The following is a 57,671-nucleotide window of genomic DNA, read 5'->3' on the forward strand; positions in this document are numbered from 1 at the left end:
GTGGGTCGGCACACGCTGAGCTACCGTGCGACCGACAAGGCGGGCAATACCTCGCCGGTCAAATCGGTCGAGTTCACCGTGGTGGCGCCCGAGCCGCCGAAGGACACCACGCCACCCGACACGTCGGCGACGGTGTCGGGGACGAAGGACTCCGCCGGGAACTATGTGTCGAGTGCGACCGTCACAGTGACCGCTTCGGATGCGGAGTCCGGTGTGGCCGGGATCGAGTATTCCCTCGATGGCGCGTCATACGGTAACTACGCGGCGCCGGTTGCGGTGAACAGTGTGGGTCGGCACACGCTGAGCTACCGTGCGACCGACAAGGCGGGCAATACCTCGCCGGTCAAATCGGTCGAGTTCACCGTGGTGGCGCCCGAGCCGCCGAAGGACACCACGCCGCCGCAGGTGTCGGCCTCCGTCTCCGGCACGAAGAACGACTCCGGTGACTACGTCGGCAGTGCGACGGTGACGGTGACGGCTTCGGACACGGGGTCGGGTGTGGCCGGGATCGAGTACTCCCTCGACGGCGGCCCCTACCTGCAGTACTCCGCACCGGTGGTGATCGACAGAGCCGGGAGCCACACCTTGCTCTACCGGGCCACCGACAAGGCCGGCAACACGGCCACGCCGCAGTCGCTGTCCCTCACCATCGTCGACAGCAAGCCGCCGACCAACTGTCCTGAAAGGGACGACCGCTCCACCGTGTTCCTCGGCTCGATCAACACCGGTGTCCCGAACCGCGTCACGACCAACGGCTGCACGGTCAACGAGCTGATCGAGGATCACCGGACCTGGAACAACCATGGCGCGTTCGTCTCACACGTCGGGGAGATCGTCGCGACGCTGCGGAAGGAAGGGGTCCTCGACCAGCGGGAGGCCGCCCTGATCAAGAAGGCGGCCGGCCAGTCCGACGTCGGCATGCCGAACCACGGTCGCACCGGTCGCTGAGTCAAGGCCGGGCGGTGACGCCGCCTGAGCCGTGTGCCTCGGCCGGCTGCGGCAGCGTCCCGCCGAGCGAACCGGACAGCGCACCAAAACCGATGGGGTGGAGAGCTGGACGGCTCCACCCCATCGGGCCTGGCCGCCTCTGCAAGAGCCTGGGCGGCAACGAGACTGCGCTGCTTCGAACCGGCTTTGTCCATCTGCTGATGAAAGTCCTGTAACGGCGCACAAGTTTCTTTTGCCGCCGACGGCACGGTGCTACGGTCCGGTGGAAGTCGCACCCCCAAGCACCGGGCATGCGAACAGCTCTGACCACGACGGGGGCGGCGTGAGGAGTACGACCGTTCGACCGGCCAATATGCATCAGGCCCGGCTGCTCCGCCTCCTGCGCGACCTCGGCCCGCAGTCCCGGGTTGCCCTGGGGGACCTGGTCGAGCTGTCGCGCTCCAAGCTCGCGTTCGAGATTGACCGGCTGCTGGAAACCGGTCTGGTCGTCCCGGACGGCCTCGCCGCCTCCCGCGGCGGCCGCCGCTCGCACAACGTCCGGGTCGCCCCGACGCTGCGGTTCCTCGGCGTGGACATCGGCGCCACCTCCGTGGATGTCGCGGTCACCAATGCCGAGTTGGAGGTCCTCGGCCACGTGGCCGAGCCGCTGGACGTGCGCGACGGCCCGGTCGGGGTCTTCGAGCGGGTGCTGGCGCTGGTCCGCACGCTGCGCGAGGCGACGTCGGCGGAACACTTCGACGGTGCCGGGATCGGCGTGCCGGGGCCTGTCCGGTTCCCGGAGGGTATCCCCGTCGCGCCGCCGATCATGCCCGGGTGGAACGGCTTCCCCGTCCGCGAGGCGATGAGCCAGGAGCTCGGTTGCCCTGTCCTCGTCGACAACGACGTGAACCTGATGGCCCTGGGTGAGCAGCAGGCCGGCGTCGCCCGGTCCGTACGTGACTTCTTGTGCGTGAAGCTCGGGACCGGCATCGGCTGCGGCATCGTCGTCGGCGGCGAGGTCCACCGCGGTATCACCGGCAGTGCCGGCGACATCGGCCACATCCAGGTGGACCCGGACGGGCCGCGGTGCGCCTGCGGCAACAACGGTTGCCTGGAGGCCTACTTCGGCGGGAACGCCCTCGTACGCGACGCGACCGTGCTCGCCCAGTCCGGCCGCTCGACGGAACTGGCCGGACGGCTCGCATCGGCCGGGAGGCTGACCCCCGAGGACGTGTCGGCCGCCGCGGGCGCCGGGGACGCCGCGGCCCTGGATCTGATCCGCTGGGGAGGCAACCGTACCGGTCAGGTCATCGCCGGCCTGGTCAGCTTCTTCAACCCCGGCCTGGTGGTCATCGGAGGAGGGCTCACCGGACTGGGCCACAACCTCCTGGCGAGCATCCGCACCCAGGTCTACCGTCAGTCGCTGCCGTTGGCGACCGGCAACCTGCCGATCGTGCTCGGCGAACTCGGCCAGGTCGCCGGCGTCGTCGGCGCCGCCCGGCTGATCAGCAACCACATCTTCTCACCGGCCTGACGCGTCGATACGCGGCCGGAACCCGTGGTGAGACGGGCCCCAACCTGTGGGTGGGCGGGGCCCTGCTCGCCACCGCCTTCCTGCCGGTGTTCCTGTCCCCGGTCCGGAACCGGCGAACCTTCCCGGAGGAGGCCGCCCGGCCGAAGGAGGTTCCCGAGGCCTGCAGACCTGTACGCCCCGCGCGCTGACCCCACCGCCCTCGCCGCGGCCCCGTCGACAGGGCCACCGCGGATCCGATCACCGAGGCAGCGACGACGGCCGAGAAGGAGCCGCGCACCCGAGCCCCGCCGCCGACCGGAGCCCCGCCGTGATCAAGCCGGGGAGATTTCGGTCACATCTCCCCGACACCGACCCACGCCGACAGCGCAGGCGTATCGTCCCGCCCGTGACCGGATCCCGCACACAGGTGACGAGAAAGATCATCCTGATGATGTCGGTGTCCCTCGACGGATTCATCGAGGGACCCGACCGCGACATCGGCTGGCACCTCGTCGACGAAGAACTGCACCATCACTTCAACGAACAGCTCAGCACCATGGGCGGCTTCCTCACCGGACGCGTCACCCACGAACTCATGGCGAACTTCTGGCCCACCGCCGACGCCGACCCCGCCAACGCCGGACCCGTCGCGGACTACGCCCGAATCTGGCGGGACATGCCCAAAACCGTGTTCTCCCGGACCCTGGAAACCGCCGACTGGAACACCACCGTCCTCCACGAAGTCGACCCCGAACAGATCAGGGCACTCACCGCACAGCCCGGCGGCGACCTCGCCCTCGGCGGCGCCGATCTCGCAGCGGCCTTCCGACAGCACGACCTGATCGACGAATACCGGATCTACATCCACCCCGTACTCATCGGACGCGGCAAACCCCTGTTCCAGGCATCCGACACCAGAACCGGCCTCCACCTCGCCGGAACCCACACCTTCGGCAACGGAGTCGTCCTCCTCCACCACCGGCGCGCCGACCCCACCCCACCGGAAACCACCCCAGGACACTGACCCCACGAACCCGCCTCGTGGAACCGCCCCACGACCCCGCGCCGCCGACCCCGCCCCGCGCACGCACCCCGCGCACACGCACCATCTCAGCCCTGCGAGAACCCACCTGTGCACCCCCCGCCCCATGCGGCAGAGTGGATCCATGTCCGTACTGACGCGCGATGAAGCGCAGACCCGAGCCCAGTTCCTCGACGTGGACAAGTACACGATCGACCTCGACCTGACCACGGGAGAAGACACCTTCGACTCCCGCACCGTCATCCAATTCACCGCACTCGCGGCCGGAGACACCTTCGTCGAGCTCAAGCCCGCCACCCTGCGCTCCATCACCCTCGACGGACAGCCCCTCGACCCCGCCGACCTCACCGAGAACCGGTTCCCCCTCACCGCACTCACCCCCGGCGCACACGAACTCCGCATCGACGCCGCCATGCGCTACTCCCGCACCGGCGAAGGCATGCACCGCTTCACCGACCCCACCGACGGCGAAACCTACCTCTACACCCAGCTCTTCATGGAAGACGTCCAACGCGTCTTCGCCGCATTCGACCAGCCCGACCTCAAGTCCGTCTTCGCCCTCACCGTCACCGCCCCCGAAAACTGCACCGTCCTCGGCAACGGCATCGCCGAACACACCGGCAACGGCCGGTGGACCATCGCCCCCACCCCATTGATCTCCACCTACCTCGTCGCCGTCGCCGCCGGCCCCTGGCACAGCATCACCACCCAGCACGCCGGACTGCCCTTCGGCGTCCACTGCCGCCGCTCCCTCGCCCCCCACCTCGACGCAGACGCCGACGAAATCCTCGACATCACCCGCGCCTGCTTCGACCGCTTCCACGAAAAATTCGACGAGCCCTACCCCTTCGACTCCTACGACCAGGCATTCGTCCCCGAATTCAACGCCGGCGCCATGGAGAACCCCGGACTCGTCACCTTCCGCGACGAATTCATCTACCGCTCCGCCGTCACCGACACCGAACGCCAAGTCCGCGGCATGGTCATCGCCCACGAAATGGCCCACATGTGGTTCGGTGACCTCGTCACCCTCGCCTGGTGGGACGACATCTGGCTCAACGAGTCATTCGCCGAATACATGGGCTACCAGACCCTCGCCGAAGCCACCCGCTTCACCGACACCTGGGTCGACTTCGGCGTCGCCCGCAAGGGCTGGGGATACGACGCCGACCAGCGTCCCACCACCCACCCCGTCGCCCCCGACCCCGCCGCCGTCCCCGACACCGCATCCGCGATGCTCAACTTCGACGGCATCTCCTACGCCAAGGGCGCATCCGCCCTCCGCCAGCTCGTCACCTGGCTCGGCGAAAAAGACTTCCTCGCCGGCATCAACACCCACTTCGCCCGCCACAAATTCGGCAACGCCACCCTCGCCGACTTCATCGACAACCTCGCCTCCGCCACCGACCGCGACGTCCACGCCTGGGCCGACCAATGGCTCCGCACCACCGGCGTCGACACCCTCACCCCCCACGTCGAAGAAACCGACACCACCTGGTCCCTCACCGTCGACCACCACGGCACCCGCCCCCACCGCATCGCCGTCGGCGCCTACGACCACACCCTCGACACCCAGCCGGGCCCCGACCAACTCGTCCTCCGCGAACGCTTCGAACTCGACATCCCCCAGGACGGCACCCCCACCACCCACCCCGGCCACCGCCCCGCCCTCCTCGTCCTCAACGACGGCGACCTCACCTACGCCAAGATCCGCCCCGACACAACCTCCTGGAACACCGTCGTACGCAGCCTCTCCGGCATCCCCGACCCCCTCACCCGAGCCGTCATCTGGAACAGCGCCCGCGACATGGTCCGCGACGGCGAACTCGACCCCACCACCTACCTCGAAACCGCCCGCACCCACCTCCCGTACGAAACCGACCTCGCCCTCCTCCAAGGCGTCCTGACCTTCGCCGGCACCCAGATCGCCGCACGCTACGTCACCCCCGAAAACCGCCCCGCAGCGCTCGCCACCCTCACCGCCCTCTGCCGCGACCTCATCCGCCGCACAGAAGACGGCACCAACCCCGGCCTCCGCCTCACCGCCGTACGCCACCTCATCGACGCCGCCACCCAACCCGACACCATCCAGACCTGGCTCACCGACGGCACCGTCCACGGCGGACCCGAACTCGACCCCGAACTCCGCTGGCGCATCCTCACCCGCCTCGCCACCCTCGGCGCCACCGACGAAACCACCATCGCCACCGAACTCGAGAACGACCCCAGCGCCACCGGACAGGAAGGCGCCGCCCGCTGCCGCGCCGCCCTCCCCACCCCCGAAGCCAAAGCCGCCGCCTGGGACACCCTGTTCAACGACGACACCCTCTCCAACTACCTCTTCATCGCCACCGCACAAGGCTTCTGGCAAGCCGAACAAACCGACCTCACCAGCGACTACGTCCCCCGCTACTACCCCGACGCCACCCGACTCGCCACCCGTCGAGGCCCCGCCATCGCCGAAGCCGCCGGCCGTCACGCCTTCCCCGTCTACGCCATCACCGCCGACAACCTCCACCTCGGCGAACAAGCACTGAACGGCAACACCCTCACCCCCGCCCTGCGCCGCAAGCTCGCCGACCAGATCGACGACCTCCGCCGCGCCCTCGCCGTACGCAACGCCCACTGACCCCACAACCCCGCACCACCCCCACAACCACACACCGCACCACCCGTGCCCGGCCCACCCTCACCGAGGGGAAGCCGGGCACACCCATACCACCACCGCCCCCCACCACCACCCCCACAGCCACCACGCGTCCCCCTTTCGAGTTCAGATCACCGAGCTCACCGCCCACGCCACCAGAAACCCGGACAAGCTGACACGTCCACCCACGCGCACCCGGAGGAACCCACCACCATGCCCACCCCACCCCTCGCCGGAGGCACCACCGGCCCCACCGCCCTACGCCCCCTCCTCGACACCGTCCTCACCGCACTCCACGACGGAGCCCAACAACGCCACGGCCCCCTTCCCGCCGGCGGACCCCAAACCGTCACCGACCACATACACCAAGCCACCCACCCCCTCATCCCCGACCACGGCACCGGCCCCCACCACGCCCTCCGCACCCTCATCACCGCACTCACCCAAGGCGCCGCAGACCCCGCACACCCCCACTGCACCGCCCACCTCCACACCCCACCCCTCGCCCTCGCCGCAGCCGCCGACCTCGCCGCCTCCGCCCTCAACCCCTCCATGGACTCCTGGGACCAAGCACCCGCAGCCTCAACCCTCGAAACCGACACCACCACCGCACTCGCCGCCGAGATCTACCCCCACCAACCCCACCCCGACGCGCTCATCACCACCGGCGGCACCGAAGCCAACCAACTCGCCCTCCTCCTCGCCCGCGAACGCCACGGCCCCGTACAGACCCTCACCGGCGCCAACGCCCACCACAGCATCACCCGCGCCGCCTGGCTCCTCGGCCTCCCCGAACCCCACACCATCCCCGCCCCCACCGGCGTCATGGACCTCACCGCACTCGAAGAAGCCCTCACCCGGCTCCACAGCCCCCACCGTGCCCTCTTCGTAACCGCCACCGCAGGCACCACCGACACCGGCCAGATCGACCCCCTCGACGACATCGCCGACCTCTGCACCACCCACGGCGCCGAACTCCACATCGACGCCGCCTACGGCGGACCACTCCTCTTCAGCCCCACCCACCGCACCAAAATCCACGGCCTCGACCGCGCCCACAGCGTCACCCTCGACCTCCACAAACTCGGCTGGCAACCCGCATCAGCCGGCATCCTCGCCGTCCCCGACCACCACCACCTCCACCCCCTCCACCACCACGCCCCCTACCTCAACGCCCACGACGACACCCAAGCCGGCCTTCCCGACCTCCTCGGCCGCTCACTGCGCACCACCCGCCGACCCGACGCACTCAAAATCGCCGTCACCCTCCAAGCCCTCGGCCGCACCGGACTCGCCGACCTCATAGACCACACCATCAACACCGCCCACCAACTCGCCGACCTCATCACCCACAACCCCACCCTCGACCTCTACCAACCACCCACCATCACCACCGTCCTCTTCCGCCCCACCAACGCCACCGACCACACCGTCGCCACCATCCGCCGCACCCTCCTCACCACCGGCCAAGCCGTCCTCGGCCGCGCCCACGCCGACAACCACCTCTGGCTCAAAGCCACCCTCCTCAACCCCCACACCACCCGCCACGACCTCCAAACCCTCCTCGACCTCATCACCCACCTCACCCACACACTCCAGAAAGGCAACCCACCCCGATGACCGACCGACCCACCCCCGACCCCGGCCAGCCACACGACCTCGTCGGCATCGGCATCGGCCCCTTCAACCTCTCCCTCGCCGCCCTCGCCCACGGCATCCACCCCCTCGCCGCGACCTTCTACGAACAACGCCCCGCCTTCCACTGGCACCCCGGACTCCTCATCGACGGCTCCAGCCTCCAAGTCCCCTTCCTCGCCGACCTCGTCACCCTCGCCGACCCCACAAACCCCTGGACCTTCCTCAACTACCTACGCAGCCGCGACCGCCTCTTCCCCTTCTACTTCGCCGAGCGCTTCCACATCCAACGCGCCGAATACGACGCCTACTGCCGCTGGGTCACCGACCAACTCCCCGGACTCCACTTCAGCCACCAAGTCGACGTCATCCGCTGGAACCCCAAACGCACCCTCTACGAAGTCGACTTCACCCAACTCGACACCCACGGCGAAGTCGAAGCCCTCGGCCGCGCCTACACCCGCCACATCGCCCTCGGCATCGGCACCGAACCCTTCATCCCCGACCCCCTCAAACCCCTCGCCCAAGCCGAATCCGTCCCCGTCATCCACTCTGCCGACTACCTCCACCACCGCGAAGAACTCCTCCAGGCCGAACACATCACCGTCATCGGCTCCGGCCAATCAGGCGCCGAAATCTTCCTCGACCTCCTCCGCGCCCGCCCCGCCGGACACGAAAAACTCCACTGGCTCGCCCGCACCGGCGCTTTCGCCCCCATGGAGTACTCAAAACTCGGCCTCGAACACTTCACCCCCGACTACAGCCGCTACTTCCACGCACTCCCCGAATCCGTACGCGACGAACTCATCCCCCACCAATGGCAACTCCACAAAGGCATCGACGCCGACACCATCGCCGCCATCCACGACGAGCTCTACCGACGCACCCTCCACGGCGGCTGGCCCGACACCACCCTCACCCCCGGCGTCCACGTACGCACCGCAGGCCGCCTCGCCAACACCCGCGTCGAACTCCACCTCGAACACACCCAACAGAACACCCGCACCCGCCTCACCACCGACGCCGTCATCCTCGCCACCGGCTACCGCGAACGCCCCCTCGACCGCCTCCTCACCGGCCTCACCCCCCACATCCGCCGCGACGCCGCCGGACGACCCCGCATCGACAACCAGTTCCGCCTCGAACTCGACCCCACCGTCACCGGCAACATCTACGTACAGAACGCCGAACGCCACACCCACGGCGTCGGCGCCCCCGACCTCGGACTCGCCGCCTGGCGCAGCGCCACCATCCTCAACAACCTCACCGGGACCAACGCCTACCACCTCCCACAACGCACCGCCTTCACCACCTTCGGCCTCACCCCCCAGAACACCCCCCACATCCCCCACCAGCACCCCGCCCTCATCCCCCTCGCCCAAGGCAACTGACTCCCACGCCCACAACAAAAGGCGGCCGCCCCCTCAAAGAGGAGACGGCCGCCACACCCACCCGGCTGCTCATGCCGGGAGGGGCACTAGAACACCGGTACACCATCCCGCGTCAGCCGCCAGTCCACCGAAGCGAACCGCGCAACATCCACCGAACCCTTCGCCTGCACCCAGCCAATGATCGTGTTCCGGATCTCCTCCGAATTCGCCCACAGCTGCTTCGCACCCGGCACATGCGGGAAGTTACCCCCACCGCTCGCCCGATAATTGTTCACCGCCAGCACGAACTCCGCCGCCGGATCGATCGCCTTGCCCTCGAACGACAGATTCACAATCCGCGAACCATTCGGCTTCGCAATATCGATCTCATACGTCAGACCCGACACCGCGTCATAGTTGTAGTCCGGCGTATTGCCCGCATTCGTCAACTTCGCCGTATCCACCGGAGCACCCGCGGCCGTCTGCACGTAATACCGCGCCGAGAACTCCAGGTAATCCTTGATCTGCGCACCCGTCAGCAACCGTGCCTCAAGCGTGTTCTCGAACGGATACAGCCCCGCAGCATCCTTGATCGTCACATTCCCCGCCGGTATCTGCGCCGTACGGGAGAAACACGACGCCTGCGACAGCACAGGCAGCGACGCAAACGCGCCACCCGCCAGAGCCGCCTTCACCGTCTCCGCCTGAACCACATTGATCAGATCAATGATCGGCTCGTCCTTCCAAGCCGCCTCCGCCGTCGTCATCGCCGCCGTCGACGTACCGATCACCTGATTGACGTACGCCACAACCTTCTTGTGCTCATCCGCCAACAACCCCGTGATCTTCGGGTCCTCAGCCACCGTGTTCGAGTTCAACACCCGCGAACCCGCACGCTCCACCACCCAGCGACCCTTCTCCCACACCAGATCGAAGTCGAACAGCGTCAACCGCTGCCCCCACTTCAACGGCTCGGAGAGCACCACCTTCTTGCCCGTCTCCTTGTTCTCCACGAAGTACTCGGGGATCTCCAGGTGAGCATGACCGACCAGAATCGCATCGATACCCGGCACCTGCTCCGCCACCAGAGCCGCCGCGTTCTCCACGTACGGAACCTGATCACCGTACGACGACGTCCCACTGGTCCCCGAGTGCGCCGACACGATCACGACATCCGCCCCCATGGACCGAAGCCGCGGCACGAACTTCGCCGCCTGCTCCTCCAACCCCGGGAACACCATCCTGCCGCTGACATTCGCCTTGTCCCAGATCGCGATCCCCGGGTTCGTCAGACCCAGAATCGCCACCTTCACATCCGGACCGTGCGGCGTACGCATCCGCTTGATCACATACGGAGCGAACGCCGGCGTCAACGTCTTCGCATCCAGCGCGTTCGCACCCAGCAGCGGAAAATCACACTGCTCCTCGAACTTCCGCAGCACCGGAATGCCGTAGTTGAACTCATGGTTGCCCAGCGCCGCCGCGTCATACCCGATCGCGTTCATCGCCTGCGCCATCGGATGCACCGGACCACGCTTCGCCGTGATCGGATCGACCTTCGCGTAGTAGTACGACAGCTGTGTGCCCTGGATCGTGTCACCCGCATCGATCATCAGGGTGTTGTGACGGCCCTTCTCCGCACGGACCTGCTCCACCAGCGTCGAGATCTTCGCCAGACCCACATCGTTGTGCGCCTTGTCGTCGAACTCCTTGTCCGTGAAGTAGTCCCAGTTGAAGACATTCCCATGCAGATCGGTCGTTCCCATCACCGTGAACGCATACCGCTTCGGCGGACGCCCGGGACCAAGACCCTGAGCCTCGGCAGGCACAGCCACACCCCCAGCCAGCGCCACACCGGCCCCGGCCGCGGCCGATGTGCCCAGGAATGTCCTACGGTTCAGCGGCATTTCGTCTCCCACAGATCAGATCTCGCAGTACACAACGCGCGTAGATAATGACCCACCGGCCGCGCCACGCAACACCCCTTGCAGGTTTCTATCTGATGACCACACGGGTCGCACCCCCGATGCGACAGCGAACCCGTGACCAACACACCGGCCCCCTACGGCACCCCCGACCACCCCCGCGTCGCCGTCCGCGGCGAAGCCCGCCTCGAAGTCGACCCCGAAACCTCCCACATCGCCATCACCGTCACAACCCTGGGCAAAGACCGCCGAACAGCCCTCGAAGACCTCACCCGGCGGAGCAGAACCCGAAACACCCCCCGCCCTCGACCTCGAACCCCAACGGCAGACCGTCTACGCCCAGGTGAACGCCCGCTTCACCATGGCACCCCCAAAACTCTGAAAACAATGCTCATCAGAGCGCCCCGCTGCACAATTCAACACTTGTCAATAACCCTTCACCCAAAGGTTGTTGAGACGACACGCAGACCCAAATCGCTACCCGCAGGTAAGGTCTAGGGTCAAACCATGCGCCGAGCAAAAATCGTCTGCACCCTGGGCCCAGCCACCGACACATACGAGCAGATCAAGGCACTCGTCGAAGCCGGAATGGACGTCGCCCGCTTCAACCTCAGCCACGGCTCCTACGTCGAACACGAACAGCGCTATCGCCACGTACGCAAAGCCTCCGACGAAACCGGACGCAGCGTCGGCATCCTCGCCGACCTTCAAGGCCCGAAGATCCGCCTCGGCCGCTTCCGCGAAGGCCCCGTACTCCTTGAACGCGGCGACACCTTCACCATCACCGTCGAACCCATCGAAGGCGACCGCGACACCTGCGGCACCACCTACGAAGGCCTCCACACCGACGTCACGACCGGCGAACGCATCCTCGTCGACGACGGCCGCGTCACCCTCGAAGTCACCGACGTCGACGGCCCCCGCGTCCACACCACCGTCATCGAAGGAGGCATGGTCTCCGACAACAAAGGCCTCAACCTCCCCGGCGTCGCCGTCTCCGTTCCCGCACTCTCCGACAAAGACATCGAAGACCTCCGCTGGGCCCTGCGCACCGGCGCCGACGTCATCGCCCTCTCCTTCGTACGCAGCGGACGCGACATCGACGACGTCCACCGCATCATGGACGAAGAAGGCCGCCGCCTCCCCGTCATCGCCAAAGTCGAAAAACCCCAGGCCGTCGAGAACATCGACGACATCGTCGCCGCATTCGACGGCATCATGGTCGCCCGCGGCGACCTCGGCGTCGAAATGCCCCTCGAACACGTCCCCATCGTCCAGAAGCGCGCCATCAAGCTCGCCAAGCGCAACGCCAAACCGGTCATCGTCGCCACCCAAATGCTCGACTCGATGATCGACAACTCCCGGCCCACCCGAGCCGAAGCGTCCGACGTCGCCAACGCCGTCATCGACGGCACCGACGCCGTGATGCTCTCCGGCGAGACCAGCGTCGGCAAATACCCCATCGAAACGGTCCGCACGATGTCCCGCATCGTCGAAGCAGCCGAGGAAGACATCCTCGCCAAGGGCCTGCCCCCGCTCACCGACCGCAACAAGCCCCGCACCCAGGGCGGCGCGGTCGCCCGGGCGGCCGCCGAGATGGGCGACTTCCTCGGCGCGAAGTTCCTCGTCGCCTTCACCCAGAGCGGCGACACGGTCAAGCGCCTCTCCCGCTACCGCTCACCCATCCCACTCCTGGCCTTCACCCCGGACCCGGCCACCCGCTCCCAGCTGACCCTCACATGGGGCGTCGAGACCTTCCTCGGCCCGCACGTCGACTCCACGGACGCGATGGTCGCCCAGGTCGACGAGGAACTCCTGCGGATCGGCCGCTGCGAGAAGGGCGACATCGTGGTCATCACGGCCGGCTCCCCGCCGGGCGTCCCGGGATCGACGAACCTGGTGCGCGTGCACCACATCGGCGAGGACGACAGCCCCAAGTAAATCGGTCGTCAGTGCTTCGGCCCGACGTGAGCGTCCATGAGGGCGACGGACGCCCGTCGGGCGACGGAGATGTTGTACGCCTTGCCTGCTCGGGTGCAGTGCGTCCATGTGACCCCGAGCTTGTCGAGTGTGTCCGTGTAGAGCTGCCTGATGTCGTCCGAGACATTGGTGAACATGTAGCGCGGGTACTCGTAGCGCTTGCGGACTCCGCCGACCATGCGGATCGTCCAGTTCGTGTTCCGGCAACCATCGGAGTGGATCAGCCCCCGGACGAAGTCCCAGGGGTACGCGTCGACGATCTCTTGCTGCCAAGGTTCGAGGGCGATGAGCCGTTCGTGCTTCTTGCCGGGGCCGTGCTGCGGGAAGGCGCATGTCCAGTGTTTCGTATAGGACTTGACCTCGACGCAGCCGTTTCGTTGTCGTTGCCCGGTCCGAGGCGCGGGCATCACCCGGCGCATCGCCGATTCCGCTTCGATGATCAGGCCCGGCCAGGCATCACCGCAAAAGATCGACAGGTGATGCTGCTTGGGCTTCGAGGTGATGTGCCCATCGCCGAGATAGAGCCCGAGTAGATACGCGTAGGCCGCCTGGTCGAGGTCGCGGCCGGTGCATATCGGGCAATCCGTCGGCTGCTCGTACTTCACTCCGCGCCGCTTGCGGTCCTCGTGCAGCCACCAGCCGATGGTTCCGCGGGGCACGTTGAGGCGTTCTGCAACCGCTCGATTGGTTGCGCCCAGCCTCAGGAGGGTGAGCGCTTCGTCGCGTATCGAAGGATTGTGCTGTGCCATGACACGGATCTTTGCCTGAGCTTCGCGTGTACGCGCCCACATCGAAGATGCGTTCACCGGCAAGAATGAAGATCGCCAACCGGCTGATCTACCTTGGAATCGAAGGAGAAGTGCCCCGAGTCGGATTCGAACCGACGCTGGATGGGTTTTGAATCCATGGCCTCTACCGCTGGGCTACCGGGGCCCCTTCGAAACGAAGGGTCCCGAAGACCCTCCGTGCCTCAAACATACCGTAACTAGGTAGGCTCTTGGCAGCAGTACCCCTGTCTTGAACGAGGAGCCCCGTGACCACGCCCGAGTCGCCCCAGCCCGTCGCCGACGACGACAAGTCGCACGTCCCGCCGCTGACGACCCGCGTCGTCATCGCCGAGGACGAGGCTCTCATCCGCCTCGACCTCAAAGAGATGCTCGAGGAAGAGGGCTACTCAGTCGTCGGCGAGGCCGGTGACGGCGAGAAGGCGGTCGAGCTCGCCCGTGAGCACAGGCCCGACCTCGTCATCCTCGATGTGAAGATGCCGATCCTCGACGGCATCTCCGCCGCCGAGCGCATCTCCGAGGAGTCCATCGCGCCCGTCCTGATGCTCACCGCGTTCTCGCAGCGCGACCTGGTCGAGCGGGCCCGGGACGCCGGGGCGATGGCGTACCTCGTGAAGCCGTTCAGCAAGAGCGACGTGGTGCCGGCCATCGAGATGGCCGTGTCGCGGTTCGCGGAGCTGAAGGCGCTGGAGTCCGAGGTCGCGGACCTCGCGCAGCGGCTGGAGACGCGGAAGCTGGTGGACCGGGCGAAGAGCATTCTGCAGACGGATTACGGGCTGTCGGAGCCGGCGGCGTTCCGGTGGATTCAGAAGACGTCGATGGATCGTCGGCTGTCGATGCAGCAGCTTGCCGAGGCGTTGATCGAGGATGCCGAGGAGAAGAAGCGGGCGGCGAAGGACGGCGAGTAGTCGCGTAGGCACGTACGGATGAGGCCCGCACCCCGGATCGATCGGGGTGCGGGCCTCATCCGTATGGGGCGGTGTCGGTCAGTCCTCGCCGAGGTACGCCTTGCGGACGGATTCGTCGTGGAGGAGGTCGGCTCCGGTGCCGGAGAGGACGATCTTGCCGACCTCCATGACGTGGCCCTGGTCGGCGAGTGAGAGTGCGGCCTGGGCGTTCTGCTCGACGAGCAGGATGGTGGTGCCCTGGGCCTTCAGCTCGACGATGGTCTGCATGATCTTCTGCATCATGATCGGGGAGAGGCCCATGGAGGGTTCGTCGAGCATGAGCAGTTTGGGCTGGGACATGAGGGCGCGGCCCATGGCGAGCATTTGCTGCTCGCCGCCCGAGAGGGTTCCGGCGGCCTGCTTCCTTCGTTCTCCGAGGATGGGGAAGAGGTCGTAGGCGCGCTGGATGTCCTTCTCGATGCCTGCTTTGTCGTTGCGGAGGTAGGCGCCGAGCTGGAGGTTCTCGGTGATCGTCAGCCGGGGGAAGATGTGGCGTCCCTCGGGGGAGTGGGCGAGGCCCAGGGAGACGATCTTGTGGGCGGGGATGTTGGTGAGTGGTTTGCCGTCGAAGAGGATGCTGCCGCCGACGGGCTTGAGGAGCCCGGAGAGGGTGCGCAGGGTGGTGGTTTTGCCTGCGCCGTTGGTGCCGATGAGGGTGACGACCTGGCCGGCTTCGACGGTGAAGGAGATGCCTTTGACGGCTTCGATCTTGCCGTAGGCGACGCGGAGGTCTTCGACCTGGAGCAGTGCGGTCATGGGGTGTCCTCCTCTTCGGTGCGGGTGGTGCTGGTGGTGCTGGTGGTGCTGGTGTCGTCGCCGGTGGCGGCTTCGGCGTGTGCTTCGGCTTCCGCTGCTTCGACTTCGGCGACTTCTTCGGCGCCGGGGGCGCCTTCGAAGGGGGTGCCGAGGTAGGCGGCGACGACGCGTTCGTCGCTCTGGACGACGTCGGAGGTGCCTTCGACGAGCTTTTCGCCTTGTACGAGGACGGCGACGCGGTCGCAGAGGTTGAAGATGAACCGCATGTCGTGCTCGATGACGAGGACGGCGATGCCCTGGTCGCGGATGGCGAAGATGAGTTCTTCGGTGACGCGGGTTTCCTGCGGGTTCATGCCGGCGGTGGGCTCGTCGAGGAGGAGGAGTCCGGGGTCGCTGGCGAGGGCGCGGGCGATTTCCAGCTTGCGCTGGTCTCCGTAGGGGAGGTTGCGCGCGAGGTGGTCGGCCTTGTCCTGGAGGCCGATGAATTCCAGTAGTTCCATGGCGCGTTCGCGGCTGGCGTTTTCGGCCTTGGTGAAGCCGGGGAGCCGCAGGAGGGCGGACCAGAGGCCTTCTTTGGTCCTGGTGTGGCGTCCGACGAGGACGTTTTCCAGGACGGTCATGTTGGCGAAGAGCCGGATGTTCTGGAAGGTGCGGGCGATGCCTGCCTGGGTGACGAGGTGGGGCTTGGGCGGCAGGACGGTGCCCTTGTAGCTGACCTTGCCCTCGGTGGGGACGTACAGACCGGTGAGGCAGTTGAAGAAGGTGGTCTTGCCGGCGCCGTTGGGGCCGATGAGGCCGACGATCTCGCCCGCGTTGACGGTGAGGTCGACGTTGCGTACGGCGGTGAGGCCGCCGAAGCGCATGGTGACGCCGCTCGCGTCGAGGACGGTCGTGGCGGTTTTCGTGGTGGTGGTCATGGTGGTCACGCCCCCGCCTTGGCGATGCCGACGCCGGTCTCTTCGGGCTGCCGTGGTTCCGGTACGTCGATCGGGTCGTTCTCGTGGAATTCGAGCTGCTTCCTGCGGTCGGCGACGAGGCCTTCGGGGCGCAGGCGCATCAGGAGGATGAGTGCGACGCCGAAGAGGAAGAGCTGGTAGTCCTGCATGAACTGCAGCTTGGCCGGGATGAGGTAGAGCAGTGCGGCGCCGACGAGAGGTCCGCTGAGGGTTCCCATGCCGCCGAGGATGACGGCGGCGAGGAGGAAGGCGGAGTTGGGCGGTACGGAGCCGGCGAACTGGTACTGCTCGGGTGTCACGGTGTAGTTGACGTGTGCCTGGACGGTGCCGGCGAGGCCGGCGAGGGTGGCGCCGAGGGCGAAGGCGATCAGCTTGAGCCGGAAGGCGTTGATGCCCATGGCGGTGGCTGCGGTCTCGTCCTCGCGGATGGCGACCCAGGCGCGGCCGATGCGGGATTCTCCGGAGCGGCGGAAGACGAGGACGACGACGGCGGTGAAGACGAGCATCAGCAGGTAGTAGTTGGCGGACCTGCCGAGGGTGAAGCCGAGGATGTCGTGCTTGAGTCCGAAGTCGAATCCGAAGAATTTGAGGTCGGGGATGCTGGGGATGCCCTGGGAGCCGTTGGTGAGGTCGGGTCCGCTGTTGCCGTTGAGGTTGTTCACGGTCAGGCGGAAGATCTCACCGAAGCCGAGGGTGACGATGGCGAGGTAGTCGCCGCGCAGTCGCAGGGTGGGGGCGCCGATGAGGACGCCGAAGACGAGCGAGGCTGCGGCGCCGGTGAGGACGGCGGCCCAGAAGGGGAATTGGACGCCGATGGCCGACATGGTGGAGCCGGAGACCAGGGCGGCGGCGTAGGCGCCGACGCCGAGGAAGGCGACGTATCCGAGGTCGAGGAGGCCGGCGAGGCCGACGACGACGTTGAGGCCGAGTGCCACGGTGGCGAAGATGAGGATGTTGGCGCCGATGAGCGCGTATTCCTCCTTCTGCTGGGTGAACGGGAAGCAGACGGCTGCGACGAGGGCGGCGGTGAGGGTGATGTTGCGGTGCTTCGTGGTCAGCGCGGTGAGGCGGGAGACGAGTCCGGCCCGGTGGAGTGCGGTGAACGCGAAGCCGACGGTGATGAGGAAGCCGATGAAGAGTTCGGTGTAGTCGGTGTCGATGCCGTAGGCGAAGACGTAGAGGCCGATGCCGAACGACGCGACGATGATGAGGATTTCGGCCCAGTCGGGGAGGGCTTTGGCCCGGGGGGCCGACGGTGCGCGGAGGCTGTCGCGGAAGCGTTCCCAGGCGCCGGCTGCGGTGGCGTTGGAGGTGGGCTGGTCGCCGGGGAGTCCGAGTGAGGCGACAGCGGCGATGAGTGCGCCGATGCCGCTGACCCAGGCGCCGGGTTCCAGGTTGACGACTCCGCCGAGGTCGTAGGCGATGGCGCCGATGGTGTAGCCGGTGGTGCCGAGGGTGCCGAGTGTCAGGAGGCGGACAGGGCTGTTGGTGCCGCCGGGGGTGAGCCAGCGGAGGCCTCGGATGCCGTATCCGGACAAGGCGAGGAGCAGCGTGAGTGCCGCGCTGATGAGGGTGAGGACCTGGAGGCCGCCGGGGTAGCCGGTGACGGTGAGGTCGCCGGGGAATTCGCTGGTCCAGGTCCAGGCGAGGAAGGTGCCGACGAGTGCGACTGCGGCGCCTGCGAGGGTGCCGATGCGGGCCGCGGCTGCGGGGATCGCGAGGAAGGGGGCGGCCCCGGGTGTGGTGGTGTCGTTGGTGGTCATCCGTATCACGCCCGATCCGCGACGCGTTCGCCGAGCAGGCCCTGGGGGCGGAGCAGCAGGACGATGATGAGGAGGACGAAGGCCCATACGTCCTTCCAGGCGCCGCCGCCGAAGAGTTCCATGCCGGGGACGTTGCTCATGTAGCCGGTGGCGAGGGATTCGGCGATGCCGAGTACGACGCCGCCGAGCATGGCGCCGTAGATGTTGCCGATGCCGCCGAGTACGGCTGCGGTGAAGGCTTTGAGGCCCATGATGAAGCCCATTCTGAAGCCGATCTGGCCGTTCTTGAGCCCGTAGGCGACGGCGGCGACGGCGGCGAACGCGGCACCGATGGCGAAGGCCATGACGATGATGCGGTCGGTGTTGATGCCCATGAGCTTTGCGGTGTCGGGGTCCTGGCTGGTGGCTTGCATGCCGCGGCCGGAGCGGGTCTTGGAGACGAAGAGCCCGAGGGCGAGCATGCAGATGGGTGCCGTGATGAGGACGAAGAGGTCACCGCGTTGGATGTGGGCGCCGAAGATGTCGATCGCTTCGCCCTTGAATTGGGGGAAGGAGCGGTCCTTCTTGGCGTCGGGGTACCACTTCCAGATGGCCTGCTGGAGTGCGAGGGAGAGTCCGATGGCGGTGATCAGCGGGGCCAGTCGGGGGGCGCCCCGCAGGGGCCGGTAGGCGAAGCGTTCCGCTGCTGCGCTGATGGCGACGGAGCATATGACGCCGCCGATGATCATGAGTGGGATGATTGCGAGGAGGGAGACGCCGGCCGGCATCCAGAGGTACACGGTGAGAGCTCCGAAGCCTCCGATCATGAAGATCTCGCCGTGGGCGAAGTTGATGAGCTGGATGATTCCGTAGACCATCGTGTAGCCGATCGCGATGAGACCGTACATCGCGCCGAGGATGAGTCCATTGGCCAGCTGTTGCGGCAGTTCGTTCACCGCAGGGCCTCCGTGGAGTGGTTCGGATATGGCACCGCGCGGGAGCACTGTTAGCGCCCCCGCGCGGTCTGGTGTCGGTTCAGTGCGCGCCCGGGAGGGCGGGCCGGGTCAGGGCTTGTAGACCTCGCTGAGCTTGGACGCCCACTTGCCGCCGTCGACCTGGTAGGCGGTCATCATGGTGTTGGTGGTGTCGCCGAACTCGTCGAAGGAGACGGGACCGGTGACGCCGTCGAACTTGACCTTGCTCATGGCGTCGAGGACCTTGGCGCGGGCGTTGTCGGGGAGCTTGCCGTTGTTCTCGGAGACGGCGAGCTTGACGGCCTCGATGATGGCCCAGGTGGCGTCGTAGGTGCCGCCGCCGTACGCCTCGTAGGCGTCCTTGTATCCGGCCGTCTTGTAGTCCGCGATGAACTTCTTGGCGGAGTCGAGTTCCTCGACGGGCTTGCCGACGGAGGTGGCGATGTCGCCCTGGGCCTTCTTGTTGAGCTTGATGAAGTCGGCGCTGTACATGCCGTCGCCGCCCATGAGGGGGATCTGGACGCTGTCCTTGAGCTGCTGGCTCAGGGGCGCGCCGGCGGGGTACTCACCGCCGTAGTAGACGGCCTTGGCGCCGGACTTCTTGACCTTGGTGACGACGGCGTTGAAGTCGCGGTCGTCGGGGTTGACGTGGTCGGTGCCGACGATCTTGCCGCCGAGGGTGGTGAAGGTCGCCTTGAAGGAGGCGGCGAGACCGGCGCCGTAGGGCTTCTGGTCGTCGATGAGGTAGACCTGCTTGATCTTCGCGTTGTTGAAGAGGTACTTCGCTGCGAAGGCGCCCTGGACCTGGTCCGTGGTGGCGGTGCGGAAGTAGGTCTTGTAGGGGCGCTTCTTGTCGCCGGTCTTCCAGTTCTCGCCCTGGGTGAGCTCGGTGCCGGTGTTGGCGGGGGAGACCTGGGTGAGGCTGGCGTCGTTGAGCGGCTTCTGCATCGACTGGGAGACGCCGGAGTTCAGCGGGCCGACGACACCGAGGACGGTGTCGTCGTCGATGAACTTCTGGGCGTTCTGCTGGCCGACGGAGGGCTGTGCCTGGTCGTCGAGCGGCTTGACCTCGAACTTGATGCCGGGGACGGTCTTTTCCTTGTTCGCCGTCTTGACGGCGAGTTCGGCGGAGTTCTTGATGCCGAGGCCGAGGGCGGACAGGTCGCCCGTGATGGGCGCGTCGACGCCGATGACGACGGTCTGGGTGTCGCCGCCGCTGCTCTTCTTGCTGTCGTCGCGCGACCCGCAGGCGGTGAGTGTCAGGGCTCCGGTGGTGAGCACTGTGGTGAGGATGAGCAAAGAACGGTGTCGCACGAAAGGTCCTTTCCCTGGCGCGGCCTCCTCTGCTTGAGGTGCCGTGTCGTTCGCCGGGCCGTACTGGGTTGGTACAGGGCCGTGCTGCAGACGCGCCCGGCGGCGCGGTGACTGGCCGTGACTCTAGGCGCAGGTGGCGGAGTCGGGGATGGGTCGGCGGAGGATGTGACTGTCTTGTTATGCCGTTGAGGAAGGCTTGAGGTGGCTGTGGGGACATGTACGGCTTTTTACTGGACGGCAAAGTGACCGCATTCTGAGAACGCGCAGCTCTGCTAAGGGGCTTGAGGCGATCTTGGTGCTGTCGCGTGATCGGGGGCGTGAGGGCGCGACGGGGTGCCCGGTGTCTGCGGCGCCGGGTTCTTTGTGCTGCCCGGCGGCGCTCCGGCATGGGGCGCTTGTTACGCAGTGTTACGCCTGACGGGTATGCGGTCCACGCCCTGTGGTGGCGGTGGGCCGTGTGTGGCTGCCGAGTGGGTCACGCAATGAGTTGTGGGGTCAAGGGTGTTGGGTGTGGAGGTTGTTCAACGGTCTTGTGTGGACGGCTTGTTGTGGCTGGATATGGCTCTGCCCGGCCGGATTTTCCATCCGGCCGGGCAGAGGTGTGTTTTGGTGTCGGCGGGTCAGGCGGCGTCAGCCTTGGGGGCGTCGCGGAGCAGGCAGGTGAGGCGGGCGGTGCAGACCCTCTTGTCCTGTTCGTCGGTGATGACGATCTCGTAGGTGGCGGTGGAGCGGCCGCGGTGGACGGGGGTGGCGGTGCCGGTGACGAGTCCGCTCCGTACCCCTCGGTGATGGGTGCAGTTCAGGTCGACACCGACGGCGATCTTCTTGGAGCCGCCGTGGAGCATGGAGCCGACGGAGCCGAGGGTCTCGGCGAGTACGGCGGAGGCGCCGCCGTGCAGGAGTCCGTAGGGCTGGGTGTTGCCTTCGACGGGCATGGTGCCGACGACGCGCTCGGCGGAGGCCTCGAGGATCTGCAGGCCCATACGGGTGCCGAGGTGGCCCGCGGAGAACAGTGCGGGAAGGTCCACGCCGAGGGCGGCGTACTCGTCGATGACCTCTTGCGGGAACTTCACGGTGTTCTGCTCGCCCATGGGGCCCGGCTCCGATCGTGTCAGGTCGTTCAGTGCTGTGCGCACCGTCTTACCAGGTGCCTGAGCAAACGCTTAGAGCGGGGCCCCTCATTCCTGGGTCAGCAGTGCGGGGCGTTCTTGTTGCTCAGGTAGTACTCGGAGATCCAGCCGTTGGTGTAGTAGACGGGGTCGCCGACGTAGTCGCGCGTGGCCACGTGCGACTTGTCCCAGTAGGGGTTGCCGAAGATGCTGGTGCCGACCATGTAGCAGTCGCTCGTCACGACCGAGCGGGTGTAGCAGTAGCCGTTGATCGCGGCCGAGGTGCTGTACGAGCTGCGGACGGCGACGCTGGTGGTGCAGTGGTTGCTGATGGACTCCGTGGCGGCCTCGGCGGTGCCCGTCGTCGTCAGCGCGGTGGCGGCGGTGACGGCGGCGAGAGCGGCTATTTGAGCGATCTTGCGCATGACACTCCAGTGTGTGGTGATGGGTGTGGTGCGGAAGTGCTGTGACCGTGGAACATCGTACTGATAAGCGACGAGGCTGTCCCGTATATCGGTGAGGTCCGGCCGCGGGTGAAGTGCTAGCAGTCGCCGCCCATTTCGCCTCTTGTCGCGACCCAGTCGCGGCCCCGCAGGGTGAAGGTGATGACGGCGAGCTGGCTCGGTTTGTCGCGCAGCTGCTGTGTCTCCTTGCCCGTACGGGCGTCGTAGAGCAGCCAGTTGTCGAGATCGGTGCAGTCGACGACCGCCTGGCCGCCGTTCCTGGGGACGCTTCCGCGTACCTCGTGACCCACGGTCCCCTTCTGCACGGTGCCGGTGGCCCGGGCCCGGGCGAGGCTGTCGCGGAGCAGCGCGAGAAGGTCACCGCCGGCCGCCCGCCGGAGGCGGGCGTTGTCCGGGTCGGAGGTGGCGTTCGCCTCGGTCCAGGCGGCCCAGTAGGCGTCGTAGGCGCTGCGCAGCCCGGGTGGCAGAGGCCTCAGCTCCTTCTGCAGCTCCGCGGGGTCGGCTATGACCCCCGGGGCTGCCTGCTGTGTGCTGTTGTCCTTGTTCTCCTGTCTGTCCGGGCTGTCGGAGGCGGGGCCGCCGGCGCAGCCGGCGGTGAGGGCCGTCAGGAGGGCTGCTGCCGTACAGAGCCGTCGCGATCTGCCGTGCATGGTGGAAGTGGTGTCCTCAGCTGTCCGGGTGTTCGAACCGTACGATCACGGACTTGCTCGTCGGAGTGTTGCTGGTGTCCGCGGTGGAGTCCAGCGGCACCAGCACATTGGTCTCCGGGTAGTAGGCGGCCGCGCAGCCGCGGGCGGTGGGGTAGTGCACCACGCGGAAGCCGGGGGCGCGCCGCTGCACTCCGTCGTTCCACTCGCTGACCAGGTCGGTGTACGAGCCGTCGGCGAAGCCCAGTTCTGCCGCGTCCTCGGGGTGGATCATGACGACCCGGCGGCCGCCCTTGATGCCCCGGTAGCGGTCGTCGAGGCCGTAGACGGTGGTGTTGTACTGGTCGTGGGAGCGCAGGGTCTGCAGCAGCAGCCGGCCCTGGGGGACGTGGGGGTATTCGACGGGGGCGGCGGTGAAGTTGGCCTTGCCGGTGGTGGTGGGGAAGCGCCGTTCGTCGCGCGGGGCGTGGGGGAGGGTGAAGCCGCCGGGGCGGGCGACGCGTGCGTTGAAGTCCTCGAAGCCGGGGACCACGCGGGCGATCCGGTCGCGGATGGAGGCGTAGTCCTTCTCGAACTCCTCCCAGGGGGTGGTGGAGTCCTTGCCGAGGGCGGCGCGTGCCATGCGGGCGACGATGGCGGGCTCGGACAGCAGGTGGGGGCTCGCGGGGGTGAGGTTGCCCCGGGAGGCGTGCACCATGCCCATGGAGTCCTCGACGGTGACGAACTGCCTGCCGCTTGCCTGGACGTCCTTGTCGGTGCGGCCGAGGGTGGGCAGGATCAGTGCGCGGCGGCCGGTGACGGCGTGCGAGCGGTTGAGCTTGGTCGAGACGTGCACGGTGAGGGAGGCGCGGCGCATTGCGGCCTCGGTGACGTCGGTGTCGGGGGTGGCTCCGACGAAGTTGCCGCCCATGGCGAAGAAGACCTTGGCGTCGCCGTCGCGCAGTGCCTGGATGGACCGTACGACGTCGTAGCCGTGGTGACGGGGCGGTGCGAAGCCGAACTCCTTCTCCAGGGCGTCGAGGAAGGCCGGGGCGGGGCGTTCGAAGATTCCCATGGTGCGGTCGCCCTGGACGTTGGAGTGGCCGCGGACGGGGCAGACTCCGGCGCCGGGCCGTCCGATGTTGCCGCGGAGCAGGAGGAAGTTGACGACTTCGCGGATGGTGGGGACGGAGTGTTTGTGCTGGGTGAGGCCCATGGCCCAGCAGACGATGGTGCGCTTCGAGGCGAGGATCATGGTGAGGGCCTGCTCGATGGTGGCGCGGTCGAGTCCGGTGGCGGTGAGGGTCTCGTCCCAGTCGGCGGCGCGGGCGGCGGCGGCGAATTCCTCGTACCCGTGGGTGTGTTCGCGTACGAAGGTGGTGTCGACGGCGTCTTCGGTCTCCAGGATCATCTTGTTGAGGAGCCGGAAGAGTGCCTGGTCGCCGCCGATGCGGATCTGCAGGAAGAGGTCGTTGAGGGCGGTGCCCTTGATCATGCCCTGGGGTGTCTGCGGGTTCTTGAACCGTTCCAGGCCGGCTTCGGGCAGTGGGTTCACCGAGATGATCCTGGCGCCTGCGGATTTGGCCTTCTCCAGGGCGGAGAGCATCCGGGGGTGGTTGGTGCCGGGGTTCTGCCCGGCGACGATGATCAGGTCGGCCTGGTGGAGGTCCTCGAGGGAGACGCTGCCCTTGCCGATGCCGATGGTCTCCGTGAGGGCGGAGCCGGAGGACTCGTGGCACATGTTGGAGCAGTCCGGCAGGTTGTTGGTGCCGAATTCGCGGGCGAACAGCTGGAGCAGGAACGCGGCCTCGTTGCTGGTGCGGCCGGAGGTGTAGAAGAGCGCTTCGTCGGGGGAGGCGAGGGCGCGCAGTTCCCCGGCGATGATCTCGAAGGCGTGTTCCCAGGTCACTGCCTCGTACCGGTCGGCGCCTTCGGGCAGGTACATCGGCTGGGTGATGCGGCCCTGCTGGCCGAGCCAGTAGCCGCTGCGGGTGGCCAGGTCGGCCACGGGGTGGGCGGCGAAGAAGTCGGGGGTGACGCGGCGCAGGGTGGCTTCTTCGGCGACGGCCTTGGCGCCGTTCTCGCAGAATTCGGCGGTGTGCCGTTTGTCGCCCTCGGGCCAGGCGCAGCCGGGGCAGTCGAAGCCGTCCTTCTGGTTGACCTTGAGGAGGGTCCGGGCGGTGCGGCGGATGCCCATCTGCTGTTGGGCGATGCGCAGGCTGTGGGCGACGGCGGGCAGTCCGGCGGCGGCGTGCTGGGCCGGTTCGACGTGTGGTGCGTCCTGGACCGGGTCACCGGTGGGCGGCTTGGTGGCCATGTCTGCTCCCCTTTGAGCCAGCTGCGAACCTGCGCGGTGTCGCTTGGTGTGTTTCCGTGGTCTTCTGTCTCCGGCGATCGTGCCACGCGGGGCGGGGCGGGTGCCGGGCGAGTGGTGTGCGGTCCGGATTGTCGGTGGTCCGTGGCAGGATCGGGGGCGTGGCTGAGACGGCATCGAAGAAGACGGCAGACAACCGACCGCGCCTGCTCCTGATGGACGGGCACTCCCTGGCGTACCGGGCGTTCTTTGCGCTGCCTGCGGAGAATTTCACGACAGGGGCGGGGCAGCCGACGAACGCGGTGTATGGCTTCGCGTCGATGCTGGCGAACACGCTGCGTGACGAGGCGCCCACGCATTTCGCGGTGGCTTTCGATGTCTCGCGCAAGACGTGGCGGTCGCAGGAGTTCCCGGAGTACAAGGCGACCCGTTCGAAGACGCCGGACGAGTTCAGGGGGCAGGTCGAGCTGATCGGCGAGCTGCTGGACGCGATGCATGCCGATCGTTTCGCGGTCGACGGTTTCGAGGCTGACGATGTGATCGCCACGTTGGCGACGCAGGCGGAGGCGGCCGGGTTCGAGGTGCTGATCGTCACCGGTGACCGGGATTCGTTCCAGCTGATCACGGACAACGTCACGGTGCTGTACCCGACGAAGGGCGTGTCGGAGCTGACGCGGTTCACCCCGGCGAAGGTCGAGGAGAAGTACGGGCTGTCGCCGCAGCAGTACCCGGACTTCGCGGCGCTGCGCGGGGACCCGTCGGACAATCTGCCGGGTATCCCGGGGGTCGGTGAGAAGACAGCCGCGAAGTGGATCAATCAGTTCGGTTCGTTCGACGAGCTGGTCGCGCGCGCCGACGAGGTCAAGGGGAAGGCCGGGCAGAATTTCCGGGACCATCTGGAGTCCGTGAAGCTGAACCGGCGGCTGACCGAGATGGTCCGGGATGTGGAGTTGTCGAAGGCTCCGCAGGATCTGGAGCGTGCGCCGTACGACCGCTCGGCCGTCACGGGTGTGCTGGATGTGCTGGAGATCCGTAACCCGAGCCTGCGGGAGCGGCTGCTGGCCGTGGACCCTGGGGCGGCCGAGGACGAGTCCCCGGCGCCTGCCGCGGGCGTCGAGCTGGACGGTGCGGTGCTGGGTGCCGGTGAGCTCGCGCCGTGGCTGGCCGAGCACGGCGGGCAGCCGCTGGGTGTCGCCTCGGTGGACACGTGGGCGCTGGGCACCGGCAGTGTCACGGAGATCGCGCTGGCCGCGGGGGACGGGGCGGCGGCGTGGTTCGACCCGGCGCGGCTCGACGAGGCGGACGAGCGGGCGTTCGCCGCCTGGATCGCGGATGCCGGGCAGCCGAAGGTCATGCACAACGCGAAGAGTGCGATGCGGGTCTTCCCGGAGCACGGCTGGCAGGTCGACGGCGTCGCGATGGACACGGCGCTGGCCGCGTATCTGGTCAAGCCCGGCCGGCGGTCCTTCGCGCTGGACGCCTTGTCGGTGGAGTATCTGGGCCGGGAGCTGGCCCCCGCGGCGGCGTCCGACGGGCAGCTGGCGTTCGGTGCGGACGACCAGGCGGAGGCCGAGGCGCTGATGGCGCAGGCCCGTGCGGTCCTGGATCTGGGCGAGGCGTTCACCGTGCGGCTGCAGGAGGTCGGCGCCGCCGAGCTGCTGCACGACATGGAGCTGCCGACGTCCGCGCTGCTGGCCCGCCTGGAGCGGCACGGCATCGCAGCGGACCGCGAGCATCTGGAAGGCATGGAGCAGCAGTTCGCCGGCGCGGTGCAGCAGGCGGTGAAGGAGGCGCACGCCGCGGTGGGCCGTGAGTTCAACCTCGGGTCGCCCAAGCAGCTTCAGGAGGTTCTCTTCGGTGAGCTGGGGCTGCCGAAGACGAAGAAGACGAAGACGGGTTACACGACGGACGCGGATGCGCTGGCGTGGCTGGCGGTGCAGACGGAGCACGAGCTGCCGATCATCATGCTGCGCCATCGCGAGCAGGCGAAGCTGCGGGTGACGGTCGAGGGCCTGGTCAAGACGATCGCGGCGGACGGCCGCATCCACACGACGTTCAACCAGACGGTCGCGGCGACCGGCCGGCTCTCGTCGACCGACCCCAATCTGCAGAACATTCCGGTCCGCACGGACGAGGGCCGGGCGATCCGGCGCGGTTTCGTCGTCGGTGACGGGTTCGAGACGCTGATGACGGCGGACTACAGCCAGATCGAACTGCGTGTGATGGCCCACCTGTCGGAGGACGCGGGCCTGATCGAGGCGTTCACGTCCGGTGAGGACCTGCACACCACGGTGGCCTCGCAGGTCTTCGGTGTCGACAAGTCCGCTGTCGACGCGGAGATGCGCCGCAAGATCAAGGCGATGAGTTACGGGCTCGCGTACGGGCTCTCCGCGTTCGGTCTGTCGCAGCAGCTGAACATCGAGGCGGGCGAGGCGCGCGGTCTGATGGACACGTACTTCGAGCGGTTCGGCGGGGTCCGTGACTATCTGCACCGGGTGGTGGAGGAGGCCCGGGCCACCGGCTACACGGAGACGGTCTTCGGCCGCCGCCGCTACCTCCCGGACCTGAACAGCGACAACCGGCAGCGCCGCGAGACGGCTGAGCGGATGGCACTGAACGCACCGATCCAGGGGACGGCGGCGGACATCGTCAAGGTCGCCATGCTCCAGGTCGACCGGGCGCTCACCGAGGCGCAGTTGAAGTCCCGGATGCTGCTCCAGGTCCACGACGAAATCGTGCTCGAGATCGCCAAGGGCGAGCGGAAGCAGGTGGAGGAGATCCTGCGCCACGAGATGTCGACGGCGGTGCAGCTGCGTGCCCCGCTGGATGTGTCGGTCGGTGTGGGTGCGGACTGGGAGTCCGCCGCGCACTGACGTGAGCGGGGCGGTCCCGGCGGTCGTACGGTGCTCAGAGCCTGTCGGGTGACCTCTGATCGGGGGGACGTCACCCGACAGGCTCTCAGTCGCCGGGCGGGCTCGATACGAGGTCCGTCCGGCGGCCGGGATCCGCGGCCCCGGTGGGCGGCCGGTTCCGTCTCCGTTCGCGGAGGCGGAACCACACCCCGTACAGCACCAGTCCGGCGGCGAGGCCGGCTCCGGCGCCGAAGCAGGCGGTGGGGATGATGTCCAGTGGTGTGTCGATGTGCCCGAAGTACGCGTACCAGCGGGCGCACCGGTGGAGGATGCCGAGCAGCACGCAGAGGCTCAGCAGGGCGCCCGCGTACCACCGGTCCCGGTGGTCGAGGGCGGGTACGGACGGCGGGGCGGAGCGGGCCCCGGTCCGCCGCAGCCCCGACACGGTGAACCAGGTGAGGACGGTCAGCGCCACGGCCGAACTGCCGTACTGCACGTACTGGAACACCGGAAAGCCGCCGATGCTCTCGCCCAGCACCGGCACCAGCCGGGTGCCCCACCGGTCGTGATGGGTGAACGCGTCCCACACCACATGGCTGCCCGCCCCGAGGACCGCCGACAGCACGAACCACGCACCGTCGCGCACCCCCCACGGGCCGCGCCGCTCTCCCCGTACGAAGGTGTACACGCGCCCCTGCCGGCGTTGCGGGAGCAGTGCCACCAGTGGTTCGCGCAGCAGCAGCCACAGGGCCGTCACGGCCGCGGTGATCAGGACATCCACCGTGAACACGCCCCCTACCGCGTGGGTGACCGCTCCGAACTCCATCGCGCCCGGGATCGCCGTGTCCGCGTAGTACGTCATGTCGGGGGCGAACGAACCGGCGACGAGCGCCGAGGCGACGAGCGGTCCGCGCGCGGTGCCGTTCCGGCGGATCACCGGGAGGACGGCAGCGGCATGGCTCAGGGTGAACGGCATGGCGGCAAGTATGCGTGAGCGCGCCGGTGCTGATCCGGGTGTTCTTGCGATGCACAGGCGACGCCCGTCGTACAACTTGCGGTCCACAACATGAAATACCGGTAAGAAGCGGTCAGGTCACTGTGTTCGAGCGGCACAAGTTGTCGTAGGGTCGCCTGAGTCCTTGCGCTGGGGAGCGCGGGCAGCCGTCGACGGGGAGGGATCAGACGTATGGCAGCGCAATTCGGCCGCCGACTGCGCCGAGGGGCGACCACCACTGCGGTGGCCGCAGTTGCTGTGGCGGCGCTCGCCGCCTCGCAAGGCCCCGGTGCGGTATTCGCATCGGCGGGCGGCGACACCGGTGGTGACCAGCCGGCCGCCGGTTCCACACCGTCCGACGACCCCGCGGCCACCGGCAACTCGCCGTACTACACGGACCTGCCCCCGCTGGTCAGCCCCAACAAGCCCGTGACGTCGACGAATCTGCCGATCACCGGCAGTGCGCAATCAGGCATACCGGCTTCGGTTCTGGCCGCGTACAAGAAGGCCGAGCGGTCTCTCGCGGGCACCGACGCGGCCTGCCGGCTGCCGTGGCAGCTCCTCGCCGCGATCGGGAAGGTCGAGTCCGGCCAGGCCCGCGGCGGCCGGGTCGACGCGAACGGCACCACGTTCTCCCCGATTCTCGGTCCGGTCCTCAACGGTCAGGGCTTCGCCATGATCAAGGACACCGACAACGGGGTGTACGACGGGGATTCGACGCACGACCGTGCGGTCGGCCCGATGCAGTTCATCCCGTCGACGTGGGCGACGTGGGGCCAGGACGGCAACGGCGACGGCCGCAAGGACCCCAACAACATCTACGACGCGGCGCTCGCCGCCGGGCACTATCTCTGCGCCGGGTCGCGTGACCTGGCGGTGGCGGCCGATCTCGACCGGGCGGTCCTCAGCTACAACCACTCGAACGAATACCTCCGTACGGTCCGTTCCTGGTTCGACTACTACAGGCGCGGCACGCACGAGGTCCCCGACGGCAGCGGCGTCGTCCCGCCGCCCCTCGGCGGTGGTACGGATCCGAGCCCGAACCCCGGCACGTCGCCGTCGCCGACCCCGAGCGGAAAGCCGGACCCGAAGCCGGACCCGAAGCCGGACTCGAAGCCGGACCCGAGGCCTTCGAAGCCGGGCGGCGGTTCGACGAGCCCCAAGCCGAGTCCCAAGCCGACACCGGCGCAGACCCTCGGCGCCGTGGAGAACGCGGGAACCGGCACGCTGACCGCCACCGCGGGCGACGCGTTCGCCGAACGGATCAAGGTGCGGGCGAAGAACAGTCTGGGCGGCCCGCTCGCCAAGGTGTCCGTCACCTTCACCATCGCCGGTGACACCGACGCCCGCTTCGAGGGCGGGAAGACCTCGGTCACGCTGGCCACCGGTGCCGACGGCACGGTGACGGCTCCGGTGCTGCAAGCGGGCGAGAAGACGGGTCGGTTCACGGTCCGGGCCATCGCCACCGGACGTTCGCTGCCGGCCGTCCCGTACACCGCGACCGTGACGGCCCGGCAGGCCGACGCGATCGCCAGGACCGACGACAAGGCACTGACCGCCGCCCCCGGCGCCGAGTTCGCCGACACCGTCGCGGTCAAGGCGACGTACCGGGGTGCGGTCGCGTCCGGTGTCGCCGTCACCGCGACGATGATCACCGACGGAGGCGGTCCGGTGGAGAACGACAAGGGCCCGTACTTCAAGGACGCGGACGGCAACCCGGTCCGCACCCTGACGGACCTGAAGACCGGCGCCGACGGCACGCTGACGCTCCCGAAGATCTACGCCGACGACACCACGGGCACGTACAGGCTCCGCCTGACCACCGAGGGCGGCGCCACCGTCGTCATCGAGCTCGACGTCGAGGCGCCCGCCGCCTGACGGCAGCCCCGGAGCCGTACCGCGTTCTCAAGCAGCCCCTGTGCCACCACCCGGCACAGGGGCTGCTTCACGTGTTCTCATCTCGCGTCTCCATTGCTACGGTGCCCCAGTCCTGACGACATGTCAGATCCGCGCTCTCCGGGAGGCCGAGCATGCGTGCCGTCATCGCCGCCGCCATCGGGCTGGCCGCGGCCCTCGCCCTTGTGTTCACCGTCACCGCGATCGGCGCACCACCCGGCGAGACCTCGCCCAAACCCCTGCTGACCACCGTCCCCGGACCCAAGAAGTAGAGGGAGGGCGCCATGCGCCGCCGAGCCGGACTCGTACTCCTGGCCTTCGCCGTCTTCTTCGCCGCGCTGTCGCCACTGCTGCGCTGGTACGCCTTCCCGCGGCTGGCGAAGATCCCGCCGAGCCAGTACCAGGAGGTGGTTCTGGAGGCGAAGCCCGCCACGCTCCTCGACTACAACGACGGCATGAAGGTCAAGCAGGTCCCCAAGGTCACCATCGTGCAGACCCTCAAGGGCAACGTGGAGGAGTCCGAGAAGATCGAGCGCAGTGCCGGCCGCGACGTCGTCGTCTGGGACACCCTCAGCTACGTGGTCGGCCCGAACGGTGCGATGGTCTCGCAGATCCCCGAGCGCTACATCTTCGACGCACACAGCCAGGCCCCCGTCCACGCCACCGGCGAGAGTGTCGACGGCGACCCCGTCGAGCGCGAGGGTATCGAGTTCAAATGGCCGTTCCTCACCGAGAAACGTGACTACGAGTACTTCGACGCCCAGACCCGCACCAGCTCGCCGATCCACTACCGGGGCACCCGGACGTTCCGCGGCATGGACGTCTACTACTTCGAGCAGACGATCCCGTGGACCAAGGTCCCGATGCCGAAGAAGATGCCGATCGAGGGCGTGACCGCCGCGCAGGTCGCCAAGACGGGCATGACCCGCTGGTACACCACCAAGCGGATGTTCTGGGTCGACCCGGTCACCGGCGCGCCCGTCAACGGCGAGGAGATCCACAAGGAGGAGCTGCGCAACGCGAAGGCGATGGGGATGCCCGAGGACACGGTCACCGCGTTCGCCGGACACGTGAAGATGCGTGAGGACTACATCGAGTCCACCGTCGCACTGGTCTCGTCCCAGCGTGTGCTGATTTTGCTGCTCACCTCGTACCTGCCCCGGGGATTCCTGATCCTTGCCGCCGGGCTGCTGGCGCTCGCACTGTGGCTGGAGGCGCGGTCCCGGCGGCCGGGCGGCCGGGAGCCGGAGGCGGCGAGCGGGCGTGCTGGGCGGCGCGACCGGGCAAAGCTTGCCGGGAGGGGCACCAGGGCGTCTTTCGAAAGGAGCGTAGTCCGCCCGTAGGGCGGGTCTGGCGGCGTCTGGTGCGTGCGATCGCAAGGCGGAGGGTCGCCCCGATACTGGGCGTATCGGGGTGAGCCCGACAAGGCGGCGAGCGTGCGGGCCGGACGCCGCCAGGCAGGCGGGACGCCCTAGTCCCGCCTGAGCCGCGCCGAGGTGTACCGGGTCGCCGCGATCGTCGTCGGGTCCTCCGGCCACGGATGCTTCGGATAGCGGCCGCGCAGCTCCGCCCGCACCGCTCGGTAGCCGTCCTGCCAGAACGACGCCAGATCGGCGGTGACCGCCGCCGGGCGGCCGGCGGGGGAGAGCAGGTGTACGAGGACCGGCACCCCGGCCACCTCCGGTGTCTCGGTGAGACCGAACAGCTCCTGGAGCTTCACCGCGAGCACGGGCTGCGCCCCGCCGTACTCGACCCGGATCCGGGACCCGCTCGGCACCTCGATCCGCTCGGGCGCCAGCTCGTCCAGCCGGGCCGCCTCGCCCGTCGCCCACGGCAGGAGCCGCCGCAACGCCTGCCCGGCGTCGATGCGGGCCAGGTCGGAGCGGCGGCGGGCCCGTGACAGCTCGGGCTCCAGCCATTCCTCGGTACGCGACAGCAGCGCGACGTCCGACACATCGGGCCACGGGACCCCCAGCTCCCGATGCAGGAAGGTGAGCCGTTCGCGCAGCTGCCCGGTCTCCCGGGCCCAGCGCAGCAGGCCGAGCCCCTCGCGCCGCAACCCGTCGACGAGCGCTGCCCGCACCAGCGCGGAGGCCGGCTGATTCAGCGCGCGCACGGACAGTTCGACAGCGCCCAGGCGTTCCACGGAGCGGGCCACCACGTCCTGGCCGTCCCACCTGACCTCCTCGCCCGCGAACCGCAGATGCCCGGCGGCCTGCCGCGCCGTGTCCTCGTCGATGACGGCTGCGAGCCGCACCCGTGCGGACGCCGCGTGCGCCGGGCGGTCAGCGACCGCGACGGCCAGCCAGGGTGCGCTGCGCAGCCGCGATCCGTCCCGCAGCTCTGCGCCCGTCCCCGACGCCATCAGGAACGTTCCTTCGCCGCGGGCCCGCGCCACCCGCTCCGGGAACGCCAGTGCGGCCACCAGGCCGACGGCGGCATCATCCGTGCCGGAACCCGTGCCCGAACCGTCGCGTGCGCCTTCCAGCGACGACGACAGCCGCCGTACCTCCTGCCGCCAGCGCGCCGCGTAGCCGTCGCCGCCCCGCCGGGCGGTACGCAGCGCCACCGCCAGGTCGTCCCCGTACTCCCGCGGCGGCTCCTCGCTCAGCAGCGCCACCACCTCCGCCGCCCGGCGCCCGCCCACCTCGGTCGCGCCGTCCAGCAGCGCGCGGGCGAGCCGGGGATGCAGGCCGAGCCGTGACATCCGTACGCCCCGGTCGGTCACCCGGCCGGCCGCGCCCACCGCGCCGACGGCTGTCAGGACCTCGCGCGCCGCCCCCATCGCACCGGCGGGCGGTGGGTCGAGCAGCGCAAGACCCGACGCGTCCGGATCGCCCCAGCAGGCCGCCTGCAGGGCGAACGCCGCCAGATCGGCCACCTTGATCTCCGGTGACGGGAACCGGGCGAGCCGCCCGTCCTCCGCCTGTTCCCAGCACCGGTACACCGCGCCCGGCGCCTCACGCCCCGCCCTGCCCGCCCGCTGCCTCCCGGTGGCCTGCGAGGCCCGCACGGTCGTCAGCGCACTCAGTCCGCGGGCATGATCGGTACGCGGCTCCCTGGCCAGGCCCGAGTCGACGACGATCCGCACCCCCGGCACTGTCAGCGACGACTCCGCGACGGAGGTCGCCAGCACCACCCGGCGCCCCTCGGACGAGCCCGCCAGCACCGCGTCCTGCACCGCCGCCGGTGCCCGCCCGTGCACCTGCAAGACCTCCGCGGGCACCCCCGCCAGCTGTCCCGCCACCCGGCCGATCTCCCCGACCCCGGGCAGGAAGCAGAGCACGTCGCCGTCCCGCTCGGCGAGCGCCCGGCGCACCACCGAGGCGACATGCGTCAGCAGCGCCGGGTCGACCCGCATCCCGTGCGGCGGCCCGACCGGCCTCACCGGCGGCGCCCACACCACCTCCACCGGGTGCGACACGCCCTGCGCCTCGACCACCGGCGCATCGCCGAGCAGCCGCGCCCACCCCTGTGCGTCCGTGGTCGCCGAAGCGGCGACCAGCCGCAGATCGGGCCGGATCGCCTCCCGTACGTCGAGGAGGAAGGCGGCGACCGTGTCCGCGTCCAGATGCCGTTCATGACACTCGTCGATGATCACCGCATCGACCCCGGCGAGCTCCTGGTCGCGCTGGAGCCGTTGCAGGAGCACACCGGTGGTCACCACCTCCACCACCGTGTCGCGCCCCACCACACGCTCCCCGCGGACCGTGAACCCCACCCGCTCCCCGGTCTGCTCCCCGAGGAGCCACGCCATGCGCCGCGCCGCCGCGCGGGCCGCGATCCGGCGCGGTTCGGCAACCATCACGCGGCGCGCGGGGCCGTCGCCGACCAGGCCGGCGAGGACCAGCGGGACCAGCGTCGTCTTGCCGGTGCCGGGCGGTGCGCAGAGCACCGCGACGCCCCGGTCGTCGAGCGCCTGCCGGAGCGCGGGCACGGCGGTACGGACGGGCAGCCGGTCGAGGGCGTCGGTACGGATCACGCCCCCAGTGTCGTACGACGGGTGCCAGGGCCCGTACGGCGGGAGCGGCCGGTCGCGCACGACCAGGGCTCAGAGCCTGTCGGGTGACTTTCGATCGGAAAGCGGACGCGGTCTGGTGCGTGCGATTCCCAGGCGCTGGAAGGTCCTCGGATGTGGTCTCCCCTGCTCGAACGAAGCTGAGAGCTCGGGGAAGGAGCTACTAGGGCCTTTCGGCAACGCGGGAAGCGTGCGTGCCAGGGCGTGGCCGCCCGATCAGAGGTCACCCGACAGGCTCTCAGCCGTGCCGGCCGGAGCTCACGGCCTCCCCCGCGGCAGGGAGTGGGCTCCCGACGCCCTGCGACTGCTCCCCCGAGCTCTCGGCTTCGCTCGAGCAGGGGGCCCTCTTCGGCGTTGTCGTCGGTCAGCGACTCCCCCATAGCCCGAAAGGCATGGGGGGACCCCCTCCGCGTCGACTCCGCCCTCCGCCTTGCCGTCGAAGCCGCACGACGCCGCTCGCTGATCCACTCCCTGTCGCGGGGAGGCCGTCAGTCCCGTACGCAGACGAAGATCGCCGTGCCCGGGATCAGGTTTCCGCGCAGCGGGGACCAGCCGCCCCACTCCTGGTGGTTCCAGGCGGGCCACTCCGGCTCGACCAGGTCGACCAGACGGAACCCGCCGGCCACCACGTCCCGCACCCGGTCGCCCACGGTCCGGTGGTGCTCGACGTACACGGCGTTGCCCTGCTCGTCCTGCTCGACGTACGGGGTGCGGTCGAAGTAGGAGGCGGCGACGGACAGGCCCTCGGGCCCGGGCTCGTCCGGGAACGCCCAGCGGATCGGATGCGTCACCGAGAAGACCCAGCGGCCCCCCGGGCGCAGCACCCGGTGCACCTCGCGGAAGACCTGTACGGGGTCGGCGACGAACGGCACCGCGCCGTAGGCGGAGCAGGCCAGGTCGAAGGAGCCGTTCCGGAACGGCAGCTTCCCGGCGTCCGCCTCCACCAGGGGCACCTCGTCGCCGATCCGCAGCGCGTGCTGGAGCTGGCGGTGGGAGAGGTCGAGGGCGACGGCACGGGCACCCTGGGCGGCCAGCCAGCGCGAGCACTGCGCCGCGCCCGCCCCGATCTCCAGGATGTCCAGGCCGCTCAGCGACTCCGCGGGGCCGAGCAGGCCGGCCTCGGCCTCGTCGAGGCCCTCCGGGCCCCAGACGAATCGGTCGTCGCCGAGAAAGGCGCCGTGGTCGCTCTGGTACTCGTCGGCGTTCCGGTCCCACCAGCCGCGACTTGCCCGGCTGCTCTCCGCTTCGCCGGCGCTGCGGCGGGTCGCTTCCGGTTCGGTGGTGTAGATCTCTTGGCTCATCGTGTCCGTCGTTGTAGTTTGCCTTCACCCCGCCGCACGCGGTACGTACCTGGGGGTACCCCTGAGTACGGAACCGTACTCACGCAACACGGCCGGAACCGATGTGGCCTCGGGGAACAGGAATTGTGCCGGGTATGGGCCCTTGTGTCCCCCGTGTGCGCCTTCGCGCATTGACCCTGCCCGGCTGCCCCCGTATGCTACAAGTTGCGCTGCGAGCCTGCGCGCCTCAGACCTAGCAGGCCGCGCTTGCGTCTGTTGCATGTCCCCTCGGTTCACGAGGCGCCTCCCGCTCACCGGGTCGGGTGCTTCCTCGGCTGTCCGGCTTCTGCAGAGGCGATACGGGCTCTCGGCGTAGCAGTACCTACGACTCACTGTCCGTACCGGAGCCCTTTCCCACATGACGAGCAGCACCGAGACCACCGCCACCACTCCGCAGGTTGCGGTCAACGACATCGGCGACGCGGACGCGTTCCTCGCGGCGATCGACGAGACGATCAAGTACTTCAACGACGGCGACATCGTTGACGGTGTCATCGTCAAGGTTGACCGGGACGAGGTTCTCCTCGACATCGGTTACAAGACCGAAGGTGTCATCCCGAGCCGCGAGCTCTCGATCAAGCACGACGTCGACCCGAACGAGGTCGTCAAGGTCGGCGACGAGATCGAGGCCCTGGTTCTCCAGAAGGAGGACAAGGAAGGCCGCCTGATCCTCTCGAAGAAGCGCGCTCAGTACGAGCGTGCCTGGGGCACCATCGAGAAGATCAAGGAAGAGGACGGCATCGTCACCGGTACCGTCATCGAGGTCGTCAAGGGTGGCCTCATCCTCGACATCGGCCTCCGCGGCTTCCTCCCGGCGTCGCTCGTCGAGATGCGTCGTGTCCGCGACCTCCAGCCCTACGTGGGCAAGGAGCTCGAGGCCAAGATCATCGAGCTGGACAAGAACCGCAACAACGTGGTCCTGTCCCGCCGTGCCTGGCTCGAGCAGACCCAGAGCGAGGTCCGTCAGACCTTCCTCACGACCCTGCAGAAGGGTCAGGTCCGCTCCGGCGTCGTGTCCTCGATCGTCAACTTCGGTGCCTTCGTGGACCTCGGTGGCGTCGACGGTCTCGTGCACGTCTCCGAGCTGTCCTGGAAGCACATCGACCACCCCTCCGAGGTTGTCGAGGTCGGCCAGGAAGTCACCGTCGAGGTTCTCGACGTCGACATGGACCGCGAGCGCGTCTCGCTGTCGCTCAAGGCGACGCAGGAAGACCCGTGGCAGCAGTTCGCCCGTACGCACCAGATCGGACAGGTCGTTCCCGGTAAGGTCACGAAGCTCGTTCCGTTCGGTGCGTTCGTGCGCGTCGACGAGGGCATCGAGGGTCTGGTCCACATCTCCGAGCTGGCCGAGCGCCACGTGGAGATCCCGGAGCAGGTTGTCCAGGTCAACGACGAGATCTTCGTCAAGGTCATCGACATCGACCTCGAGCGCCGTCGCATCAGCCTCTCGCTGAAGCAGGCCAACGAGGCGTTCGGCGCCGACGCCGCCTCGGTCGAGTTCGACCCGACCCTGTACGGCATGGCCGCGTCCTACGACGACCAGGGCAACTACATCTACCCCGAGGGCTTCGACCCCGAGACCAACGACTGGCTCGAGGGCTACGAGACCCAGCGCGAGGCGTGGGAGACGCAGTACGCCGAGGCGCAGGAGCGCTTCGAGCAGCACCGCGCCCAGGTCATCAAGTCCCGCGAGGCCGACGAGGCCGCTGCTGCCGAGGGCGCTGCCGCCCCGGCCGGTGGTGCCCCGGCTGCCTCCGGCGCCGGCGGCTCGTACTCCTCGGAGTCCGCGGACACGTCCGGCGCCCTGGCGTCGGACGAGGCCCTGGCTGCCCTGCGCGAGAAGCTGGCGGGCGGCCAGAGCTGACGCTCTGACCCTCCGGCCGGTCATCGGCTGCAGTAGTTGACAGTGAGGCCCGCTCCCTTCGGGGAGCGGGCCTCACTCGTTTCCGCGGCCGGGCGGAAGGCGGTCACCGCACTGCACAGGCGCGTTCTGGCGTAACCACCCTGTGAAAGGGCACAGGCCGGGAATGCCTGTGTTCCGCCGGGCGTTCTTCCCCAGGAATACGAGGAGGAGCGGTAACCGTGCCTGATCCGCAGAGTTTGTACGAATGGGAGCCGAAGGGCCTGGCCGTCGTCGACATGGCGCTCGCCCAGGAGTCGGCCGGCCTGGTCATGCTCTACCACTTCGAGGGGTACATCGACGCGGGTGAGACCGGCGAGCAGATCGTGGACGGCCTCCTCGAGACACTGCCGCACCAGGTCGTGGCCCGCTTCGACCACGACCGGCTCGTCGACTACCGGGCACGGCGCCCGCTGCTGACCTTCCGGCGTGACCGCTGGGCGGCGTACGAGACCCCGACGCTGGACGTCCGGGTGGTCCAGGACGCCACCGGGGCACCCTTCCTGCTGCTCTCCGGGCCCGAGCCGGACGTGGAGTGGGAGAGGTTCGCCTCCGCCGTCGAGCAGATCGTCGAGCGGCTGGGGGTGCGTCTCGCCGTCAACTTCCACGGCATCCCGATGGGCGTCCCGCACACCCGGCCGGTCGGCATCACGCCGCACGGCAACCGCACGGACCTGATGCCCGGCCACCGCAGCCCCTTCGACGAGGCACAGGTCCCCGGCTCCGCCGAGGCACTGGTGGAGTACCGGCTGATGGAGGCCGGACACGACGTCCTCGGCGTCGCCGCCCATGTGCCGCACTACGTCGCCCGCTCCGCGTACCCGGACGCCGCGCTCACCGCACTGGAGGCGATCACGGCCGCGACCGGCCTGGTTCTGCCGGCCATCGCGCACTCCCTGCGCACGGAGGCCCACCGCACGCAGACGGAGATCGACCGCCAGATCGACCAGGGAGACGAGGAGCTCGTCTCGCTCGTCGAGGGGCTTGAGCACCAGTACGACGCGCTCGCGGGCGCCGAGACGCGCGGCAACCTGGTCGCGGAACCGGTCGACCTGCCGTCCGCCGACGAGATCGGCCTCGAATTCGAACGGTTCCTCGCCGAGCGGGAGGGCGACGGCTGACCGCCGGCCCGGACGGCGTGACCGGGCCATGACGGCGCGCGGAGGCGGCGCTACTCTCTCGACCATGCTGAAAGTGGGCCTGACCGGCGGAATCGGCGCCGGCAAGAGCGAAGTGTCACGGCTGCTCGTCTCGTACGGAGCGGTGCTGATCGACGCCGACCGGATCGCGCGCGAGGTCGTCGAGCCCGGAACCCCCGGACTCGCGGCCGTCGTCGAGGCCTTCGGCGACGGCATCCTCACCGCCGATGGCACCCTGGACCGGCCGAAGCTCGGCTCCCTCGTCTTCTCCGACGCCGACCGGCTTGCCACGCTCAACGCGATCGTCCACCCGCTGGTCCGCGCCCGCTCCGCCGAACTGGAGCGGGCGGCGGGCCCCGACTCCGTCGTCGTCCACGACGTCCCCCTCCTCGCCGAGAACGGACTCGCCCCGCTCTACGACCTGGTCGTCGTCGTGGATGCCGCCCCAGGGACCCAGCTCGACCGGCTCGTACGGCTGCGCGGCATGACGGAGGCCGAGGCCCGCGCCCGGATGGCCGCCCAGGCCACCCGCGAGCAGCGACGGTCCGTCGCCGATCTGATCGTCGACAACGACGGACCGCTGGAGGCGCTGGAGCCACAGGTCCGCAAGGTCTGGGCGGAACTGACGCAGCGGGCCGCCGCCGTCTCCGGACGGGACTGACACGGCGGGCCGCCGCGGGCCGGTCCACCGGCCGGAATACCGGCACCCGGCCGGACGTTGGAAACGGGTTGACGAAGGGAAGGATGCGACCGTGCCCGAGAGGACCCCGGAAACCCATGTCATCGACTTCCGCGCGGCCGAACGCCTGCTGGCCGCGCGCGACCCGCGGGGCGCGGTCAAATTGCTGGACTCGGTGATCGCGGCCCATCCGGAGAACACGGCCGCCCGTCTGCTGCGCGCACGCGCCTTCTTCGCTGCCGCCCAACTGCGCCCGGCCGAGCTGGAATTCGAACTCGTTCTGGAGCGCGAGCCGGACAACGCGTTCGCGCACTTCGCGCTGGCCCGTACCTTCCAGCGCTCCGGCCGTTCGGAACAGGCCGTGCGTCACTTCCGGCTGGCCGCCGCACTCGACCCGAACCCGGAATATCTGCGGGCGGCCCGCTTCGGCACGGACGGCTGACGCCACGGTCCCGTCCACGAGGATCACGGCTCTCAGAACAGGCCCTAGCTGACCCGCCCCTGATTCCTGTCCCTGACGACTGAGCCCCGCGCCGGGACTCGGAGCTCAGTGCCCGTACCGGCCGCGTCCACCGTGGTCCGGTTCGTACGGGGGGATGTTGCGGCCCGGCTGGTAGTGCGGGCCCTGATGGATGTGGTGGACGATCACTGCCAGATCCACCAGCGTCAGCAGCAGGAGCAGACCGCAGGCCGCGGCCCAACCCGGGCGGCCGACCAGGCTGAAGGCTGTCAGGCCGAATACCGCCCAGGCCATGCCCCATAGACTCAGGCACAGCCGCAGGCGCAGCGGGCTACGTGCGGTCATCGGTTCATTGCCGGTACGCATGGTGATCGCCTCTCCTCCCAGGATGGACCCGCGACGGCGGTTTCGAGTAACGACGACGACAGAATGTGGGGGACCGTCCGTGAACGGCACACCATGGGGGCACAGCGCCACCCGCCGGGCCCGGGTCCGCGGGTCGCTGCTCGGCGGCGCGATCGGGGACGCCCTGGGAAACCCGGTGGAATTCCTGTCGCTCTCCGGTATCCGCCGGGCATACGGGGAGCAGGGCGTCCGGGAACCCGTCGCGGACGGGGACGGGGTCGTCGGCCGGGTCACCGACGACACGCAGATGACCTTGTTCACCGCGGAAGGGCTGATCAGGGCGCACTCCCGGGCCATGTCGAAGGGGATGGGCGGCGCCGAGACCGCCATGGTCCGCAACGCCTATCTGCGCTGGCTCGACACCCAGAACCATCCGGCACCGCCCGCCCGCGACGGGGACGACCTCGTACGGACCGGGTGGCTGCGGCAGCAGCGCTTCCTGTATGCCCGCCGGGCCCCCGGCAACGCCTGCCTCACCGGACTCGCGGCCGGCCACATCCCCGACCCGACGGGACCGATCGGCCTGCCGGGTCCGGTCAACACCGGGTCCAAGGGATGTGGCACGGTGATGCGGTCCGCGCCCTTCGGCCTGATCGGCGAGGGTGCGGCGACCGGCTTCGCGCTCGCCGCCCGCTGCGCCCAGATCACCCATGGGCATCCGACCGGTGCGTTCGCCGCCGGGGCCCTCGCCGCGATCATCGCCCATCTGCTGGAGGGCGATTCGATGGCGGGCGCCGTGCTGCGCGCCATGGAGATGCTGGCGCGCCACCCGGGGCACGAGGAGACGACGGCGGCGCTGCGCGCGGCCGTCGACCTGGCCGCGCAGGGGGCGCCGACCGCCGAGAAGGTGGAGTCGCTGGGGGCGGGCTGGGTGGCCGAGGAGGCCCTCGCCATCGCCGTGTACTGCGCCCTGGTGCTGCCCGGCGCCGACGAGGTGGCGGAGTCGCTGTTGCTCTCGGTCAACCACTCGGGCGACAGCGACTCCACCGGCTCGGTCTGCGGCAACCTGCTCGGCGCCCGCCACGGTGACGTGCAACTCCCTGCTTCCTGGCTCGTGCTGACGGAGGGACGGACCGTGATCACCGAGCTGGCGGATGATCTGTGCCTGGAGTTCGAGCAGGCGGTGGGGTGGCCGCAGGAGCGCTATCCGGAGTGCTGACGGACACCGGGCGGCGAGGAGCCCGGCGCGGGAGGGCGCCGTGTGCCGGGAACCGCACCCAACGGCCGTTCGTTCGGGTGCATATGAGCGGACGACGGGTGCGTGAGGGATATTCGGGGACGGGACCCGGCTCGATCACTCCGGACGGTTGCGCGGTCGAGCTGTACAGACGGCTTTCCGTCGGCGGCGAACCGGATGTGATCGAGGCTGCGGTACCCGCCGGTGCGAGCATTCTCGAACTCGGCTGCGGGGCGGGTCGCGTGACCCATGCGCTGGTCGAGCGTGGCTTCGAGGTCACGGCCGTGGACGAGTCGCCGGAGATGCTGGAACACGTACGGGGCGTGCGTACGGTGCAGAGCCCCATCGAGTCCCTCGACCTCGGCGACGAGACCTTCGACGTGGTGATGCTGGCGTCGTTCCTGGTGCATGCGAGCGAACACCGGGTGCGCGACGGAATGCTGCGCGTCTGCCGACGGCACGTCAGGGAGGGTGGCGTCGTACTGCTGCAGCGTGAGGGCATCGATTATCACACCGATCTGCCGCGGGAGCGTGTCGACGCGTCCGGCTGCACCGTACGGATCGTCTCGGCGGACCCCGTCGGCGACGAGGTGCATGCGGTGCGCGCGGAGTACGTCTTCGACGATGCGCGATGGACCCAGACCTTTCTGTCGCGCCGGCTGACGAAGGAACAGTTCGAGGGGCATCTGGAGGCGGCGGGACTGACCGTGGACCGGTATCTCACGGCTGACGGGGTGTGGGTGCGGGCCCTGCCCATGTAGGGCCTCTCGTTTGGATCATGCCGGGCTCGCGGGGTCTGATCCGGCCTGATCCGAACGAAAGAGCCCAGGCGGGGGAGGAGCGATGAGTTTCGGACGGCGGTGGGGTCTACCCCTGTGTACGCGACACCACGCGACGCTTCTTCGAGGAGACCCCGATGTCCGAGATCAAGACGGCGACGAACGCGACGACCACTGACGCCACGACGGAGAACACGGCACGCAGCCGCGGTGCGGTCGCGCTGGCCGTCGCGCGGGTTGTACTCGCCCTGTTCTTCGCCTTCAGCGCGTTCGCCAAGCTGATCGCCCATGAAACCGCGGTCGAGTCCTTCGACCGCATGGGCTGGAGCCATGGTGCGATGTACCTCATCGGCGCCCTGGAGATGGCAGGTGCCATCGCCCTGCTGGTACCCCTGCTGTCCGGCGTCGCGGCGATGGCCTTCGCCGGACTGCTGGCCGGCGCCTCCATCGTCCAACTGACGCTGCTCGACCCGGTGAACGCGATCATGCCCGCACTGCTCATCGGGCTGGTCGTCCTGATCGCCCGGGAGCAGCGGGACAGAACGGCACGGCTGGTCGCGCTCATCCGCAGGCGTGCATAGGGCGAGCGGCCTCCGTACGTGCACCGCCGCAGCCCGGCACCGAACAGCGTCCCGCGGATGCGCCTCGGTGCCGGGCTGCGGCGGCTCGCCGCCACCGCGGTCAGTGGACCGTGCTGAAGCTGCGCCAGGGGAGGGAAGTCGCTGCGTTCACATCGGTGAACGTGGTGGCGAGGTACGTCGTCCCCGGGCCCGTGCAGTCCTGTGTCCGGTACAGGATGATGTCGATCAGGGTCCCGTTACGCACTGCTTTGGCACCCGGGAAGAGCCGGTGGCAGCCCTTCACCAAGGGGCTGTTCAACATGATCACGGCATTCCGCTCGGTGACGTAGGTGACCGGCCCGACCGCGGTGCGACCGAGACCGGAACAGCCGGCGACGGTGAGGGTCAGCAGCGCGGTCCCGGCTGCGATGCCGAGACGGCGGCGTCGTTGATCGATCAAGGGCATGGGCGGGTCCTCGTCTGTCTCGTCCGGCTCGTCCGTACATCAGGTGCTGACGATGGTCACCCTGCCCGCTCCCGGCCGCGCCGGCATCCGGTGCAGGGCCTGCCGGGTGATCATCGCGTGGGTCGAGGTTCGCCCGGTGTACTTAATGGGCATAACGTGATAATAGCGGCGCAAATAAGGTGTTTCCGGCTTTCAGGGGTCCGTCATGGTCGAAGAACTGGTGGTCGCGATAGCGGCGACGGCGTCCGTGGGTGTGGTCTACGCGTTGGCCGCTGCGCGGATCGTGAAGCAGTACGAACGGGGCGTCGTACTGCGGCTCGGCAGGCTGCGCAACGATGTGCGCGGCCCCGGATTCACCATGATCCTTCCCGGCGTCGAGCATATGCGGAAGGTCAATATGCAGATCGTCACGATGCCCGTGCCCGCACAGGACGGCATCACGAGGGACAACGTGACGGTGCGGGTGGATGCGGTCATCTACTTCAAGGTGGTCGACGCCGCGAGCGCGGTCGTGGAGGTCGAGGACTACCGGTTCGCGGTGTCGCAGATGGCGCAGACATCCCTGCGGTCGATCATCGGCAAGAGTGACCTCGACGACCTGCTGTCCAACCGGGAGAAGCTGAACCAGGGACTGGAGCTCATGATCGACAGTCCCGCGGTGGGCTGGGGCGTCCAGATCGACCGGGTGGAGATCAAGGACGTATCGCTGCCGGAGACGATGAAGCGCTCCATGGCGCGCCAGGCCGAGGCCGACCGCGAGCGGCGCGCGCGGGTCATCAATGCGGACGCGGAGCTGCAGGCATCGAAGAAACTGGCCGAAGCGGCCGGCATGATGTCCGCCCAGCCGGCCGCGCTGCAGCTGCGACTGCTGCAGACCGTGGTCGCGGTCGCGGCGGAGAAGAACTCCACACTGGTGCTGCCGTTCCCGGTGGAACTGCTTCGCTTCCTGGAGCGGGCGCAGCAGCCCGGACAGCTGCAGCAGCAACCGCAGCAACAACCGCAGCCGGAGCCGCAACAGGTGCCGCCCGTGGTGCCTGCGGCCGCGCCTCCGCCTCCGCCTGCACCTGCCGCCGCGCCGGCGGCCTCCGGGCCCACGCGGGTCGCCCGCCCGAAGCCACTCGCCAGGCACTGACCTGAGCGAATGCCGGCCGAGGACCGGTTGTCAGACCCCCCGCCTAGACTCGCGGAGTCAGTGAGATCAGACGATCGAGCGCGGGACGGGAGGGGAGCGATGACCTCGGCAGGACGTGTGCAACAGGACGCGCAGGACGCGGCCACGGCTCGCTTTCTGCGGTGCGCTGCCGTCTTCCTGCCCGCCTCGCTGCCGAGGGACGGGCGAGTCGCCTTCTGGGAGCCGGACGACGGTCCGCTTCCGGAGGCCGGGCCGGCCGAAGGCGCCGAGATCACCGTCGTGCAACGCCACGGGGAGCAGGGCGAAGTCCGTGTCCGCGCGGTGCCCGCCGTCCTGCTGCCCGTCGCCGACGCCCTGCCGCTGCTGGTCCGTGCCCGGCACCGGCAGTCCGCTCATCCGGCCGCCCGCTGCTGGGGAGCGGCCGCACTCCATGGGCTCAACCTGGTGGCGCGCGGCCGGCTGGTCCCCGGTCTGACGGCCGAGGACCACGACGCCTGGCGGGCTGGTCCGCGCGACGCCGAGGACATCGCCCATCTGCGCGCGATCGCCGCGGCCATGCCGCCCGAGGCACATGCCGTCCCGCTCCCGGACCGCGCACCGCTTCAGCTCCCGGACCCCGAGTCGCTGCTCGGTGCGTTCCTCGACGCGGTCGCCGACACCCTGCCCCGGACACCCGCGGCGGCGTACGCGATGGGCGCCCCTTTCGCGGCCCGCGAGGCCCAGCATCTGCCCCGCGCCCGCGACTGGGCCGCCGAGGTCGCTGCCGGTCTGGACGCGGGGGTGCGGGTGTCGCTCCGGCTCGACCTGTCGGCGTACGAACTCTTCGACACCGCCGACACATACGGCGGCCCCGACGCCGACGATTCCACCGAGGACGCCGCGGACATCCACCGCGACCCCGCGCGGCATGCCGCCGCGGCGATCACGCAGGTGCACAGCCTGGCCGACCCGACGTACGTCATCGACGCCGCCGCTCTGTGGGACGGCGGTGGTGGCGAACCGTTCGGGCCGCGGGCCAGGATCGACGCCGTGCTCGCACTGCGCCGCGCCGCCCGGGCCTGGGCGCCGCTTGAACGGCTGCTGGACCAGCCCGTCCCCGACGTGCTCGCCCTCACCGAGGACGAGCTGTACGAGCTGCTGAGCGACGCCGGGGCGCGGCTGGCGGCGGCAGGCGTGAGCGTCCACTGGCCGCGCGAACTCGTCCGCTCCCTCACGGCCGCCGCCGTCGTACGGCCCGCGCCCGGCTCGGCCACCGACGGCACCTCGTTCTTCGACGCCGAGCAGCTCTTCTCCTTCAACTGGCAGCTGTCGCTGGGCGACGAGCAGCTCACCGAGCGGGAGATGGACATCCTCGCGGAGGCCCACCGTCCAGTGGTGCGCCTGCGGGACCAGTGGGTCGTCGTCGACCCCGCGCTCGTACGCAAGGCACGCAAGCGTGAGCTCGGCCTGCTCGACCCGGTGGACGCCCTCGCCGTCGCGCTGACCGGCAGCGCGGAGGTGGACGGTGAACAGGTCGAGGCGGTGCCCGCCGGTGCCCTCGCCGGACTCCGCACCCGCATCCTCGCCGACGACGCCACCATCGAGTCGCCGCCCGGGCTGGAGGCCACGCTCCGCGACTACCAACTGCGCGGCCTGGCCTGGCTCGACCGGATGACATCGCTCGGCCTCGGCGGCTGCCTCGCCGACGACATGGGACTCGGCAAGACCATCACCGTCATCGCCCTGCATCTGCGCCGCAGGCACCCCGCACCCACCCTGGTGATCTGCCCCGCCTCCCTCCTGGGCAACTGGCACCGGGAGATCAACCGCTTCGCCCCGGGTGTTCCCGTCCGCCGCTTCCACGGCACCGACCGCACGCTCGACGACCCCGACGACGGCTTCGTCCTCACCACGTACGGAACGATGCGGTCCAGCGCCGCCGAACTCGCCCAGCACAGCTGGGGACTTGTCGTCGCCGACGAGGCACAGCACGTGAAGAATCCGCACTCGTCCACCGCGAAGGCGCTGCGCACCATCCCGGCCCCGGCCAGGATCGCCCTCACCGGCACCCCCGTGGAGAACAACCTCTCCGAGCTCTGGGCCCTCCTCGACTGGACCACCCCCGGGCTGCTCGGCCCTCTCAAGGCGTTCCGTGCCCGGCACGCCCGGATCGTCGAGAACACCGGCACCGCGGCAGGACTCGGGAACGAAGAAGCGATCGAGCGTCTCTCCCGGCTGGTCAGGCCGTTCCTGCTGCGCCGCAAGAAGTCCGATCCGGGCATCGCCCCGGAGCTGCCGCCCAAGACGGAGACCGACCACCCCGTCTTCCTCACCCGCGAACAGGCCACGCTGTACGAGGCGGCGGTACGCGAGACCATGGCGTTCATCGAGGCCTCCGAAGGCATCGCCCGCCGCGGACTGATCATGAAGCTGCTGGCCTCGCTCAAGCAGATCTGCAACCACCCCGCGCAGTACCTGAAGGAGGAGCCGACCCGCCTCATCGGCCGCTCCGGCAAGCTCGCGCTGCTGGACGAACTCCTCGACACGATCCTCGCCGAGGACGGCTCCGTGCTGATCTTCACCCAGTACGTGACGATGGCCCGGATCCTCTCCGCCCACCTCGCCTCGCGCGCCGTCCCGTCCCAGCTCCTGCACGGCGGTACGCCGGTGGACGAACGGGAACGGATGGTGGACCGCTTCCAGTCCGGCGAGGTACCCGTCTTCCTGCTCTCGCTCAAGGCGGCGGGCACCGGACTGAACCTCACCCGCGCCGCCCATGTCATCCACTACGACCGCTGGTGGAACCCGGCGGTCGAGGAGCAGGCCACCGACCGCGCGTACCGCATCGGCCAGACCCAGCCCGTCCAGGTGCACCGGCTGATCGCGGAGGGCACCGTCGAGGACCGGATCGGCGAGATGCTGGCGGCCAAGCAGGCCCTGGCCGACGCGGTGCTCGGCACCGGAGAGACCGCGCTGACCGAACTCAGCGACCGTGACCTCGCCGATCTCGTCTCGCTCCGGGGGCCGTCATGAGCCCCCGCTCCCGGCCCGCGTCGTATGTCCGCGCCCGCCCGGGCCCCGACGACCTGAGGCGCACCTTCGACGCCGTGCCGCCCCGCACGTCCGACGGCGACGCACCGTTCGCGGACAGCTGGTGGGGCCGGTCCTGGGTGGCGGCGCTGGAGTCCCTGTCGATGGACGAGGGACGCCTCGCCCGCGGCCGTGCGTACGCCGACAGTGGCCATGTCGCCGCGATCACCGTGACTCCCGGCCGCGTCGTCGCCTACGTCCAGGGCAGCCGCCCCCGCCCGTACCGGACCGAACTGCGGCTGCGGACCCTCACCGACACCGGCTGGGACACCTTCCTCGACGCCGTCGCCGAGCGGCCCGGCCATCTCTCCGCGCTGCGCGCCAAGGAGATGCCGCACGGACTGGTCGACACGGCGGCCGAGGCCGGCGTCGGACTGCTGCCCGCCGCGGACGACCTCGACCCGAGCTGCTCCTGCCCCGATCACGGCTGGCCCTGCAAGCACGTCGCCGCCCTCTGCTACCAGATGGCCCGCCTGCTCGACACCGACCCGTTCGTCCTGCTGCTGCTGCGCGGCCGGGGCGAGCGCGAACTCGTCGAGGAACTGGGCCGGCGCAACGCCGCGCACTCCGCCCGGGAACGGCCCGCGGTCGCCGCCACCCCCTCTGTGCCGGCGCGTGACGCGTTCACCGACCGATTCCTGCCGCCGCTGCCCTCCCCGCTCCCGGAACCCGCGGATCCCGGCCAGCCGCCCTCGTATCCTGAACTGCCCGGCGCCCGCGACCCGCTCGCCCTCGACCACCTCGCCACCGACGCGGCGGCCCGCGCGCTCACGATCCTCACCACCGGACATGATCCGCTCGCCGGGCTCACCCCCTGGCAGGACGCCGTCCGGCTGGCCGCCGCCCGCCCCACCGCCGGGCTCACCGCCACCACCCGCGCCCTCTACCGCGAGCTCGCCTACGCCACCGGCCGCACCACCACCGACCTGGCCCGCGCCGTCGCCGCCTGGCGCCAGGGCGGCGCCGAAGGGCTGGACGTCCTGGAGACTCCCTGGGACCCCCCGGCCGGTCCCTTCGACCGGGCCCGCCCCGCGCTCGCAGCCACCGACTTCCCCCGATTCCACCCCTGGCGCAACCGCCTCACCCACCCCGGCGGCACCCTTCAGCTCCGCTTCGGGCACGACGGCCGTTGGTACGGCTACGAATCGGACCGGGACAAGGACGACTGGTGGCCTCGCGCGATGCCGGACACCGACCCGGTGGGCGCACTCATGGCTCTGCTCGGCCGCTGACACCGGCTCCGCCCGGACTCCCTGGCTGTCTGTCAGCTGCGCAGGCAGACCAAGACAGCACCGGGGCCGCACTCAGCGAGGCAGCACGGCATCGACGACATCGTGGGCGAAGTCCGGCGGTACCGGTTCGCGGCGGAGCAGCACCCGCATCCAGACCGCCCCCGCGATCAGGTCCATCAGCAGCATCGGGTCGGCGTCCTTCGGGAGCTCACCACGGGCGATGGCGCGGGCGAAGACCGGCTGCTCGCGGGAGAACCGGTCGGCGAAGAAGTCGCGGGTGAGCGCGGCGAGTTCGTCGTCCGGCAGGCCGGTGCCCGCGGTCATGGCGCGGGCGACCGGTTCCGTACGCTCGTCGGTGAGCAGGCCGACGATCTGTTCGGTGAGGGCGATCAGGTCACCGCGGAGACTGCCCGCATCGGGGATGTCGAAGTCGAGGACCCGGGCGTGGAGCATGGCCGCCCGCAGCAGCGCCGGTTTCGAGGGCCACCAACGGTAGATCGTCGTCTTGTTGACCCCGGAGTCCTGAGCGACGGCCTCTATGGTGAGACGGGCGTATCCGCGTTCCGCGAGATGGCGCAGTGTGGTGTCGAAGATCGCTTCGGCGGCACGAGGGCCCTTGCCCGGGCGGCGGTTCACGGTCTGATCGGCGGCCATGGGCACTCCAGAGAAAAGCAACGCAACGTTGCGTTGTGTTGTAAGGTGCTGTCATCGTACTGCGACGCTGGGGGCTGGTATGGCGGAGACCGAGGTTTCCAGGGCGGTGACCTGGGGGCTGTTCGCCGCCTGGGTGGCCAACGATCTGGAGGAGCTGGCCACCATGGCCGGCTGGGCGTGGTCCGCCCGGCCGCGGCTCCAGAAGCGATTCCCGAGAGTGCCCGAACGGGTCTGGGCGCGAATGGAGCTCTCGCGGCGGGATGTCAATGCCGCCATCGGCCTCATGGGCACAGTCATGGCGGCGGCGTCGGCGGACGGGGCGCGCACCGGCGGTCGCAGCCCGTTCTTCCGGACCGTACTGGTCGGATTCGGGCTGCACGGCGTCGTGCACATGGCGCAGGCAGTGGCGTACCGCGGCTACACACCGGGGGTTGCCACGGCGCCGACCGTTGTCATCCCGTACTCGCTGTGGGCCCTGCGGCGGTTGAAGGCGGCCGATATCGAGAGCGGCGGCGTCGGTACGGCGGCTGCGGCGCTGGCGTTCTTCCCGGTGGCCGTTGCGGGAGTGCACGGGCTGGCGCGCCGGCTCAATCGGCCGCACGGGCGCGGGGCCCGTACGGCTGCATGAGCGGCCTGCGGGCCCGCCGAAATCCCGGTGCGCCCAGTGACCCGGGCCGTCAGACTCATCTGCATGACTGCGGAGATCAGCCGGATCAATCCGGACCAGCTGCACCCCACACCGGGCTATCACCACATCACTGTGGTGGAGGCGGGCCGGACCGCGTACCTGGCCGGGCAGTGTCCGCTCGACCGTTCCGGCGCGCTGGTGGGACCGGGCGACCTGGACGCCCAGATCGATCAGGTGGCGGCCAATGCGCTCGTCGCCCTGGCGGCTGTGGGCGCCGAGCCCTCCCGGGTCGTCCGGTCGGTCATCTACGTGGTCAGCGACGACGTCATTGACCTTGGAGCCGCCTGGCGCCGGCTCACCGGCTCGGTCATCGGGCCCGCGTTCACCACCGCGAGCACGCTGCTCGGCGTCGCGCGGCTCGGCTTCCACGGACAGCTGATCGAGGTCGACCTCAGCGCGGCACTGCCCGGCTGAATTCCGCTGCGCCCCATGGCTCGGGCCGGTGCCCCGAAAACCCGGCATCGGGTAACCCTGAGCTCCACGCCGACGTCGTGTCCGTCGAGGGCTCAGCCAAGGTGCTGCTGGAAGAAGGCGGCCGCCTCCCTGCCGACCCGAACACGGACAGCCGGGTCGGCAGGTTCCGGCGTGAAGAAGTCGTCGTGGCGAACGTCGGGTCCGGCCGAGCGGCCACTCGCTGTAGGGATGTACTCCAGGTACGGCCTGGTGTCGACGTCGTACGGGTTGACCGTGTCCGCTCCACCCCAGCGGATGCCCACCGGCACCTGCACGGTTGCCAGGCTCTCCGGGGTCACGAGACCACCGACTCCGGGGGCCACCTGGAAGACCGCCCGCACTCGGGGATCCGAGAGGTCTGCTGCGGCGGCGTCCAGCGCACGTCGTGACGACTCGTCCAGCGGGTACTTCTTCCGCAGCGCCTCCAGCGCGCCGGGGAACTCGGGAATCTCTGGCAACGGGATCGCCCCCGTCAGCACCGCCCACAGGATGTGCGGATCGACACGGGCTCCCGCAAGTGCCACTGCCGTATAGCCGCCGAGGGAGAAACCCGCCACACCGACCGGACCAAGGGGCTGTTCCCGAGCGAGCACGTCGAGGGCGAAGGAGACGTCCCGGGGCCGTTCCCACACGTGGGGCCTCGGCAGCGCCATCCGCAGCTCAAAAGCAACTGCATTGGCCGGCTACGCCCCCGGGTCCGCTTCCGTCCGTGGCCCCCGTCGCGCGCCGTTGGCGAGCGATACCCCGCGCCCCGCGAAGAACCGCTCGAAGTCGGGCAGGGGGAGTTCCGCGGCCCGCGTCGTGGCCGTCGTGCCCGACGGGTTGTGGAAATGGACTCCCTTGCCGTCCGGCGTGCGGGACGTCAGCAGCACCAGATGGCCGCCCCGCCCCGGAGCGGGCTGATCCGGATGCCGGATCGCGTAGTGCACCGACGCCATCACCGTCCGCCCCTCGTCCAGCAGGGCCACGATCCCGTCCGTCGACAAGTGGCGGTGGACGGTGGCATCGAGGCCGTGCACTTCCCGCACGTACTGTGCGAAGGGCGCGTAGACCAGACCTCGGATCGCCCCCTCGGCATCCTCCGTGTACGCGCCGTACTCAAGCGCTCCGTCACGCAGGGCGAACAGCGGCGGGGCGCCGGCACCGAGCGCCATGCGCAGACAGGTCACACCGCACAAGTGACCTGCCCAGCGCGCGTACTCGGCGGGCGACCCTGCCCCCGAGTCCGCCCAGCCCGGGTCGGTGGCCGGATCGAGTCCGCCTTCGACGATCGGTCCCACGAGTTCGGGCGAGGCGAACTGCGTATGAACGGCGAACCGGCAGGCGGGGCAGGTCACTGGCGGTATCCGTTCAGGAAGCGGCCGATGCGGCTGATCGCCGCGTCGAGATCGTCAGCGTACGGGAGGGCCAGGATCCGGAAGTGGTCGGGACGCGGCCAATTGAAGCCCGTGCCCTGAACCACCTGGACCTTCTCCCGCAGCAGCAGATCGAGGACGAACTTCTCGTCGTCGACGATTCGATGCACCTTCGGGTCGATGCGCGGGAACGCGTACAGCGCGCCCTTCGGCTTCACGCACGATACTCCGGGGATCTCGTTGAGCTTCTCCCAGGCCCGGTTGCGCTGCTCGTACAGCGTCTCAGATTGGCTTGGGTTTCCTGGGTGATCCTGGTGTTGCGGGATCGCCGGGAGATGACTCGGTTGTCCCCGGGTGGGGGTGGTGTGGGCGTGGCGGTGGAAGCCTGCCCCGAGTCGTGCCCCGTCCGGCTGGTGCCGGGCGGGGGTGCCGATCGTGGTCGGTTCCTGCTGCCGTCGTCGCCGCTGGGTGCGGTGGGTCGGGTGCGTGGGGTGCCGCCCCGCCGGACGCTTTCCTCCCGGTGTGGACGCGGGTGGGGCGGGGGCCTGGTGCCGCTTCCCGGGCACCGGGCGTCTTCTCAGGGTGGGACCGCTCTTGGTGCGGTCCGCCCTCTGGTACTGGACCGGACGGTCCAGAGCCGCGACCACGCTGCGCACCACGAGGGTGCTACTGGTGCGGTCGGGGCTGGTCTTGGTCTGGTGGGACAGCCCGCGGGCGCCGATCCGCTGCCAGGCGGCGTTGTCCCGTCCCGTGCTGTACCCGCACGCGGGGTTCGGGCAGGTGGCCCACGCCCACCCCGATGTGCGGTCGTCGGGCGCCTTGTGGTGGCGGAACGCGGTCAGGCAGCGCGGGCAGTACTTGGAGGTGCCCCGGGGCGGGACGATCACCACGGCGATCCTGGAGGCTGCGGCCTGGTGGCGGGTGTGGGTGACGATCTGGCCGCGGACTGTCTGGGAGAGCCGGAGGTTGAGGGTGCGGCCCTTGCCGCGGGCCTCCATGTCCCGCAGGTCCTCCAGGTAGATCACCGTCGCCCCGGCCGCCACGGCGTGATCGACCATGAACCGGGCTGCAGCCCGGGCCAGGCCCGCGTTCAGCCGGGACCGCCGACTGGCCACCCGTACGCGTTCCTGTTCCAGGACGGCGAGCTTCGCCACCACCCACGGGTCCGGGCGGAGCCCGCGGGCGCGGCGGGAGTTGACAAGGGTCTGGAGGCGGTCGATGCGTGCGCTGATCCGCTCCCCGTTAAGGCGGAGCCGGTCGGCCTTGGCGAGGGCGCCGTTCACCCGCAGGAACCGGGGCTGTCCGTCCGTCAGGGCGCGGGGCTGGGGTTCGTCGGTGAGGCGGAGGGTGCCGCCGGTCAGCAGGGTGTTCAGGCCCCAGTCGAACGCGACCGCCACCCGATGCCCCGTCCTCGCGGGCTTCGGCACACTGACCGCGTACGGGACGTCGAGCAGGAGGCGGCTCTCGCGGACGCGGAGGGTGGGTGCGCACAGTGCGGCGTGGGCGGGTATGTGGTCGGGCAGCCGGAACCGGACGTGTACCTCGTGCCAGTCCTTACGGGAGGCCGGGTCGGGCCGGACGGGCAGTTTCACCGTCAACGCCGCGTACCGATGCGGGTCTTCGGGGCAGCGGGTCAGGGTGGCGAGCTGCCGGTCCACCGCCGCGAGTACCACCTGCCCACCCACCCCGGGCGTCGGCTCCAGTTCCGTCACCCCGGCCGGGAACCGGCCACGCACACGGCGGAAGTCCGCGATCTGTTTCGTGCGGGCCCGCAGTACAGACGCCACGGCCCCGCTTCCGCCGTCGGGCAGCGCGGCTCGCAACGCCTCCCACTCCGCTTCGGTCCGCCGCACGGGGTCGGCGGGCCAGGTGACCAGGACCGCGTCCACGACCTGGGCCCGCCACCAGGCCGAGCGCAGCACCCGCCCCGCCTGCTCTTCCGCGATCCGCCCCACCCGATCGGGGACGTACACCCGCAGGCGTCTTTGTCCGCCAGCCCAGACGTCGTAGCGCCATCCACGCCTGCGACGGCAACGATACCCCGGCCGCCTCCACCCCGGACGCCAACCGGGCCAGATCCGGCCCGCTCCAGTGCCCCCGCACCACACCCGACGCCAAGCCCTCCACCAGCGAGGCCAGCCATCGCACCCGCTCCACCAACTCCGTCTCCGGCAACGCCTGTCCGGTCACGGTGTCGACACCCCGGAACGCGCGGGCACACGCGGCAGCGACCTGCTGCACCTCACCCTCACCCAGCATGATCCTCCGCCGCACACCCCTCACCCCCTCCAGCGTTCCAGCCCGACGACCACATCAACGAGCGAACCAGCATCCGAGTTACGCACGCACACACGACTGCGGTGCGGGCGCACTGGTTCGCGCTGCCGCTGCTGCGCGCGCTGGACGGGTTGACCCACGCGGGAGTCGTCGAAGTCCGCCTCGATGAGGGGGAGTTCCACGTGCGCGTGGGCGGATCGAGTGGACCGGCCGACGGTATGGGGGTGTACGGGGACGGGCCGGCCGCTCACGCGGACGCCCGGATCGTGCTCGACGACGAGGTCTGTCTCGCGCTCGGGCGAGGTGAATTCACGCTCGCCGAGGCCGTGAAGGGCGGACGCATCGAGGTCACGGGCGAGGGGGCGCTGGCCGCTGAGCTGCGCGGCGCGTGACCATCGCGAGGGCCATCGCGGCGACCTTGGTGAGGACCTTCGTGGCGGCCTTCTCGAAGACCGCTGCGTCCGGGTGATTCCGAGGATCAACTCCCGGGTAGCGTCGGGTTATTTGGGATGTCCGGGGCACCGAGGCGGAGGGAATTCGGGTGAGGATCGGCAGACGGCAGGGGCAGCAGGAACAGCTGGAATGGGAGGGACAGTCAGGGCCGCAGGGGCGAGTGGGGAAGACCCTGGTCATCGGCGGCTGTGTGGCGGCGCTCGGCTTCGTGCCGTCGGCGGCACTTGCCACGCCCGGCAGCGGGGTGAGCGGCACGATCGTCGCGAAGGGCACATCGGTCGGCAAACTGAAGGTGAAAACGCCGAAGGGCCGTACGGATGTGACCTTCCGGACGATCACCCTGGAGCCGGGCGGCTCCACCGGTTGGCACACCCACAGCGGCCAGCTGATCGCCGTCGTCAAGTCGGGGACGCTGACGCGCACACTGGACGACTGCTCGGTCGAAGTGACGCCTGCGGGTACCTCGTTCATCGAACCGTCCGGGTCTGAGCACCGCCACATCGGACGGAATCTGGGCACCGAGCCGGTCGTGCTCTGGGTGACTTATCTGCTGCCCGAGGGAAGCGCACTCTCCGACGACGCCGAAGCGGTGGACTGCGGCGCGCAGAAGTGACGTAGCGCGTGACGCCCGCCCGCGACGACGCCGGCCCGGCGAGCGTCTCCCCGCACGAGGACAGGGGCGAAGGGCCATGGACGGGGAGGGGCCGGAGGCGTAGGACAGGGCGAGCACGGGCGGTCTCCTCCCGGCGCGCCGTGCGGCCCTCGCGCAGCACTTGGTGCGGGCGCTCGGCGCAGGGTGCCCCGGCTCCCGCTCCGGACCAGAGGGAAGGCATGCCGCCCCCGCCCGGCGATGACGAGGCAACCCGCTGGTGGGACGGCCGACGCCGACGCGCCGACACCGGGGCGATGATGGTCGGGTGCGATTCGAAGCGATCACCTGGGAACGGCTGGCCGAAACCGTTGCCGCGTACGCCGACGGGCTGAAGCCGTCCGACGGCGGACCGTGGCTCAAGGTCGGCATCGACGGCGCTCCGGCCGCCCGCACCGGCCGGCCGGCCGAGCGTGTCGCGCAGGAGCTGAGGATCCTTGGCCGAGCCGTGCTCGTCGTGTCCACCGAGGGATTCCTGCGCCCCGCGAGCCTGCGCTACGAGTACGGCAAGCGGGACCCCGACTCGTACGTCGACAGCTGGTTCGACACGGGAGCTCTCTGGCGTGAGGTCTTCGGGCCGCTGGAGCTGGGCGGCAGCGGGCGGGTGCTGCCCGATCTGTGGGACCCGGTGACGGACCGGGCCACCCGCAGCCCGTATCAGCACCTTCCTGAGGGCGGCGTGCTGGTGATGCACGGGCCGTTGCTGCTCGGGCACTGGTTCCCGTTCGACCTGAGTCTCCATCTGAGGCTCTCGCCGGGTGCGCTGCGGCGGCGCACCGAGGAGAGCGAGCGGTGGACTCTGCCCGCGTTCGCGCGGTACGAGGAGGAGGTGGAGCCCGCCGGGCGTGCGGACGCGGTCGTCCGGGCCGACGATCCGCTCCACCCCGCCTGGACCGGGTTGCCCAGGGGCGGGTAGATCAGCCGCCGGGCCGGCCGCCGACCGTTGCGACCGCCTCGGCCCCTGACCGGCAGCCCGCCGCTGCGGCCGTGGCCTCGTCCGCCCCCGCCAGCCGCGCCGCGAGGAACCCTCCGGTGAACGCGTCGCCCGCCCCGGTGGAGTCCACCGCTGCGCGCACCGGAACGGCCGGTACGCGTCCGGTCACCGTCCCTCCGGCGGCGAGCAGGGCGCCCTCCTCGCCCAGGGTGACGATGACCTGAGGGAACATCAGGCTCAGCTTGGCGGCGGCGTCAGCCGGTTCGGGGAGTCCGGTGAGCAGCCGGGCCTCGTCCGCGTTCGGCAGCAGCAGCTCCGCTCCCTCCACGGCTGTCAGGAACGTGTCGGCGCCGAGTTCGGTGAGGAAGCCCGCGGAGGCTGGATCCACGCTCGCCGGGATGTGCCGCCGCCGGGCCTCCCGCAGGGCGAGCAGGGCCGTCGCGCGGCTCGTCGCGGCGAAGAGGAGATAGCCGGAGAGATGCAGATGCGCGATGCCGTCGAGCAGCGACGGCGACCAGTCGGCGGGGGAGAGGCGCAACACGGCGCCGCTGTCGGTGAGGAAGGTGCGTTCGGCCGCGGAGTCGACGAGCGCGACGACGGTGGCGGTCGGCGCGCCGTCGTCCACCACCAGCAGAGGACGCACCCCCGCCCGCCGCAGCGCATCCTCGTGCCAGGCCGCGGAGTCCGCGCCGACCCGCGCCACCAGACGTACGTCCCGGCAGCCCGAACGTGCCGCCCAGCAGGCGGCATTGGCGCCGGCCCCGCCCGGCAGCGTGCTGATCCGGGCCGCCGTGTCCGTGCCGTGGACGAGTGGCGAGACATGCCGGGCCACCACATCCGTGACCACGTCCCCGACGACGAGAAGGCCGCCGCCGGTCACTGGGATCCTGCCGGGTCCCGCTCCAGCGGTCCCTCGTCGATCGTGGCCCAGGCGATGGCGATCCGCGCCGCAAGCGATACGTTTCCGCGCACCGCCGCCACGTTGGCCTCCAGTGACGCCCCTTCGGTCTGCCGCTTCAGATGGTCGAGCAGGAAGGGTGTGACGGCCTGGCCCACGGTGCCGCGCTTGCGGCACGCGTCCAGC

47 protein-coding genes, 1 tRNA gene and 3 pseudogenes (1 of these 51 cut by a window edge) are annotated in these 57,671 nt (G+C 69.5%); 28 read left to right on the forward strand and 23 right to left on the reverse strand.

The genetic code is table 11. The features are described 5' to 3' along the window. The 6 genes from AB0915_RS08440 to AB0915_RS08465 all read left to right on the forward strand — a co-directional run. Positions 1–948: Ig-like domain repeat protein (locus tag AB0915_RS08440; protein ID WP_366690337.1), on the forward strand; the 948-nt coding region annotated here is incomplete at its 5' end. A 352-nt stretch (positions 949–1,300) separates the two neighbouring features. Then, a complete protein-coding gene (locus tag AB0915_RS08445; protein ID WP_366690338.1) occupies positions 1,301–2,461 on the forward strand; it encodes an ROK family protein in 1,161 nt (386 codons plus the stop codon). A 385-nt stretch (positions 2,462–2,846) separates the two neighbouring features. Next, complete coding sequence (locus tag AB0915_RS08450) at positions 2,847–3,464, forward strand: dihydrofolate reductase family protein (protein WP_366690339.1); 618 nt, start codon at positions 2,847–2,849, stop codon at positions 3,462–3,464. 142 nt (positions 3,465–3,606) lie between these two features. Beyond that, the gene (gene pepN / locus AB0915_RS08455; protein WP_366690340.1) at positions 3,607–6,111 is read left to right on the forward strand and encodes an aminopeptidase N; all 2,505 of its coding nucleotides are present in this window, start codon (positions 3,607–3,609) and stop codon (positions 6,109–6,111) included. A 231-nt stretch (positions 6,112–6,342) separates the two neighbouring features. Continuing rightward, entirely contained in the window at positions 6,343–7,749 is a 1,407-nt protein-coding gene (locus AB0915_RS08460) for an aminotransferase class V-fold PLP-dependent enzyme (protein WP_366690341.1), read from the forward strand. Continuing rightward, complete coding sequence (locus AB0915_RS08465) at positions 7,746–9,155, forward strand: SidA/IucD/PvdA family monooxygenase (protein ID WP_366690342.1); 1,410 nt, start codon at positions 7,746–7,748, stop codon at positions 9,153–9,155. The genes AB0915_RS08460 and AB0915_RS08465 overlap by 4 nt, the downstream gene beginning before the upstream one ends. A gap of 86 nt (positions 9,156–9,241) precedes the next feature. Here AB0915_RS08465 and AB0915_RS08470 read toward each other — a convergent pair whose 3' ends face one another. Continuing rightward, entirely contained in the window at positions 9,242–11,041 is a 1,800-nt protein-coding gene (locus AB0915_RS08470; protein ID WP_366690343.1) for a 5'-nucleotidase C-terminal domain-containing protein, read from the reverse strand. A 135-nt stretch (positions 11,042–11,176) separates the two neighbouring features. Between AB0915_RS08470 and AB0915_RS08475 the strand changes: the two are divergent. Continuing rightward, a pseudogene (locus AB0915_RS08475) lies at positions 11,177–11,341 on the forward strand (SIMPL domain-containing protein); the annotation flags it as partial. A gap of 225 nt (positions 11,342–11,566) precedes the next feature. After that, entirely contained in the window at positions 11,567–13,000 is a 1,434-nt protein-coding gene (pyk, locus tag AB0915_RS08480; RefSeq protein WP_366690344.1) for a pyruvate kinase, read from the forward strand. Between the two features lie 8 nt (positions 13,001–13,008). Here the strand turns inward: pyk and AB0915_RS08485 are convergent, their stop codons facing one another. Both AB0915_RS08485 and AB0915_RS08490 read right to left on the reverse strand, forming a co-directional pair. Then, positions 13,009–13,788 (reverse strand): helix-turn-helix domain-containing protein, encoded by a 780-nt coding sequence (locus AB0915_RS08485; protein ID WP_366690345.1) that lies wholly within the window; start codon positions 13,786–13,788, stop codon positions 13,009–13,011. A 111-nt stretch (positions 13,789–13,899) separates the two neighbouring features. Then, a tRNA-Leu gene (locus tag AB0915_RS08490) sits at positions 13,900–13,972 on the reverse strand. Between the two features lie 100 nt (positions 13,973–14,072). Here AB0915_RS08490 and AB0915_RS08495 point away from each other — a divergent pair. Continuing rightward, positions 14,073–14,732, forward strand: a complete 660-nt coding sequence (locus AB0915_RS08495) for a response regulator (protein WP_366690346.1) — start codon at positions 14,073–14,075, stop codon at positions 14,730–14,732. Positions 14,733–14,810: 78 nt separating this feature from the next. On the opposite strand, the gene AB0915_RS08500 is transcribed toward AB0915_RS08495, so the two are convergent. The 9 genes from AB0915_RS08500 to AB0915_RS08540 form a co-directional block, all read right to left on the reverse strand. Beyond that, on the reverse strand, positions 14,811–15,527 hold the full coding sequence (locus tag AB0915_RS08500; protein WP_366690347.1) for an ABC transporter ATP-binding protein: 717 nt from the start codon (positions 15,525–15,527) through the stop codon (positions 14,811–14,813). Next, a complete protein-coding gene (locus AB0915_RS08505; RefSeq protein WP_366690392.1) occupies positions 15,524–16,444 on the reverse strand; it encodes an ABC transporter ATP-binding protein in 921 nt (306 codons plus the stop codon). The genes AB0915_RS08500 and AB0915_RS08505 overlap by 4 nt, the downstream gene beginning before the upstream one ends. A 5-nt stretch (positions 16,445–16,449) precedes the next feature. Beyond that, entirely contained in the window at positions 16,450–18,246 is a 1,797-nt protein-coding gene (locus AB0915_RS08510) for a branched-chain amino acid ABC transporter permease (RefSeq protein ID WP_366690348.1), read from the reverse strand. A 5-nt stretch (positions 18,247–18,251) separates the two neighbouring features. Then, positions 18,252–19,181, reverse strand: a complete 930-nt coding sequence (locus tag AB0915_RS08515) for a branched-chain amino acid ABC transporter permease (RefSeq protein ID WP_366690349.1) — start codon at positions 19,179–19,181, stop codon at positions 18,252–18,254. A 108-nt stretch (positions 19,182–19,289) separates the two neighbouring features. Continuing rightward, positions 19,290–20,498 carry a branched-chain amino acid ABC transporter substrate-binding protein gene (locus AB0915_RS08520; RefSeq protein ID WP_366690393.1) on the reverse strand — a complete coding sequence of 403 codons (1,209 nt, stop codon included), beginning with the start codon at positions 20,496–20,498 and terminating at the stop codon, positions 19,290–19,292. A 635-nt stretch (positions 20,499–21,133) separates the two neighbouring features. Further along, positions 21,134–21,604 carry a hotdog fold thioesterase gene (locus AB0915_RS08525; RefSeq protein ID WP_366690350.1) on the reverse strand — a complete coding sequence of 157 codons (471 nt, stop codon included), beginning with the start codon at positions 21,602–21,604 and terminating at the stop codon, positions 21,134–21,136. A 98-nt stretch (positions 21,605–21,702) separates the two neighbouring features. Continuing rightward, positions 21,703–22,047, reverse strand: coding sequence for a hypothetical protein (locus AB0915_RS08530; RefSeq protein ID WP_366690351.1), 345 nt, complete (start codon positions 22,045–22,047; stop codon positions 21,703–21,705). Positions 22,048–22,163: 116 nt separating this feature from the next. Continuing rightward, positions 22,164–22,736 (reverse strand): hypothetical protein, encoded by a 573-nt coding sequence (locus tag AB0915_RS08535; RefSeq protein WP_366690352.1) that lies wholly within the window; start codon positions 22,734–22,736, stop codon positions 22,164–22,166. Positions 22,737–22,752: 16 nt separating this feature from the next. After that, positions 22,753–25,029: an FdhF/YdeP family oxidoreductase gene (locus AB0915_RS08540; protein ID WP_366690353.1), complete on the reverse strand. Its 2,277-nt coding sequence runs from the start codon at positions 25,027–25,029 to the stop codon at positions 22,753–22,755. Positions 25,030–25,187: 158 nt separating this feature from the next. On the opposite strand from AB0915_RS08540, the gene polA reads away from it, so the two are divergent. After that, positions 25,188–27,899 carry a DNA polymerase I gene (gene polA / locus AB0915_RS08545; RefSeq protein ID WP_366690354.1) on the forward strand — a complete coding sequence of 904 codons (2,712 nt, stop codon included), beginning with the start codon at positions 25,188–25,190 and terminating at the stop codon, positions 27,897–27,899. An 85-nt stretch (positions 27,900–27,984) separates the two neighbouring features. On the opposite strand, the gene AB0915_RS08550 is transcribed toward polA, so the two are convergent. Next, positions 27,985–28,854, reverse strand: coding sequence for a DUF4184 family protein (locus AB0915_RS08550; protein WP_366690355.1), 870 nt, complete (start codon positions 28,852–28,854; stop codon positions 27,985–27,987). Between the two features lie 210 nt (positions 28,855–29,064). Between AB0915_RS08550 and AB0915_RS08555 the strand changes: the two genes are divergently transcribed. The 3 genes from AB0915_RS08555 to AB0915_RS08565 all read left to right on the forward strand — a co-directional run bounded on the left by AB0915_RS08555 (position 29,065) and on the right by AB0915_RS08565 (position 32,111). Continuing rightward, positions 29,065–30,750: a lytic transglycosylase domain-containing protein gene (locus tag AB0915_RS08555; RefSeq protein ID WP_366690356.1), complete on the forward strand. Its 1,686-nt coding sequence runs from the start codon at positions 29,065–29,067 to the stop codon at positions 30,748–30,750. 152 nt (positions 30,751–30,902) lie between these two features. Then, a complete protein-coding gene (locus AB0915_RS08560; protein ID WP_266986840.1) occupies positions 30,903–31,040 on the forward strand; it encodes an SPW_0924 family protein in 138 nt (45 codons plus the stop codon). A gap of 12 nt (positions 31,041–31,052) precedes the next feature. Then, positions 31,053–32,111, forward strand: coding sequence for a DUF3068 domain-containing protein (locus AB0915_RS08565; protein ID WP_366690357.1), 1,059 nt, complete (start codon positions 31,053–31,055; stop codon positions 32,109–32,111). A 128-nt stretch (positions 32,112–32,239) separates the two neighbouring features. Here AB0915_RS08565 and hrpB read toward each other — a convergent pair whose 3' ends face one another. Both hrpB and AB0915_RS08575 read right to left on the reverse strand, forming a co-directional pair. Next, entirely contained in the window at positions 32,240–34,750 is a 2,511-nt protein-coding gene (gene hrpB, locus AB0915_RS08570) for an ATP-dependent helicase HrpB (protein ID WP_366690358.1), read from the reverse strand. Positions 34,751–35,274: 524 nt separating this feature from the next. Further along, positions 35,275–36,087 carry a class I SAM-dependent methyltransferase gene (locus tag AB0915_RS08575; protein WP_366690359.1) on the reverse strand — a complete coding sequence of 271 codons (813 nt, stop codon included), beginning with the start codon at positions 36,085–36,087 and terminating at the stop codon, positions 35,275–35,277. A 397-nt stretch (positions 36,088–36,484) separates the two neighbouring features. Between AB0915_RS08575 and rpsA the strand changes: the two genes are divergently transcribed. The 4 genes from rpsA (at position 36,485) to AB0915_RS08595 (ending at position 40,286) form a co-directional block, all read left to right on the forward strand. Further along, positions 36,485–37,990, forward strand: coding sequence for a 30S ribosomal protein S1 (rpsA, locus tag AB0915_RS08580; RefSeq protein ID WP_366690360.1), 1,506 nt, complete (start codon positions 36,485–36,487; stop codon positions 37,988–37,990). A gap of 218 nt (positions 37,991–38,208) precedes the next feature. Continuing rightward, complete coding sequence (locus AB0915_RS08585; RefSeq protein ID WP_366690361.1) at positions 38,209–39,147, forward strand: PAC2 family protein; 939 nt, start codon at positions 38,209–38,211, stop codon at positions 39,145–39,147. Between the two features lie 64 nt (positions 39,148–39,211). Then, positions 39,212–39,826, forward strand: coding sequence for a dephospho-CoA kinase (gene coaE / locus AB0915_RS08590; RefSeq protein ID WP_366690362.1), 615 nt, complete (start codon positions 39,212–39,214; stop codon positions 39,824–39,826). A gap of 91 nt (positions 39,827–39,917) precedes the next feature. Then, entirely contained in the window at positions 39,918–40,286 is a 369-nt protein-coding gene (locus AB0915_RS08595) for a tetratricopeptide repeat protein (protein ID WP_366690363.1), read from the forward strand. Positions 40,287–40,391: 105 nt separating this feature from the next. Here the strand turns inward: AB0915_RS08595 and AB0915_RS08600 are convergent, their stop codons facing one another. Further along, positions 40,392–40,670: a DUF6343 family protein gene (locus tag AB0915_RS08600; RefSeq protein WP_366690364.1), complete on the reverse strand. Its 279-nt coding sequence runs from the start codon at positions 40,668–40,670 to the stop codon at positions 40,392–40,394. 79 nt (positions 40,671–40,749) lie between these two features. On the opposite strand from AB0915_RS08600, the gene AB0915_RS08605 reads away from it, so the two are divergent. The 3 genes from AB0915_RS08605 (at position 40,750) to AB0915_RS08615 (ending at position 43,246) form a co-directional block, all read left to right on the forward strand. Then, the gene (locus tag AB0915_RS08605) at positions 40,750–41,868 is read left to right on the forward strand and encodes an ADP-ribosylglycohydrolase family protein (protein ID WP_366690365.1); all 1,119 of its coding nucleotides are present in this window, start codon (positions 40,750–40,752) and stop codon (positions 41,866–41,868) included. A gap of 83 nt (positions 41,869–41,951) precedes the next feature. Continuing rightward, positions 41,952–42,647 carry a class I SAM-dependent methyltransferase gene (locus tag AB0915_RS08610; protein ID WP_366690366.1) on the forward strand — a complete coding sequence of 232 codons (696 nt, stop codon included), beginning with the start codon at positions 41,952–41,954 and terminating at the stop codon, positions 42,645–42,647. A 155-nt stretch (positions 42,648–42,802) separates the two neighbouring features. Beyond that, positions 42,803–43,246, forward strand: a complete 444-nt coding sequence (locus AB0915_RS08615; protein WP_366690367.1) for a DoxX family protein — start codon at positions 42,803–42,805, stop codon at positions 43,244–43,246. 100 nt (positions 43,247–43,346) lie between these two features. On the opposite strand, the gene AB0915_RS08620 is transcribed toward AB0915_RS08615, so the two are convergent. Then, positions 43,347–43,691 (reverse strand): hypothetical protein, encoded by a 345-nt coding sequence (locus AB0915_RS08620; RefSeq protein WP_366690368.1) that lies wholly within the window; start codon positions 43,689–43,691, stop codon positions 43,347–43,349. Between the two features lie 205 nt (positions 43,692–43,896). Between AB0915_RS08620 and AB0915_RS08625 the strand changes: the two genes are divergently transcribed. The 3 genes from AB0915_RS08625 to AB0915_RS08635 all read left to right on the forward strand — a co-directional run bounded on the left by AB0915_RS08625 (position 43,897) and on the right by AB0915_RS08635 (position 49,124). Continuing rightward, entirely contained in the window at positions 43,897–44,823 is a 927-nt protein-coding gene (locus tag AB0915_RS08625) for a slipin family protein (RefSeq protein WP_366690369.1), read from the forward strand. Between the two features lie 99 nt (positions 44,824–44,922). After that, on the forward strand, positions 44,923–47,835 hold the full coding sequence (locus AB0915_RS08630; protein WP_366690370.1) for a DEAD/DEAH box helicase: 2,913 nt from the start codon (positions 44,923–44,925) through the stop codon (positions 47,833–47,835). Beyond that, positions 47,832–49,124, forward strand: a complete 1,293-nt coding sequence (locus tag AB0915_RS08635) for an SWIM zinc finger family protein (protein WP_366690371.1) — start codon at positions 47,832–47,834, stop codon at positions 49,122–49,124. The genes AB0915_RS08630 and AB0915_RS08635 overlap by 4 nt, the downstream gene beginning before the upstream one ends. A 72-nt stretch (positions 49,125–49,196) precedes the next feature. Here the strand turns inward: AB0915_RS08635 and AB0915_RS08640 are convergent, their stop codons facing one another. Further along, complete coding sequence (locus tag AB0915_RS08640; RefSeq protein ID WP_366690372.1) at positions 49,197–49,778, reverse strand: TetR/AcrR family transcriptional regulator; 582 nt, start codon at positions 49,776–49,778, stop codon at positions 49,197–49,199. 79 nt (positions 49,779–49,857) lie between these two features. Between AB0915_RS08640 and AB0915_RS08645 the strand changes: the two genes are divergently transcribed. Together AB0915_RS08645 and AB0915_RS08650 are read left to right on the forward strand one after the other, a co-directional pair. After that, a complete protein-coding gene (locus AB0915_RS08645; protein ID WP_366690373.1) occupies positions 49,858–50,406 on the forward strand; it encodes an HXXEE domain-containing protein in 549 nt (182 codons plus the stop codon). Positions 50,407–50,469: 63 nt separating this feature from the next. Further along, positions 50,470–50,880 carry a RidA family protein gene (locus AB0915_RS08650; protein ID WP_366690374.1) on the forward strand — a complete coding sequence of 137 codons (411 nt, stop codon included), beginning with the start codon at positions 50,470–50,472 and terminating at the stop codon, positions 50,878–50,880. 92 nt (positions 50,881–50,972) lie between these two features. Here the strand turns inward: AB0915_RS08650 and AB0915_RS08655 are convergent, their stop codons facing one another. The 3 genes and pseudogenes from AB0915_RS08655 to AB0915_RS08665 form a co-directional block, all read right to left on the reverse strand. Beyond that, entirely contained in the window at positions 50,973–51,572 is a 600-nt protein-coding gene (locus AB0915_RS08655; RefSeq protein WP_366690375.1) for a hypothetical protein, read from the reverse strand. 30 nt (positions 51,573–51,602) lie between these two features. Beyond that, positions 51,603–52,256, reverse strand: a complete 654-nt coding sequence (locus AB0915_RS08660; RefSeq protein ID WP_366690376.1) for a peptidase — start codon at positions 52,254–52,256, stop codon at positions 51,603–51,605. Continuing rightward, a pseudogene (locus AB0915_RS08665) lies at positions 52,253–52,546 on the reverse strand (aminotransferase class I/II-fold pyridoxal phosphate-dependent enzyme); the annotation flags it as partial. The gene AB0915_RS08660 and the pseudogene AB0915_RS08665, both read right to left, overlap by 4 nt. Positions 52,547–54,625: 2,079 nt before the next feature. On the opposite strand from AB0915_RS08665, the pseudogene AB0915_RS08670 reads away from it, so the two are divergent. From AB0915_RS08670 to AB0915_RS08680, 3 genes and pseudogenes are all read left to right on the forward strand, one after another. Next, positions 54,626–54,943 (forward strand): annotated as a pseudogene (locus tag AB0915_RS08670) (transcriptional regulator); the annotation flags it as partial. 185 nt (positions 54,944–55,128) lie between these two features. Then, complete coding sequence (locus AB0915_RS08675) at positions 55,129–55,617, forward strand: cupin domain-containing protein (RefSeq protein WP_366690394.1); 489 nt, start codon at positions 55,129–55,131, stop codon at positions 55,615–55,617. Between the two features lie 304 nt (positions 55,618–55,921). After that, the gene (locus AB0915_RS08680) at positions 55,922–56,569 is read left to right on the forward strand and encodes a uridine kinase (RefSeq protein ID WP_366690377.1); all 648 of its coding nucleotides are present in this window, start codon (positions 55,922–55,924) and stop codon (positions 56,567–56,569) included. A gap of 1 nt (position 56,570) precedes the next feature. Here the strand turns inward: AB0915_RS08680 and AB0915_RS08685 are convergent, their stop codons facing one another. Further along, positions 56,571–57,467: a PfkB family carbohydrate kinase gene (locus AB0915_RS08685; RefSeq protein WP_366690378.1), complete on the reverse strand. Its 897-nt coding sequence runs from the start codon at positions 57,465–57,467 to the stop codon at positions 56,571–56,573. Further along, positions 57,464–57,671, reverse strand: the final stretch of a protein-coding gene (locus AB0915_RS08690) for a pseudouridine-5'-phosphate glycosidase (protein WP_366690379.1). Its footprint extends 773 nt past the window's final position; the window shows 208 of its 981 coding nt (coding positions 774–981); the start codon falls outside the window, past its right edge — the gene reads right to left on this strand; its stop codon occupies positions 57,464–57,466. The genes AB0915_RS08685 and AB0915_RS08690 overlap by 4 nt, the downstream gene beginning before the upstream one ends.

It is taken from the genome of Streptomyces sp. NPDC048411 (assembly GCF_040704695.1).
Taxonomy (GTDB): Bacteria; Actinomycetota; Actinomycetes; order Streptomycetales; family Streptomycetaceae; genus Streptomyces.

Coding starts and splice junctions, on each gene's coding strand:
- AB0915_RS08445 (WP_366690338.1), top strand. CDS start 1,301: ATGCATCAGGCCCGGCTGCTCCGCCTCCTGCGCGACCTCGGCCCGCAG.
- pepN (WP_366690340.1), top strand. CDS start 3,607: ATGTCCGTACTGACGCGCGATGAAGCGCAGACCCGAGCCCAGTTCCTC.
- AB0915_RS08460 (WP_366690341.1), top strand. CDS start 6,343: ATGCCCACCCCACCCCTCGCCGGAGGCACCACCGGCCCCACCGCCCTA.
- AB0915_RS08465 (WP_366690342.1), top strand. CDS start 7,746: ATGACCGACCGACCCACCCCCGACCCCGGCCAGCCACACGACCTCGTC.
- AB0915_RS08470 (WP_366690343.1), bottom strand. CDS start 11,041: ATGCCGCTGAACCGTAGGACATTCCTGGGCACATCGGCCGCGGCCGGG.
- pyk (WP_366690344.1), top strand. CDS start 11,567: ATGCGCCGAGCAAAAATCGTCTGCACCCTGGGCCCAGCCACCGACACA.
- AB0915_RS08485 (WP_366690345.1), bottom strand. CDS start 13,788: ATGGCACAGCACAATCCTTCGATACGCGACGAAGCGCTCACCCTCCTG.
- AB0915_RS08500 (WP_366690347.1), bottom strand. CDS start 15,527: ATGACCGCACTGCTCCAGGTCGAAGACCTCCGCGTCGCCTACGGCAAG.
- AB0915_RS08505 (WP_366690392.1), bottom strand. CDS start 16,444: ATGACCACCACCACGAAAACCGCCACGACCGTCCTCGACGCGAGCGGC.
- AB0915_RS08510 (WP_366690348.1), bottom strand. CDS start 18,246: ATGACCACCAACGACACCACCACACCCGGGGCCGCCCCCTTCCTCGCG.
- AB0915_RS08525 (WP_366690350.1), bottom strand. CDS start 21,604: ATGGGCGAGCAGAACACCGTGAAGTTCCCGCAAGAGGTCATCGACGAG.
- AB0915_RS08530 (WP_366690351.1), bottom strand. CDS start 22,047: ATGCGCAAGATCGCTCAAATAGCCGCTCTCGCCGCCGTCACCGCCGCC.
- AB0915_RS08535 (WP_366690352.1), bottom strand. CDS start 22,736: ATGCACGGCAGATCGCGACGGCTCTGTACGGCAGCAGCCCTCCTGACG.
- AB0915_RS08540 (WP_366690353.1), bottom strand. CDS start 25,029: ATGGCCACCAAGCCGCCCACCGGTGACCCGGTCCAGGACGCACCACAC.
- AB0915_RS08550 (WP_366690355.1), bottom strand. CDS start 28,854: ATGCCGTTCACCCTGAGCCATGCCGCTGCCGTCCTCCCGGTGATCCGC.
- AB0915_RS08555 (WP_366690356.1), top strand. CDS start 29,065: ATGGCAGCGCAATTCGGCCGCCGACTGCGCCGAGGGGCGACCACCACT.
- AB0915_RS08560 (WP_266986840.1), top strand. CDS start 30,903: ATGCGTGCCGTCATCGCCGCCGCCATCGGGCTGGCCGCGGCCCTCGCC.
- AB0915_RS08565 (WP_366690357.1), top strand. CDS start 31,053: ATGCGCCGCCGAGCCGGACTCGTACTCCTGGCCTTCGCCGTCTTCTTC.
- AB0915_RS08575 (WP_366690359.1), bottom strand. CDS start 36,087: ATGAGCCAAGAGATCTACACCACCGAACCGGAAGCGACCCGCCGCAGC.
- rpsA (WP_366690360.1), top strand. CDS start 36,485: ATGACGAGCAGCACCGAGACCACCGCCACCACTCCGCAGGTTGCGGTC.
- coaE (WP_366690362.1), top strand. CDS start 39,212: ATGCTGAAAGTGGGCCTGACCGGCGGAATCGGCGCCGGCAAGAGCGAA.
- AB0915_RS08600 (WP_366690364.1), bottom strand. CDS start 40,670: ATGCGTACCGGCAATGAACCGATGACCGCACGTAGCCCGCTGCGCCTG.
- AB0915_RS08610 (WP_366690366.1), top strand. CDS start 41,952: ATGAGCGGACGACGGGTGCGTGAGGGATATTCGGGGACGGGACCCGGC.
- AB0915_RS08615 (WP_366690367.1), top strand. CDS start 42,803: ATGTCCGAGATCAAGACGGCGACGAACGCGACGACCACTGACGCCACG.
- AB0915_RS08620 (WP_366690368.1), bottom strand. CDS start 43,691: ATGCCCTTGATCGATCAACGACGCCGCCGTCTCGGCATCGCAGCCGGG.
- AB0915_RS08625 (WP_366690369.1), top strand. CDS start 43,897: ATGGTCGAAGAACTGGTGGTCGCGATAGCGGCGACGGCGTCCGTGGGT.
- AB0915_RS08630 (WP_366690370.1), top strand. CDS start 44,923: ATGACCTCGGCAGGACGTGTGCAACAGGACGCGCAGGACGCGGCCACG.
- AB0915_RS08635 (WP_366690371.1), top strand. CDS start 47,832: ATGAGCCCCCGCTCCCGGCCCGCGTCGTATGTCCGCGCCCGCCCGGGC.
- AB0915_RS08640 (WP_366690372.1), bottom strand. CDS start 49,778: ATGGCCGCCGATCAGACCGTGAACCGCCGCCCGGGCAAGGGCCCTCGT.
- AB0915_RS08645 (WP_366690373.1), top strand. CDS start 49,858: ATGGCGGAGACCGAGGTTTCCAGGGCGGTGACCTGGGGGCTGTTCGCC.
- AB0915_RS08650 (WP_366690374.1), top strand. CDS start 50,470: ATGACTGCGGAGATCAGCCGGATCAATCCGGACCAGCTGCACCCCACA.
- AB0915_RS08655 (WP_366690375.1), bottom strand. CDS start 51,572: ATGGCGCTGCCGAGGCCCCACGTGTGGGAACGGCCCCGGGACGTCTCC.